The organism is Amycolatopsis sp. NPDC051045, from assembly GCF_040682955.1.
Classification (GTDB): Bacteria; Actinomycetota; Actinomycetes; order Mycobacteriales; family Pseudonocardiaceae; genus Amycolatopsis.
Map to the genome: position 1 here is coordinate 503,624 of NZ_JBFBCC010000004.1, position 55,838 is coordinate 559,461.

General features: G+C 71.1%; 56 protein-coding genes and 2 pseudogenes (2 of these 58 running past the window's edge). 25 read left to right on the forward strand and 33 right to left on the reverse strand.

Annotation, left to right across the window (positions count from 1 at the left end):
- On the reverse strand, positions 1–1,122 hold the 5' portion of the coding sequence (locus tag AB0M80_RS13580; RefSeq protein ID WP_364563316.1) for an MFS transporter. Its footprint begins 24 nt before the window's first position; only the first 1,122 of its 1,146 coding nucleotides appear in the window; the start codon lies at positions 1,120–1,122; the stop codon falls past the left edge of the window.
- A gap of 61 nt (positions 1,123–1,183) precedes the next feature.
- Between AB0M80_RS13580 and AB0M80_RS13585 the strand changes: the two genes are divergently transcribed.
- Both AB0M80_RS13585 and AB0M80_RS13590 read left to right on the forward strand, forming a co-directional pair.
- Positions 1,184–2,122: a DUF5937 family protein gene (locus AB0M80_RS13585; RefSeq protein WP_364563319.1), complete on the forward strand. Its 939-nt coding sequence runs from the start codon at positions 1,184–1,186 to the stop codon at positions 2,120–2,122.
- Positions 2,123–2,166: 44 nt separating this feature from the next.
- A complete protein-coding gene (locus AB0M80_RS13590) occupies positions 2,167–2,802 on the forward strand; it encodes an MBL fold metallo-hydrolase (protein ID WP_364563322.1) in 636 nt (211 codons plus the stop codon).
- Here the strand turns inward: AB0M80_RS13590 and AB0M80_RS13595 are convergent.
- Entirely contained in the window at positions 2,765–3,520 is a 756-nt protein-coding gene (locus AB0M80_RS13595) for a helix-turn-helix domain-containing protein (protein WP_364563325.1), read from the reverse strand. The two genes, AB0M80_RS13590 and AB0M80_RS13595, sit on opposite strands and share 38 nt — an antisense overlap.
- A 40-nt stretch (positions 3,521–3,560) precedes the next feature.
- On the opposite strand from AB0M80_RS13595, the gene AB0M80_RS13600 reads away from it, so the two are divergent.
- Positions 3,561–4,253 carry a DUF2306 domain-containing protein gene (locus AB0M80_RS13600; RefSeq protein ID WP_364563328.1) on the forward strand — a complete coding sequence of 231 codons (693 nt, stop codon included), beginning with the start codon at positions 3,561–3,563 and terminating at the stop codon, positions 4,251–4,253.
- Here the strand turns inward: AB0M80_RS13600 and AB0M80_RS13605 are convergent.
- From AB0M80_RS13605 to AB0M80_RS13615, 3 genes are all read right to left on the reverse strand, one after another.
- The gene (locus AB0M80_RS13605) at positions 4,223–4,918 is read right to left on the reverse strand and encodes a DUF2334 domain-containing protein (protein WP_364563331.1); all 696 of its coding nucleotides are present in this window, start codon (positions 4,916–4,918) and stop codon (positions 4,223–4,225) included. The two genes, AB0M80_RS13600 and AB0M80_RS13605, sit on opposite strands and share 31 nt — an antisense overlap.
- A 74-nt stretch (positions 4,919–4,992) precedes the next feature.
- Positions 4,993–5,457, reverse strand: coding sequence for an NADPH-dependent FMN reductase (locus AB0M80_RS13610; RefSeq protein ID WP_364563334.1), 465 nt, complete (start codon positions 5,455–5,457; stop codon positions 4,993–4,995).
- Positions 5,378–6,373, reverse strand: coding sequence for a phosphoribosylaminoimidazolesuccinocarboxamide synthase (locus tag AB0M80_RS13615; protein ID WP_364563337.1), 996 nt, complete (start codon positions 6,371–6,373; stop codon positions 5,378–5,380). The genes AB0M80_RS13610 and AB0M80_RS13615 overlap by 80 nt, the downstream gene beginning before the upstream one ends.
- Positions 6,374–6,420: 47 nt before the next feature.
- On the opposite strand from AB0M80_RS13615, the gene AB0M80_RS13620 reads away from it, so the two are divergent.
- A complete protein-coding gene (locus tag AB0M80_RS13620; protein ID WP_364563682.1) occupies positions 6,421–7,227 on the forward strand; it encodes an SAM-dependent chlorinase/fluorinase in 807 nt (268 codons plus the stop codon).
- Here the strand turns inward: AB0M80_RS13620 and AB0M80_RS13625 are convergent.
- From AB0M80_RS13625 to AB0M80_RS13670, 10 genes are all read right to left on the reverse strand, one after another.
- Entirely contained in the window at positions 7,110–7,991 is an 882-nt protein-coding gene (locus AB0M80_RS13625) for an MOSC N-terminal beta barrel domain-containing protein (protein ID WP_364563339.1), read from the reverse strand. The two genes, AB0M80_RS13620 and AB0M80_RS13625, sit on opposite strands and share 118 nt — an antisense overlap.
- A gap of 43 nt (positions 7,992–8,034) precedes the next feature.
- Positions 8,035–8,775 carry an amino acid ABC transporter ATP-binding protein gene (locus AB0M80_RS13630; RefSeq protein ID WP_364563342.1) on the reverse strand — a complete coding sequence of 247 codons (741 nt, stop codon included), beginning with the start codon at positions 8,773–8,775 and terminating at the stop codon, positions 8,035–8,037.
- Entirely contained in the window at positions 8,772–9,536 is a 765-nt protein-coding gene (locus tag AB0M80_RS13635; protein WP_364563345.1) for an amino acid ABC transporter permease, read from the reverse strand. The genes AB0M80_RS13630 and AB0M80_RS13635 overlap by 4 nt, the downstream gene beginning before the upstream one ends.
- 60 nt (positions 9,537–9,596) lie before the next feature.
- Entirely contained in the window at positions 9,597–10,376 is a 780-nt protein-coding gene (locus AB0M80_RS13640; protein ID WP_364563348.1) for an ABC transporter substrate-binding protein, read from the reverse strand.
- A gap of 7 nt (positions 10,377–10,383) precedes the next feature.
- Positions 10,384–11,151, reverse strand: coding sequence for an ABC transporter substrate-binding protein (locus AB0M80_RS13645; protein ID WP_364563351.1), 768 nt, complete (start codon positions 11,149–11,151; stop codon positions 10,384–10,386).
- Position 11,152: 1 nt separating this feature from the next.
- A complete protein-coding gene (locus AB0M80_RS13650; RefSeq protein WP_364563354.1) occupies positions 11,153–11,977 on the reverse strand; it encodes an ABC transporter substrate-binding protein in 825 nt (274 codons plus the stop codon).
- Between the two features lie 150 nt (positions 11,978–12,127).
- Positions 12,128–13,555 (reverse strand): adenylosuccinate lyase, encoded by a 1,428-nt coding sequence (gene purB / locus AB0M80_RS13655; protein ID WP_364563357.1) that lies wholly within the window; start codon positions 13,553–13,555, stop codon positions 12,128–12,130.
- Between the two features lie 66 nt (positions 13,556–13,621).
- Positions 13,622–14,989 carry a peptidoglycan recognition family protein gene (locus tag AB0M80_RS13660; protein ID WP_364563359.1) on the reverse strand — a complete coding sequence of 456 codons (1,368 nt, stop codon included), beginning with the start codon at positions 14,987–14,989 and terminating at the stop codon, positions 13,622–13,624.
- A 43-nt stretch (positions 14,990–15,032) separates the two neighbouring features.
- Complete coding sequence (gene dgoD, locus AB0M80_RS13665; protein WP_364563362.1) at positions 15,033–16,178, reverse strand: galactonate dehydratase; 1,146 nt, start codon at positions 16,176–16,178, stop codon at positions 15,033–15,035.
- A gap of 13 nt (positions 16,179–16,191) precedes the next feature.
- A complete protein-coding gene (locus AB0M80_RS13670) occupies positions 16,192–16,875 on the reverse strand; it encodes an SDR family oxidoreductase (RefSeq protein WP_364563364.1) in 684 nt (227 codons plus the stop codon).
- A gap of 129 nt (positions 16,876–17,004) precedes the next feature.
- Between AB0M80_RS13670 and AB0M80_RS13675 the strand changes: the two genes are divergently transcribed.
- Both AB0M80_RS13675 and AB0M80_RS13680 read left to right on the forward strand, forming a co-directional pair.
- Positions 17,005–18,006 carry a beta-propeller fold lactonase family protein gene (locus tag AB0M80_RS13675; protein WP_364563367.1) on the forward strand — a complete coding sequence of 334 codons (1,002 nt, stop codon included), beginning with the start codon at positions 17,005–17,007 and terminating at the stop codon, positions 18,004–18,006.
- Between the two features lie 93 nt (positions 18,007–18,099).
- Complete coding sequence (locus AB0M80_RS13680) at positions 18,100–18,816, forward strand: FadR/GntR family transcriptional regulator (RefSeq protein ID WP_364563369.1); 717 nt, start codon at positions 18,100–18,102, stop codon at positions 18,814–18,816.
- A gap of 9 nt (positions 18,817–18,825) precedes the next feature.
- On the opposite strand, the gene AB0M80_RS13685 is transcribed toward AB0M80_RS13680, so the two are convergent.
- From AB0M80_RS13685 to AB0M80_RS13695, 3 genes are read right to left on the reverse strand one after another with little or no spacing between them, the layout of a single operon-like run.
- Positions 18,826–19,422 carry a TetR family transcriptional regulator gene (locus AB0M80_RS13685; protein ID WP_364563371.1) on the reverse strand — a complete coding sequence of 199 codons (597 nt, stop codon included), beginning with the start codon at positions 19,420–19,422 and terminating at the stop codon, positions 18,826–18,828.
- Positions 19,423–19,456: 34 nt separating this feature from the next.
- Entirely contained in the window at positions 19,457–20,173 is a 717-nt protein-coding gene (locus AB0M80_RS13690) for a hypothetical protein (RefSeq protein ID WP_364563373.1), read from the reverse strand.
- Entirely contained in the window at positions 20,166–20,675 is a 510-nt protein-coding gene (locus AB0M80_RS13695) for a SigE family RNA polymerase sigma factor (protein WP_364563375.1), read from the reverse strand. Before AB0M80_RS13695 ends, AB0M80_RS13690 begins: the two co-directional genes overlap by 8 nt.
- 136 nt (positions 20,676–20,811) lie before the next feature.
- Between AB0M80_RS13695 and AB0M80_RS13700 the strand changes: the two genes are divergently transcribed.
- The 3 genes from AB0M80_RS13700 to AB0M80_RS13710 all read left to right on the forward strand — a co-directional run bounded on the left by AB0M80_RS13700 (position 20,812) and on the right by AB0M80_RS13710 (position 23,329).
- On the forward strand, positions 20,812–21,834 hold the full coding sequence (locus tag AB0M80_RS13700) for a GntG family PLP-dependent aldolase (RefSeq protein ID WP_364563378.1): 1,023 nt from the start codon (positions 20,812–20,814) through the stop codon (positions 21,832–21,834).
- Positions 21,835–21,850: 16 nt separating this feature from the next.
- On the forward strand, positions 21,851–22,429 hold the full coding sequence (locus AB0M80_RS13705) for an HAD family phosphatase (protein ID WP_364563381.1): 579 nt from the start codon (positions 21,851–21,853) through the stop codon (positions 22,427–22,429).
- An 84-nt stretch (positions 22,430–22,513) separates the two neighbouring features.
- Complete coding sequence (locus AB0M80_RS13710) at positions 22,514–23,329, forward strand: SAM-dependent methyltransferase (RefSeq protein WP_364563685.1); 816 nt, start codon at positions 22,514–22,516, stop codon at positions 23,327–23,329.
- Between the two features lie 3 nt (positions 23,330–23,332).
- Here the strand turns inward: AB0M80_RS13710 and AB0M80_RS13715 are convergent, their stop codons facing one another.
- From AB0M80_RS13715 to purD, 10 genes and pseudogenes are all read right to left on the reverse strand, one after another.
- Positions 23,333–23,524 (reverse strand): hypothetical protein, encoded by a 192-nt coding sequence (locus AB0M80_RS13715; RefSeq protein WP_364563383.1) that lies wholly within the window; start codon positions 23,522–23,524, stop codon positions 23,333–23,335.
- Positions 23,525–23,621: 97 nt separating this feature from the next.
- Positions 23,622–24,803: a pyridoxal phosphate-dependent aminotransferase gene (locus tag AB0M80_RS13720; protein ID WP_364563386.1), complete on the reverse strand. Its 1,182-nt coding sequence runs from the start codon at positions 24,801–24,803 to the stop codon at positions 23,622–23,624.
- Between the two features lie 58 nt (positions 24,804–24,861).
- Positions 24,862–25,077, reverse strand: a pseudogene (locus tag AB0M80_RS13725) (transglycosylase SLT domain-containing protein); the annotation flags it as partial.
- A 1,698-nt stretch (positions 25,078–26,775) separates the two neighbouring features.
- A pseudogene (locus tag AB0M80_RS13730) lies at positions 26,776–27,033 on the reverse strand (WXG100 family type VII secretion target); the annotation flags it as partial.
- Between the two features lie 128 nt (positions 27,034–27,161).
- On the reverse strand, positions 27,162–27,473 hold the full coding sequence (locus tag AB0M80_RS13735; protein ID WP_364563388.1) for a hypothetical protein: 312 nt from the start codon (positions 27,471–27,473) through the stop codon (positions 27,162–27,164).
- 134 nt (positions 27,474–27,607) lie between these two features.
- Complete coding sequence (locus AB0M80_RS13740; RefSeq protein WP_364563391.1) at positions 27,608–28,366, reverse strand: ESX secretion-associated protein EspG; 759 nt, start codon at positions 28,364–28,366, stop codon at positions 27,608–27,610.
- A 2-nt stretch (positions 28,367–28,368) separates the two neighbouring features.
- Entirely contained in the window at positions 28,369–29,955 is a 1,587-nt protein-coding gene (locus AB0M80_RS13745; protein ID WP_364563394.1) for a hypothetical protein, read from the reverse strand.
- 9 nt (positions 29,956–29,964) lie between these two features.
- Positions 29,965–30,534: a DUF3558 domain-containing protein gene (locus AB0M80_RS13750; protein ID WP_364563688.1), complete on the reverse strand. Its 570-nt coding sequence runs from the start codon at positions 30,532–30,534 to the stop codon at positions 29,965–29,967.
- 25 nt (positions 30,535–30,559) lie between these two features.
- Positions 30,560–30,901, reverse strand: a complete 342-nt coding sequence (locus AB0M80_RS13755) for a hypothetical protein (RefSeq protein WP_364563691.1) — start codon at positions 30,899–30,901, stop codon at positions 30,560–30,562.
- A 222-nt stretch (positions 30,902–31,123) separates the two neighbouring features.
- Positions 31,124–32,398: a phosphoribosylamine--glycine ligase gene (purD, locus tag AB0M80_RS13760; RefSeq protein ID WP_364563397.1), complete on the reverse strand. Its 1,275-nt coding sequence runs from the start codon at positions 32,396–32,398 to the stop codon at positions 31,124–31,126.
- Between the two features lie 180 nt (positions 32,399–32,578).
- On the opposite strand from purD, the gene AB0M80_RS13765 reads away from it, so the two are divergent.
- From AB0M80_RS13765 to AB0M80_RS13775, 3 genes are all read left to right on the forward strand, one after another.
- On the forward strand, positions 32,579–33,730 hold the full coding sequence (locus AB0M80_RS13765) for a glycerophosphodiester phosphodiesterase (RefSeq protein ID WP_364563400.1): 1,152 nt from the start codon (positions 32,579–32,581) through the stop codon (positions 33,728–33,730).
- 40 nt (positions 33,731–33,770) lie between these two features.
- Positions 33,771–34,706 (forward strand): serine hydrolase domain-containing protein, encoded by a 936-nt coding sequence (locus tag AB0M80_RS13770; protein WP_364563403.1) that lies wholly within the window; start codon positions 33,771–33,773, stop codon positions 34,704–34,706.
- A 70-nt stretch (positions 34,707–34,776) separates the two neighbouring features.
- A complete protein-coding gene (locus AB0M80_RS13775; protein WP_364563406.1) occupies positions 34,777–36,312 on the forward strand; it encodes an amino acid permease in 1,536 nt (511 codons plus the stop codon).
- Here the strand turns inward: AB0M80_RS13775 and AB0M80_RS13780 are convergent.
- Positions 36,239–37,513 (reverse strand): aromatic acid/H+ symport family MFS transporter, encoded by a 1,275-nt coding sequence (locus tag AB0M80_RS13780; RefSeq protein ID WP_364563409.1) that lies wholly within the window; start codon positions 37,511–37,513, stop codon positions 36,239–36,241. The two genes, AB0M80_RS13775 and AB0M80_RS13780, sit on opposite strands and share 74 nt — an antisense overlap.
- Before the next feature lie 149 nt (positions 37,514–37,662).
- On the opposite strand from AB0M80_RS13780, the gene AB0M80_RS13785 reads away from it, so the two are divergent.
- Complete coding sequence (locus AB0M80_RS13785; RefSeq protein WP_364563412.1) at positions 37,663–39,297, forward strand: Na+/H+ antiporter; 1,635 nt, start codon at positions 37,663–37,665, stop codon at positions 39,295–39,297.
- Here the strand turns inward: AB0M80_RS13785 and AB0M80_RS13790 are convergent.
- On the reverse strand, positions 39,278–39,490 hold the full coding sequence (locus tag AB0M80_RS13790) for a hypothetical protein (protein ID WP_364563415.1): 213 nt from the start codon (positions 39,488–39,490) through the stop codon (positions 39,278–39,280). The genes AB0M80_RS13785 and AB0M80_RS13790 overlap by 20 nt on opposite strands.
- A 97-nt stretch (positions 39,491–39,587) precedes the next feature.
- Here AB0M80_RS13790 and AB0M80_RS13795 point away from each other — a divergent pair, with 97 nt between their 5' ends.
- Entirely contained in the window at positions 39,588–40,085 is a 498-nt protein-coding gene (locus AB0M80_RS13795) for an OsmC family protein (protein WP_364563418.1), read from the forward strand.
- Here the strand turns inward: AB0M80_RS13795 and AB0M80_RS13800 are convergent.
- Positions 40,082–41,368, reverse strand: a complete 1,287-nt coding sequence (locus AB0M80_RS13800) for an adenylosuccinate synthase (RefSeq protein ID WP_364563421.1) — start codon at positions 41,366–41,368, stop codon at positions 40,082–40,084. The genes AB0M80_RS13795 and AB0M80_RS13800 overlap by 4 nt on opposite strands.
- 113 nt (positions 41,369–41,481) lie before the next feature.
- Here AB0M80_RS13800 and AB0M80_RS13805 point away from each other — a divergent pair, with 113 nt between their 5' ends.
- The 7 genes from AB0M80_RS13805 (at position 41,482) to AB0M80_RS13835 (ending at position 49,092) form a co-directional block, all read left to right on the forward strand.
- Positions 41,482–42,126, forward strand: a complete 645-nt coding sequence (locus tag AB0M80_RS13805; RefSeq protein WP_364563694.1) for a hypothetical protein — start codon at positions 41,482–41,484, stop codon at positions 42,124–42,126.
- A 132-nt stretch (positions 42,127–42,258) separates the two neighbouring features.
- Positions 42,259–42,897, forward strand: a complete 639-nt coding sequence (locus AB0M80_RS13810; protein ID WP_364563424.1) for an HNH endonuclease family protein — start codon at positions 42,259–42,261, stop codon at positions 42,895–42,897.
- Positions 42,898–43,033: 136 nt separating this feature from the next.
- Positions 43,034–44,644, forward strand: coding sequence for an ABC transporter substrate-binding protein (locus AB0M80_RS13815; protein ID WP_364563427.1), 1,611 nt, complete (start codon positions 43,034–43,036; stop codon positions 44,642–44,644).
- On the forward strand, positions 44,641–45,597 hold the full coding sequence (locus AB0M80_RS13820; protein ID WP_364563697.1) for an ABC transporter permease: 957 nt from the start codon (positions 44,641–44,643) through the stop codon (positions 45,595–45,597). The genes AB0M80_RS13815 and AB0M80_RS13820 overlap by 4 nt, the downstream gene beginning before the upstream one ends.
- Positions 45,590–46,411, forward strand: coding sequence for an ABC transporter permease (locus tag AB0M80_RS13825; RefSeq protein ID WP_364563430.1), 822 nt, complete (start codon positions 45,590–45,592; stop codon positions 46,409–46,411). The genes AB0M80_RS13820 and AB0M80_RS13825 overlap by 8 nt, the downstream gene beginning before the upstream one ends.
- Complete coding sequence (locus AB0M80_RS13830) at positions 46,408–47,967, forward strand: ABC transporter ATP-binding protein (protein ID WP_364563433.1); 1,560 nt, start codon at positions 46,408–46,410, stop codon at positions 47,965–47,967. The genes AB0M80_RS13825 and AB0M80_RS13830 overlap by 4 nt, the downstream gene beginning before the upstream one ends.
- Positions 47,968–47,985: 18 nt before the next feature.
- Positions 47,986–49,092, forward strand: coding sequence for a glycosyltransferase (locus tag AB0M80_RS13835; protein WP_364563436.1), 1,107 nt, complete (start codon positions 47,986–47,988; stop codon positions 49,090–49,092).
- On the opposite strand, the gene AB0M80_RS13840 is transcribed toward AB0M80_RS13835, so the two are convergent.
- Entirely contained in the window at positions 49,076–50,971 is a 1,896-nt protein-coding gene (locus tag AB0M80_RS13840) for an FAD/NAD(P)-binding protein (protein ID WP_364563439.1), read from the reverse strand. The genes AB0M80_RS13835 and AB0M80_RS13840 overlap by 17 nt on opposite strands.
- A 183-nt stretch (positions 50,972–51,154) precedes the next feature.
- Between AB0M80_RS13840 and AB0M80_RS13845 the strand changes: the two genes are divergently transcribed.
- The 3 genes from AB0M80_RS13845 (at position 51,155) to AB0M80_RS13855 (ending at position 54,507) form a co-directional block, all read left to right on the forward strand.
- Positions 51,155–51,451 carry a hypothetical protein gene (locus AB0M80_RS13845; protein ID WP_364563442.1) on the forward strand — a complete coding sequence of 99 codons (297 nt, stop codon included), beginning with the start codon at positions 51,155–51,157 and terminating at the stop codon, positions 51,449–51,451.
- Between the two features lie 311 nt (positions 51,452–51,762).
- Entirely contained in the window at positions 51,763–53,022 is a 1,260-nt protein-coding gene (locus AB0M80_RS13850; protein ID WP_364563445.1) for an MFS transporter, read from the forward strand.
- A 321-nt stretch (positions 53,023–53,343) separates the two neighbouring features.
- Entirely contained in the window at positions 53,344–54,507 is a 1,164-nt protein-coding gene (locus AB0M80_RS13855) for a GGDEF domain-containing protein (protein WP_364563700.1), read from the forward strand.
- A gap of 5 nt (positions 54,508–54,512) precedes the next feature.
- Here AB0M80_RS13855 and AB0M80_RS13860 read toward each other — a convergent pair whose 3' ends face one another.
- Entirely contained in the window at positions 54,513–55,157 is a 645-nt protein-coding gene (locus AB0M80_RS13860) for a TetR/AcrR family transcriptional regulator (RefSeq protein ID WP_364563447.1), read from the reverse strand.
- Between the two features lie 88 nt (positions 55,158–55,245).
- On the opposite strand from AB0M80_RS13860, the gene AB0M80_RS13865 reads away from it, so the two are divergent.
- On the forward strand, positions 55,246–55,838 hold the start of the coding sequence (locus AB0M80_RS13865; protein ID WP_364563450.1) for a lipase family protein. The gene runs 631 nt beyond the window's last position; 593 of the gene's 1,224 nt are visible here — the first part of the coding sequence; its start codon is at positions 55,246–55,248; its stop codon lies off the right edge, out of view.

Sequence of the window (55,838 nt, forward strand, 5' to 3'; positions counted from 1 at the left end):
AATAGCTCGTGCGGGCTTCACCACCAGCATTCCACCGGCGATCGCCGCGGCAAAGACACCGAACAGCGGGGCGAGCCACAACGGCAGCACGCCGACCGCCAGCGAGCCGAGCCCGAAGCCACACGCCTGCACGGTGAAGCTCAGCGAAAACCCTGCTGACCTGCGGTTCTTCGGCAGCAGACGCTGCAGGTTGACCGACGTCGCGGCCACCAGCGGCCCGGTGCAGCCGCCGATCACGGCCACCGACCCGATCAACCCCGGCCAGCCGAGGTCGGCGGCGAGCAGGAGCCCGCCGACGACGAACCCGGCGAGGAACAGCCGCGGGTCGCCGGTCTTCCCCCGCCACGCGTAGAGCGCACTGCCCGCGATGCTCGCCCCGCTCAGCACGGCGATCACCACCGGCGCCGCGGTCCCGGGCGCGCCGAGACGTTCGACCAGCGGCAGCGGGGCGACCTCGATCGTCGACAGCAGCAGCCCGACGGTGAACGCGCAGCACAGCCACGGCAGGTAGGCCACGAGCCGCGCGGGCGGGCCGTCGTCGCCGGATTCCGTCCGTTCGTGTGCACCCGAGCGGCGCGGCGCGAGCAAGGCCGCGGCCACGCAGGCGACGGCCATGGCGGCGACCGGGACGAACGTGCCGGCGAGGTCGAGCAGCGCGACCAGCGCCGGGCCGCCGATCAGCACGCCTTCGAGGAGCATCGCGTCGACGGAGAGCGCGCGGGGCAGCAGTTCGTCGTCCACCGTGTCGGCCAGCAGCGTCCGGAAACCGCCCGACAACGCCCCGCCCGCGATGCCGGGCAGCAGGACGGCCGCGAGCAGGACGCCCGTGGGCGCGCCCGCCGCGGCGGCCACGGCCAGGACGCCGAACCCGGCCGCGGTGAGCACGAGCAGCGCGGGCAGACCACGCGCGGGGCCGATGCGGTCCAGCAGGCGCCCGACCGGCACCGCGCCCACCATCTCGGCGGCGACGTAGACCGACACCAGCACGCCGCCGAGCCGGTAGGAACCGGTCGTCGCGGTGGTCAGCAGGGTGAACGCGAGCGGCGCCATGGTCGCCGGGAGCCGGGCGAACTGGACGCCCGCCGACCAGCGCCAGTAGGCGCGATGGGTGAACAACGACATGCGGGAACCTTCGCTCGGCCCCCTCCTGCGGCACACTGATTCGGGTGAGGACGAATCACCAATGATCGAACTGGCGCTGACCGCGGCCGGGAGCCAGCGCGTCCGCTTCGCGATCTCGCCGCTGGAGGAGGTGCTGGGCGCCGTCCAGACGCTGCTCGGCGTCCGCGGGCACCCGGCACACCTGCCGTGGGTGTCCGACGCGCCCGTCCTCGACGTCCCCGAGCTGGCCGCGGTCCTGAGCGCGCGGCACTACATCACCGAATTCCTGAGCCCGCCGCCCGACGGTCCGGAAACGACGCCGGAGGCGCAGCTGCGCGCGGTCCGGGCGACACCGCCGCACCAGGTGGCGCTGGAGCTGGCGATGGTCGACGCCGACCTTTCGCTGCTGCCGCACGACCCGGCGACCGCACGCGACCTGCTGGCCGACCAGCTCGAGACGGTGTGGGAAACCCTGCTCGCGCCGGAGTGGCCCCGCCTGCGCGAACTGCTGGCGGCGGACATCGCGTTCCGGACGCGGCAGCTGGGTTCCGGCGGGATCGCGTCGATGCTGGCCGGGCTGCACCCGCGCGTGCGCCTGTCGGACACGTCGGTCCTGGTGGACGTCCGGGCGCGCGAACGGCTGGAGATCGATTCGCGCGGGCTGCTGCTGATCCCGGCGGTGTTCGCGTGGCCGAACGTCGGCGTGGTGACGGTGCCGCCGTGGCAGATCTCGCTGCTGTACCCGGCCCGCGGAGTCGCTTCGCTGTGGGCTTCGGCGTCCCGGCCGCCCGAACCGCTGGCGGAGGTGCTCGGCCGGACCCGGGCGCTGCTGCTGGCCACCCTCGACCGGCCGGCGGCGACGACCGAGCTGGCCCGGCGGCACGAGCTGGCGCCGGCGACGGTTTCGGCGCACCTCACGGCGTTGCGGGGGGCCGGGCTGCTGGCTTCGGAGCGCCGTGGGCACCGCGTGCTCTACCGGCGGACGGAGCTGGGCGACGCGTTGCTCACCGGGAAGCTCTGAGCGGGACTAGGCTGGAATCGACCACCCGTGAAGGAGAACCATCGATGCGTATCGTCCATTTCGGACACGCCTGCCTGTTGCTGGAGACCGGCTCCGAGCGGATCCTGATCGACCCCGGCACCTTCTCCACCGGCTTCGAGGGTGAGCGGGAACTGTCCGCCGTGCTGATCACGCACCAGCACTTCGACCACCTCGACGTCGAGCGGCTGCCCAAGGTCCTCGAAGCCAACCCGGCCGCCAAGCTGATCGTCGATCCCGGGTCGGCTCCCGAAGTCGAAAAGCTGGGCCTGGAATTCGAGGTCGCCGACGTCGGGGCCGCCTTCGCGATCGGGGACACCTCGGTCAAGGCGGTCGGCGGCCAGCACGCCGTCATCCACGCCGACCTCCCCGTCATCCCGAACATCGGGTACGTCTTCGACGACGGTGCCTTCTTCCACCCCGGCGACTCGTTCTTCGTGCCCGAACAGAAGATCGACGTACTGGGGCTGCCCACCGGGGCGCCGTGGCTCAAGGCCGGGGAGGCCGTCGACTACCTGCGGGCCGTCGCGCCGCGGGTCGCCGTGCCCATCCACGAAGCCGTGCTCGCCAACCCGGCCATGCACTACGGCCTGTTCGGCAACCTCGCGCCCGAAGGCACCGAGGTCAAGGTGCTCGACCGGGGCGAACCGGCGAAGTTCTAGACACCCACGCCTCGAGGCCGTCGAGGAAGCGGTCCACGCCGAACCCGAGTTCCGCCGGTAGCCCTTTCTGTTCGTACCCGGGGCCGCCGGCGGCTTCGGCCTCGTGGACCGCCGTCAGCGCCGGGTATTCCTTCGGGTCCAGGACGCCGGCGAGTGCCCGCGCCAGCTCGCCGTCGCTGCGTGGGCCGGCCATGTCGAGGCTGATCTGAGCTGTGCCGCGGACGACCGCGGTCAGGTGCAGCGCCGCCGCCCGGGCCTCGGCGCCCGCCAGTCCGGCCGCGAGCAGGGGGCGCAGCAGGCGGTCGAGCCAGGCGAGCTGGTTGGGACCGAGCGGCGTGTGGTCGAGCGGGACGCGCAGGATCCACGGCCGGGCCTGGAAGCCCGCCCACAGCGCGCCCGCCCACGCCCGGATCGCCTGCCGGAAGTCACCGTCGAGCTCCGGGGGCCTTCCGGCCCCGACATCCGCCGCCACCTCCAGCAGCAGGTCCTTGCTCGGGATGTGCTTGTAGATCGCCATCGTCGAGTAGCCGAGTTCAGCGGCGATCCGCTGCATCGACAGGGCCGCCAGGCCGTCCGCGTCCGCGATCCGGACGGCGGCGTCCGCGATCTGCGCCACGGTGAGCTGCGGCCGGGGTCCGCGCCGTCCCCTCGACCGCCCCGCCCAGAGCAATTCGAGGCTGCGCTCCAGATCGGCACCCGTGCTGTCTTGCGTCACCATCCGTCCATCCTAAAACTGTTTATGACATACACTCGGGTGTATGACATACACAGTTTCTTGGTGGCGCCGTCCTTGGATCGTGCCGCTGCTGCTGGTGGCCGCGGCCTTCCTGGCCTTCTCCGTGCCGCCGTACCTGACCTTCGACCCGGCCCAGTCCCGCTTGAGACCGCCGGAGCCCACCCCGGGCTACTACCCCGCGCTCGTCGCGCACGTCCTGTTCGGCACGGTCGCGATGGTGACCGCCTGCTTCCAGATCTGGCCCGCGTTCCGCGCCCGCTACCGGCGCGGGCACCGGATCACCGGCCGGATCTACGTCTTCTGCGGTGCACTTCCCGCCGGCTTGCTCGGGCTGTACATCGGCTGGCACACCGCGGCCGGCCCGTCGGTGCGGGTGGCCAACCTCGTGGGTTCGGCCCTGTGGCTCACGGTCACGATCGCCGGCCTGCGGGCGGCCCGGCAGCGCCGGTACGGCGAACACCGCAAGTGGATGTCACGGAGCTTCGCGCTCAGCATGTCGATCGTGCTGAGCCGGGTCGTCAACGTCGTCGCCACGATCGCGCTCACGCCCGAAGTGAGCACGACCTTCGGCGGCAGCGACGAACTCATGCGCTACAGCGCGGCCAGCATCGGGGTGTGGCTCAGCCCGCTGTTGCTGCTCCTGGTCACGGACTGGCTGCTCGAACGCCGCAAACCCGCGAAGCGTCAGGCCGCCACGGCGCGCAGCGAACCGTAGGTCGCTCCGGACGCGTGGTTCTCGAGCGCGACGTCCACCGCGTCGAGCAGGGCCTGGCGGAGGCCGGGCCGGGTGAGGTTCGTGGCATCCACCGCCAGCCGGACCAGCCCGCCCCGGCGAGCCGACCGCGCCGCCGCCAGCACCAGCGCGAAGCAGCGGACCGTCTCCGTGCGGTGCGACTGGCTCGTGAACTCCTGGACCCGCGCCCGGCGCACTTCGCCGGTGACGAGGTCCCGCACCGCGCCGAGGTCCGCGCACAGCCGGAAGCCGTGCTCGGCCAGTGCCTGCAGCGTGCCACGGGACACGATCCACCGCGGCGGCGCGAAGCCGTCGACCACGAGACCGGCGTTGTCCAGTGCGGCCTTCGCGGCGATCAGCCGCAGCCGCGCCTCGTGCGCGGGCAAGGTCGCGAACTCCGCCTTCTTGCCCAGGTACACCGCGCGGTGCGGGGGCGTGACCGTGTGGTCGTAGCCGTGCAGCAGCACGGAATCACCGCCGCGGGCGCGGGTGCGCACCCACTCCGTCACCGGGCCTTCGCCGGTGCGGGCGGCGTACAGCACCGACAACGGCACCTTGCGGCGGTCGAGCTCGGCCGCGAGGTCGGCGCACCGGTGCAGCGTGCGCGGGGTCGTTCCCGACAGCGAAACCAGCAAGCGAGCGTCCACGCCTCCATTGGGAGGGACGTGGCTGAAACTCCCGTGAACGGCGCAGAACGGGCGAACGTCCGTTGCCGGAAGGATCAGACGCCCTCACGCAGGCGCTGCACGGCCACGGCGATCCGGCCCCGCAGGTCAGGATCGGCGACCTGCCCGTCGGCGACGTCCGCCCGCGAGACCGGGATCCGCGCGCACGCCTCCTCGACGATCCGCGCGCCCGCGTAGGTCAGGACTTTGCGCAACGAGTCGTGCGCGTCCCGGCCGCCGGTCGGCGCCGCGATCGACGACGCGTTGATCCACGCCACCGGCTTGCCGTACAGCTCGCCGCCGCCCACGGTCCAGTCCAGCAGGTTCTTGAACGAGCCCGGCAGCCCGCCCGCGTACTCCGGCGTGCAGATCAGGACCGCGGCCGCCTCCTTGAGCGCGGCGCGCAGGCCGGCGACCGCGGGGTGCAGCGGGTCGCGGTCGTCATCGGGGTTGAAGTGCGGCAGCTCGCCGAGGCCGGTGTACGTCTTGCTCGCGGTGAGGGTCGCGACGGTCCCCAGCACCGCCGCATTGCCCGAGCCGGCCCGGAGGCTGCCGCAGATCAGCAGGATCACGCGGCCAGTCTGCCAGGGAAAGCCCGGTGATGCGGTGGTACGCCTCGAGGTAGCGCTCGCGCGTGGCCGTCACCACCTCCGGTGGCAGCGGCGGCAGCGTGGACACGCAGTCCCACCCGGACGCCGGGTCGACCAGCCAGTCACGCACGTGCTGCTTGTCGAACGACGGCCGGCCGACGCCGGGCTGGTGGCCCTCGGCGAGCCAGTAGCGCGCCGAATCCGGCGTCAGCAGCTCGTCCGCGAGCACGAGCCCGCCGCCGGCCCCGATGCCGAACTCGAACTTCGTGTCGGCCAGCAGCACGCCCTGCTCGGCGGCCCGCACGGCCCCCCGGCGGTACAGCTCCAGCGACGCCTCCCGGACCTCTTCGGCGAGCGCGCGGCCCAGCACCGATACGCACGTGCCGAAGTCGATGTTCTCGTCCTTTTCGCCGGGACACGCCTTGGTGGACGGTGTGAAGATCGGCTCGGGCAGCCGCGCCGACTCGGGCAGCCCGGGCGGCAGCGCCAGCCCGCACACCGCGCCGGACCGGCGGTAGTCCGCGTACCCGCGGCCGGTCAGGTAGCCGCGGACGACCGCCTCCACCGGCAGCATGTCGAGCCGCTCGACCAGCAGCGCGCGGCCGCGGACGGACTCGGGGATGAGCGGCCCGTCGCAGGTCACGAGGTGGTTGGGGAGGACGTCGGCGAGCTCGCGGAACCAGAAGACGCTCATCGCGGTGAGCACCCGGCCCTTGTCGGGGACCGAGGTGGGGAAGACGCGCTCGAAGGCGGAGATGCGATCGGAGGCGACGATCAGCAGGTGGTCGTCGCCCACGGCGTACAGGTCGCGGACCTTGCCGGTGGCGAGCGGGGGGAGGGGTGTCACGCGCTGAACCCTAACGGGCACCCTCTGCCACCATGGATGATGCTGGCATGGCGTACGACTGGATCTCGGTGACCACCGACTACGGCCTGCGCGACGGCTTCGTGGCGGCCTGCCACGGCGTGATCGCGCGGCTGGCACCCGCGGTGCGGGTGATCGACGTGACCCACGAAGTGCCACCCCAGAACATCCGGCACGGGGCGATGGCGCTGGCCCAGACGGTCCCCTTCCTGCCGGAATCGGTGCACGTCGCCGTGGTCGACCCGGGGGTCGGCACGGCCCGGCTCGGCGTGGTCGTCGTCGCGGGAGACGGCCTGTTGGTCGGGCCGGACAACGGCCTCCTGCTGCCGGCCGCGCAGGCGCTGGGCGGGGTCCGGGCGGCGTACGAGCTGGCGGAGCCGTCGCTGCGGCTGCCGGCCACGTCGGCGACGTTCCACGGGCGGGACGTCTTCGCGCCCGCGGCCGCGCACCTCGCGCTCGGAGTGTCACCGGCCGACTTCGGCGACCCGGTGGCCGACCTGGTCACGATGCCGGAGCCGTTCGTGGCCGCGTTCCCCGGGAAGCTGGTGTCGGAGGTGCTGACGGTCGACCACTTCGGCAACGTCCAGCTGGCCGCGACGCCGGCGGACCTCGAGCTCTCGGGCCTGTCCGGCGCGGTTTCCGTGCACAGCGAGCGGGTCGCGGTGACCACCGTGCTCGGGCGGACCTTCGCCGACGTGCCCGCCGGCGCGTCGGTGCTCTACACCGATTCGGCGGGACGGCTCGCCGTCGCCGTCAACGGCGGTTCCGCGGCGGCCGTGCTCGGGCTCGGACCGGCCCAGGAGTGCACGATCACCGCGTCGCCGACCGCGACCTGACCCGGCCGCAGCACGGCGGCCTTCATGCCGAAGACGACGCCGCCCCGCGGGTCACGCCGGTAGGTCGCGAGGGTGCGGATCGGCTCGGGGCCGGCCTTCTCGCCGGTCTCCTGGTCGACCATCGGGACCTGGCAGCGGACGCAGCGCTCGGCGTAGCCGAACTTCGCGGTGCCCGCGGCCAGCTCGCGGGCTTCGTCCTCGCGGTGCGGTTCGGCCCAGCCGGAGATGACGATGTTGGGGCGGAAGCGGTCCATCGGCACGGGTTCGCCCTGGCCGGCGGCGATCCGTTCGTTCAATGTGTCCAACGAGGACTCGGAGGCCACGAGCAGCGCGTGCCCGTCGGCGAACGCGGCCGTGCCCGGGGTCCGGCCACCGGTGACGCGCTCGTGGCCGGGCGCGACGCCGACCAGCTCCGCCGGCCGGCCGAGCAGGTCCGAAAACCACTCGGCGGCCTCGGCGCCCTGGTGGATGCCTTCGCCGTGCCAGGTGAACGTCGACACCGGGCGCCGCGGGCCGTCCCGCCGGATGTCGAGGACGAGGTCTTCCCGGCCGGGGGCGGACAGCGCGAGCCGGTCGCCGAGCACCCGCGGCCGGACCGACGCCAGCACCGGGTGCGGCCGCTGGGTGAGGACGTCCCCCTCCGGCGTGATGACTTGGAAGACTCGGTCGTGCGCCAGCCCGGCCGGGGTGACCTCGGCGGACGGCACGTCGGTGCCGCCGCAGGCCTTGACCGGGTAGTACGTCAGCCGAGCGACTCTCGCCATCTCCGCAGATTACCCGGGCCGCGGCCGCCGAAGCGTCTTCATTTCAGAGCACCTGTGACAGGAACCGCTGCAACCGCGGGCTCTGCGGCTCGTCGAAGATCTGCGCCGGCGGGCCCTGCTCCACGATCTTCCCCGCGTCCATGAACGCCACCTCGTCGGCGACGCTCCGGGCGAAACCCATCTCGTGGGTGACCACGATCAGGGTGAGCCCCCGCGAAGCCAGCCCCGCCATCAGCTTCAGCACGCCCTTGACCAGTTCCGGGTCGAGCGCGCTGGTGGCCTCGTCGAAGAGCATCACCTCGGGGTCCATCGCCAGCGCCCGCGCGATCGCGACGCGCTGCTGCTGGCCGCCGGACAACGCACTCGGCCGGTACGGCGCCTTGTCCGCGAGACCGACGTCCGCCAGGCGAGCCCGGGCGATCGCCGATGCCTCCTCCTTGCTCAGCTTCTTCACGCTGCGCAGCGGCAGCACGATGTTGTCCAGCACGCTTCGGTGGCCGAAGAGGTTGAAGTGCTGGAACACCATGCCGACGCGCTGGCGCAGCGCGTCCGGGTCGGACCTGATCACCGATTCGCCGTCGAGCAGCAAGTCGCCGGAATCGGGCTCCTGCAAGCGGTTCACGCACCGCAGGAGCGTCGACTTGCCCGAACCGGACGGCCCGATCACGCAGGTCGTCTTCCCGCTCGGCACCTCGAGGTCGACCCCGCGGAGAACCTCCAGCGTGCCGAAGCTGACGTGGATGTCCCGCAGTTCCACACTGGACGAACGCACCGCCGTCGTCACGAGCTGACCTTCCCGCTGGCGACCAGGTCCAGCTCGTCTCCGTCGCCCGGGTCGTCCACGCGCACCTTGCGCCCGGTCCGGAGCTTCTTGTCGATGTAGTTGACCAGGTGCGTCAGCGGCACGGTGATCACCAGGAAGAACACGCCCGCCGCGACCAGCGGCGACAGGTTGCCGGTGTTGGCCGCGAGGTCCTGGCCGATCCGGAACAGCTCGCGCTGCCCGGACAGCAGCCCGAGCACGTAGACGAGACTGGAGTCCTTGACCAGCGCGATGAACTGGTTCACCAGCGCCGGCAGCACCCGCCGCACGCCCTGCGGGATGATCACCAGCAGCATGGACTTGGTGTAGCTCATCCCGAGCGCCCGGCTGGCTTCCAGCTGTCCCTTGTCGACGCTCTGGATGCCGGACCGGAAGATCTCGCCGATGTAGGCGGCGGCGATCAGGGACAGCGCCAGGATGCCCATCGGGTACGGGTTGGTGCCGACGACGTCCCGCGCGAGCGTGCCGAGCCCCTGGCCGATCAGCAGGATCGTCAGGATGGCCGGCAGCCCGCGGAAGACGTCGGTGTAGATCCGGGCGGGCCAGCGCAGCCACCACTTGGTGGACAGGCCCATCACCGCCAGCAGCATGCCGAGCACGGTGCCGATCAGCGCCGAGGAGACCGACAGGATGAGCGTGTTCAGCAGGCCGGTCTTCAGCAGGTCCGGCAGGACCTGGGAGATGTAGTCCCAGTCCAGGAAGGTGTTGACGAAGTCTCCCACCCGTCACCCACCCCCACCCTCAACGGAAGCGCTTCGCGCTACTGACTTGTTCACAGTGGACTACTGCCCCGCCTTGAACTCCGCCGGCACGGGTGCGGTGGGCTCGAACTGGTCGTGCACCTTGACCCACGTGCCGTCCGCGATGACCTTCTTCAGGCCGTCGTTGATCTTGTTGATCAGGTCCGTGTTGCCCTTCTTGAAGGCGAACCCGTGCGGGATGGTCGTCGTGATCGCCTTGGTCACCTTGAGCTTCGCGTCGGCGTTGTTCTTCGCGTAGTCCTCGGCGGTGGCCTGGTCGAACACTGCGCCGTCGATCGCGCCGGTCTTGAGGGCGTTGAGCGCGGCGGCGTCGTTCGGGAAGCGGACGGCCTGCGCGGTCGGCGCGTTCGAGCCGAGCCAGGTGTCCGAGACCGTGCCCTGGACGACGCCGATCCGCTTGCCCGCCAGGGAGTTCTCGTCGGTGATGCCGGCGGTCTCCTTGGCTTCGATGCCGAGGGACTGGTAGTTGTACGGCGCCGAGAAGTCGACGGTCTTCTTGCGGGCGTCGGTCTGGGAGATCGCCGAGCTGCCGATGTCGAACGTGCCGTTCGCGACCTGGCCGAGCAGGGCCGAGAACTCCGTCGCGGCGAACTCCAGCTTCAGGCCTTCCTTGGCCGCGATGGCCTTCAGGAGCTCGTTGTCGAACCCGGTGTAGTTGCCGTTCTCCTGGTAGGCGTTCGGCTTCGAGTCGCTCAGCGTGCCGACGCGCAGGGTCTTGCCTTCGCCGCTGTCCGAGCCGCCGCACGCCGTGAGCGCGGCCAGCAAGGTCGCGGTGAGCGCCGTGACCAGTGTCTTCTTCATGCTTCTCCTAACCCTGGAACCCGGCCGGCACCGGAGCGGTCGGCAGGAACTGCTGGTGCAGCTTAAGCCAGGTCCCGTCGGAGATCACCTGCTTGAGCCCGGCGTCGATCTTGCCGAGCAGCTCGGTGTTGCCCTTCTTCACCGCGAAGCCGTGCGGCACATCGGTGGTGAAGCTCTTCACGACGACGAGCTTGGCGTCCGGGTTGTCCGTGACGTTCTTCTCGGCGATGCTCTGGTCCAGGATGTACGCGTCGACGGCGCCGCTCTTCAACGCGGTCAGCGCGGCGGCGTAGTCGGGGAACCGCACGGCCTGCGCGGTGGGCACCGTGCTGGTCAGCCAGTGGTCGCCGACGGTCGCCTGGATGACGGCGACGCGCTTGCCGGCCAGGCCTTTCTCATCGGTGACCGGCGTGCCCTGCGTGGCCTGGATGCTCATCGTTTCGAAGTCGTAGGCCGCCGAGAAGTCGACCGTCTTCTTGCGCTCGTCGGTCTGCGCGATCGCCGAGCTGGCGATGTCGTAGCGGCCCGACGCGACCTGCCCGAGCAGCGCGGAGAAGTCGGTCGCGGCGAACTCCAGCTTCAGGTTCTGCTTGGCCGCGATGGCCTTGAGCAGCTCGTTGTCGAAGCCGGTGTAGTTGCCGTCCTTCAGGAAGATGTTCGGCGGCGCGTCGCTGAGGGTGCCGACACGCAGCGCCGGGGAAGCGCTGCCGGAACCACCGCCGCACGCGGTGAGCGTGAGGGCGGCGGCCAGCACGGTGACGATCAGCTTCTTCACGTCACACACCCACGTTCTTCACCGGGAGGCCGGGGCCGCCCTGCCGGAGTTCCTTCGACAGCGGCGTGTTCTTGTAGAACTGCGCGTAGATGCGGGCGACCGTGCCGTCCGCGACGGCCTTCGCGAGGCCGTCGTTCAGCTTGTTCAGCAGGTCCGTGTTCTTCTTGGCCACCGCGAACGCCGAGGGCGTGTCCTTGTCCTCGACGGTGTACCCGAGTTCCAGCGGAACACCCGGGTTCTGGTCGAGGTACTTCTGGCCGATGTCCTGCGGGACGACCCAGCCGTCGAGCGTGCCGTTCTTGAGCTGCGCGAACCCGGCGTTGTAGTCCGGGAAGCGGACGACCTGGGCGCCGGCGACCTTGCCCGCGAACTCGTCCTGCACCGAGCCCTGGACCACGCCGAGCCGCTTCCCGCCCAGCGCAGCGACGTCCTTGAGGTTGGCGCCCTTCGCCGTGACGACCGTGGTGAAGCCGGTGTTGTAGCCGTTGGAGAACGCGACCGTCTTCTTGCGCGCCTCGGTGCTGGAAATCGTCGAGCTGCCGATGTCGAACTTGCCGGTCGCGACGCCGGCCAGCAGGCTGGAGAACTCCGTGCCGACGAACTCGACCTCGAAGCCCTCACGCTTGGCGATGTCGCGCAGCAGCTCGTTGTCGTAGCCGGTGAAGCGGCCGTTCTCCAGGTAGATCGACGGCGGGGCGTCGCTCAGCGTCCCGACGCGCAGGGTCTGCCCCGCGGCCGGGGTGCTCGAGCCACCGCACGCGGCCAGGGTCAGCGTCAACGCGCCCGCGGTGACGACCGCGGCGATTTTCGACAGCGTGGATCTCATCGCTTCTTCCGTGGTTGAGCGCGCGTGAGGCGCGATGGAAGCACGCCGGGCCGCTGGGTGGGCGGCTCGGCGCTCCGGGTTCAGCGATCGAGACTAGGGATTTCGCCCGTTCGAGTGGATTCGTTCCACTTCGTGGACAGGTGCGTCAGCTCACAGGATCGGCTGCGGCACGTACCCGGCGGCCTCGGGGTACCGCTCGAGGACCTGCGCGACGCGCTCGGCCACCTGCGCGACCTGCCGCCCGGCCGTGCCGGTGAACGAAATCCGGTCGGCGAGGAGTTTGTCCAGCTCACCGCGGTCGAGCGGGATGCGGGCATCGGCGGCGAACCGGTCGAGCAGGTCGTTCTCGGCGCGGCCTTCGCGCATCTCGAGCGCGACGGCGACGGAGTGCTCCTTGATCGCTTCGTGGGCCGTTTCACGCCCGACGCCGGCGCGGACCGACGCCATCAGCACCTTCGTCGTGGTGAGGAACGGCAGGTAGCGATCCAGCTCACGTTCGATCACCGCCGGGAAGGCGCCGAACTCGGCCAGCACCGTGAGGAACGTCTCCAGCAGGCCGTCGAGCGCGAAGAACGCGTCCGGCAGCGCGACGCGGCGGACGACCGAGTCGGAGACGTCACCCTCGTTCCACTGGTCGCCGGCCAGCTCGCCGATCATCGACAGGTAGCCGCGCAGCACGACGGCGAGACCGTTGACGCGCTCGCACGAGCGGGTGTTCATCTTGTGCGGCATGGCGGACGAGCCCACCTGGCCGGGCTTGAAGCCCTCGGTGACCAGCTCGTGGCCGGCCATCAGCCGGATCGTCTTGGCCAGGCTGGACGGCGCCGCGGCGAGCTGGACCACGGCGGACAGCACGTCGAAGTCGAGCGAGCGCGGGTACACCTGGCCGACGCTGACGAACCGCCGGTTGAAGCCGAGGTGCTGCATCACGCGGTCTTCCAGCTGGTCCAAAGTGGACTCGTCGCCGAGCAGGTCGAGCATGTCCTGCGCGGTGCCGACCGGGCCCTTGATGCCCCGCAGCGGGTACCGCTCGATGAGGTTGTCGAGCCGCTCGAAGGCGACCAGCAGCTCGTCGGCCGCCGTGGCGAACCGCTTGCCGAGGGTGGTGGCCTGCGCGGCGACGTTGTGCGAGCGCCCGGCCATGACGGTGTCGGCGTGCTCCACGGCGAGGGCGGCCAGCCGCGCCAGCACGGCGGCGACGCGGGTCCGCACGAGTTCGAGGGAACGGAGCAGCTGCAGCTGTTCGACGTTCTCGGTGAGGTCGCGCGAGGTCATGCCCTTGTGGACGTGCTCCTGCCCGGCGAGCTCGCTGAACTCCTCGATCCGCGCCTTGACGTCGTGGCGGGTGACGCGCTCGCGAGCGGCGATCGATTCGAGGTCGACCTGCCCGAGGACGCGCTCGTAAGCCTCGACAACGCCGTCCGGCACCTCGACGCCGAGGTCCTTCTGCGCCTTGAGGACGGCGAGCCAGAGCTGCCGCTCCAGGACGACCTTCTGCTCCGGCGACCAGAGCGAGACCAGCTCCGCCGAGGCGTAGCGGGCGGCGAGCACGTTCGGAATACGGGGCTTGTCCGTCACGCACCTCACCCTACCTGCGCAGGTCAGCGCGGTGGCGGCCCGGGTTGCGGGCCGCCACCGCACCGGTCAGGACTCGTAGGGCAGCGCCTTGACGTCGGACGCCTTCACGTACACGACCCGGTGGTTGTAGGAGAGCTGGAAGTACGTGGTGCCGCCGGTGACGAGCGTGTGGTTGGCCGGCACGCCCGCCGGGTCGAACCGGGCGTAGTAGTTCTCCGCCCGGAAGCTGCCGGTCGCCACGTAGTTCTGACCCGTGGGCAGCGTCCACGGGATCGGCGCGACGGTCCAGATGGGGTCGAACGGGATCGCGGCCGGGTACTCGGACTGCTCGGGGAACGCCCGCCCGTACAGCGGCACCGACGCGACGCCGTCGGGAGCGGTCAGCAGCAAGCCGCGGCCGGGCACGGTCGCGCGGTGGCCGGGGTTGGCGAACCACGCCTTCTGCCCGCCGTACCAGATCGCCGTCCAGTCGCCCTGCTCACCGGCGAGTGCGTAGGAACGGCCCGCGACCGCTTTGTCGCTCCAGTCGTCGATCGCGGTCGTGCCGGGCGAGCCGTCCGGGTGCACCACGGGGTCGGTGATCAGCGGCGCGGTCTCGTCCGGCGCGGTGCGCAGGTGGACGAAGTTCGCGCCGTGCGCCGGCAGCGGCGTGCAGGTGCCCGCGGTGCAGGTGGTCATCGGCGGCTGGTTCGTCGCGTAGTCCGGGTTGATCGTGACGACCTGGCTGTCCGCGGAACCGGTGGCCTTGATCGGCGCACCGAGCAGGTCCATGTAGTGCGCCCAGTCCCAGTAGGGGCCCGGGTCCCAGTGCGCCGCCGCGAAGTTCTTGGTGCGCTCGCGGGAAACGTCTTCGTGGCCGATGATGTGCTGCCGGTCCAGCGGGATGTGGTACTTCGCCGCGAGGTACTTCACCAGGTCCGCGGACGCGCGGTACATCTCCTCGGTGTACCAGGTACCGCCCTGGGCCGCGATGCCCTCGTGCTCGATGCCGATCGAGTGCTCGTTCATCGTCCAGTTGCCGGCGTGCCAGGCGACGTCCTCGGTCGGCACCATCTGCGTGACCTGGCCGTCGGACGAACGGATCACGTAGTGCGCGCTGGAACCGCTTTCGGGCTTCTGAAAGGTGGCGATGGCCTGGTCGTACGGACTGACGCCGCTGCCGGGCGCGCTTTCGGTGTCGTGGATGACGATGTACTGGATCTTCTGGCCGTCGGCCGGCCGGTTCGCGGGGTCGTAGTTGCCGTAGTTGTTGGGGTCGCTGTGGTCGGCGCTGGACCAGTCGTACCCCGCCGGCACGAACCGGCAGTCCAAGTTGGCGGGGCACTCCGGCGACGGGGTCTCCTGCGCCTGCGCGGTCGCAGGCAGCAGGGCGGCGATGGTCAGCGCGAGGACCGTGGCGGTCAGGCTGCGCCGTTGGGTGGCGGTGGAGGTCACGCCGCATGTTCTCAGAAAACCCATCGCCGGCGGTGAAGCGCTTTCACCATTCGGCGAGGCTCCCATCGTCGTGGCGCCAGACCGGCGAGCGCCAGGTGTGGCCCACCTCGTCCGCGCGGCGGACGGCCGCTTCGTCGACCTCGATGCCGAGGCCGGGCTTGAGCGGACGGGCCGCGTAGCCGTCTTGGAAGGCGAAGATCGACGGATCGACGAGGTACCCGTGCTCCCGGCCCTCGTGGTAGTGCATGCCCACGCTCTGTTCCTGGATCAGGAAGTTCGGCGTCGCGAAGGCGACCTGCAGCGACGCAGCCAGCGAGATCGGCCCGAGCGGGCAGTGGGGGGCCAGCGAAGCGCCGTAGATTTCGGCCAGCGCGCCGATCCGCCGCAGCTCGGAGATGCCGCCGGCGTGCGACGGGTCGGGCTGGACCACCGCGACCCCGGCGTCGAGCACCGGCTTGAACTCCCAGCGCGAGTAGAGCCGCTCGCCGACCGCGATCGGCACCGTGGACGCCTCGACGACCGCGCGCAGCGCGTCGCCCTGCGTCTCCGGCAGCACCGGCTCCTCGACGAACATCGGCTGGACGTCTTCGAGCAGCTTGACCAGCCGGCGCGCCATCGCGGGCGAGACGCGGCCGTGGAAGTCGATCGCGAGGTCGCGGTGCGGGCCGAGCACCTCCCGCGCCTCCCACGCGCGCGCCACGGCGGCGGTGACTTCGGCGGGCGACGCGATCGCGGTCAGCGGGCCGGCGACGTTCATCTTCACCGCGGTGAAGCCCGCTTCGACCTGCGCGGCCACGGCTTCGCGGATGTCGGCGGGGCGGTCGCCGCCGACCCAGCTGTAGACGCGGACGCGGTCGCGGACCGGGCCGCCGAGCAGCTCGTGCACCGGCGCGTCGCGGACCTTGCCGGCGATGTCCCACAACGCCTGGTCGAACCCGGCGAGCGCGCTGGAGAGCACCGGGCCGCCGCGGTAGAACCCGCCGCGGCGCAGCACCTGCCAGTGGTCCTCGATGCGCAGCGGGTCCTGGCCGATCAGCAGCTCCGACAGCTCCTGCACGGCCGCGCGCACGGTCTCCGCCCGGCCCTCGACCACGGGCTCGCCCCAGCCGCTGATCCCCTCGTCGGTGCTGAGCTTGAGGAACAGCCAGCGCGGCGCGACCAGGAACGTCTCAATCGCGGTGATCTTCACCGGTCTCCCCCATCTACGCGGAATCCTTGGCGGCGGACCAGCCGCCGTCGACGGTCAGCTCGGCCCCGGTGACGAACGACGCGGCGTCCGAGAGCAGGAACGCGATCACGTTCGCGACTTCGTCCGGCCGCCCGAGCCGGCCGGCCGGCGTCGCCCGCGCGCTGCGCTCGCGGTCCTCCGGCGCGATGCCGTTCCAGGCCTCGGTGAGCACCGGCCCCGGCAGCACCGAGTTGACCCGCACGCCGGGGGCGTATTCGACGGCCAGCTGCCGGGCCAGCGCGACCAGCGCGCCCTTGCTCGCGGCGTACGCGGGGTGGCCCGGCAGGCCGAAGTGCGCGTGCACCGACGAGACCAGCACGACCGCGCCGCGCCGGGCCCGCAGCGACGGCAGGCAGGCCCGGACGGCGAGGTACGCGCCGGTCAGGTTGACGTCGAGCTGGCGCTGCCACTCGGCGCGGCCGATCTCGTGCAGCGGCCCGGTGCTGGGCACGTAGGCGTTGCTGACCAGGGCGTCGACCTCGCCGATGGCCGCCCAGGTCGCGTCGTCCCGGACGTCGCCGCGGACCGGGACGACGCCGTCGGGGAGTTCGGCGATGTCGACGCCCAGCACGCGGTAGCCGTCGCCGAGCAGTCTCCGTGCCGTCGCAGCGCCGATCCCGGATGCCGCTCCGGTCACCACCGCCGTGCGTGTGGACATCGCCGTCTCCCTCTCCGGAACCACCGTCGACAATAAATACTAAATTACGATTCCACCGTCTACCGAAGGTATGCGACCCGGACACGTGCCACGCTGACCTCCGGATCGAGACGTTGCTGAGGAGCATGCATGGCTGAGCTGGTCTTCGTCGGGTGCTACACCGGCGACGCGGGGAACGGCACCGGGATCACGACGTTCTCGCGGTCGCCTTCGGGTGCGCTCGAGGAAGTCGGTTCCCTGCCGCTGGAGTCGCCGTCGTGGCTGGTGCGCCACCCGTCGTTGCCGGTGCTGTACGCGGCGAACGAGACCTCTGCCGGGGCCGTGACGGCGCTGTCTTGGGATGCTTCCGGCGCGTTGTCGGTGCTGGGGACGGCCGAGACGGGCGGCGCGCACCCGTGCCACCTGGCGGTGACGCCGGACGGCCGCTTCCTGCTGTGCGCCAACTACACCGGTGGCAGCCTGGCGGTGTTCTCCTTGTCCGCGTCCGGTTCAGTCGAGTCGCGGACGGCTCTGGTCCAGCACAGCGGCCGCGGCCCGGACCCGGATCGTCAGGAGGCCGCGCACGTCCACATGGCAGTCCCCGGCCCCTCCATCGTGAGCGCGGTCGACCTGGGCACGGACGAGATCCGCAGCTACACGCTGACGTCGTCGGGCGGGCTGGCGCCACTGGCGGTGTCTTCGCTGCCACCGGGCACGGGACCGCGTCAGCTGGTGCGGCGGCCGGGCACGGACCTGGCGTACGTCGTCGGCGAGCTGGCCGGGACGCTGGTGACGGTCCGAGAAACGTCGCCGGGTGCCTTCTCGGTGGTGTCGACGACGTCGTCGACGTTCTCGCCGCCTTCCGAGCCGAACCTGGTGGCACACCTGGAGCTGACCGGCTCACGCATGTACGTGTCGAACCGCGGGCCCGACTGCGTGACGGAGTTCGCCCTCGACGACGCGGCCGCGGTGGCCGACCAGCCCTGCGGAGCGAACCCGCGGCACTTCGCACTGGTGGACGGAACTTGTTACGTGGCCGCACAGTCGGAGGACGCGATCACGGCGTTCACGCTGACCGCGTCCGGCGAGGCGGAGCTGCGGTACTACCCGACGGGGTCACCGACGTTCGTGCTGCCGGTTTCGTCCACATAGGACGAAGGCAGCGTCGGGATTCCGTAATTCATGACGACTTCGTTTGCGGCGTAGGATGCGGCCGTCACGAACTGCCAGCTGAGAGGCCCTCCATTGACCGAACACCGGCCACGCGGGCTGCACGGCCAGACCGTGGAGACCCTGGCCAGGCGGATCCTCTCCGACGAGTGGGGCGACGGCACCGTCCTGGACCTGCCCGCGCTGCGCCAAGAGCTCGACATCAGCCTGACCGCACTGCGTGAAGCGCTGAAGGTGCTGGCCGCCAAGGGCATGATCGACGCCCGGCAGAAGCGCGGCACGTTCGTCCAGCCGCGCGAGAAGTGGAACCTGCTCGACGCCGACGTCATGCGCTGGCAGACCGCGGCCGCCGACGACCCGGGACTGCTCGAGGAGCTCAGCGAGGTCCGAGCGGTCGTCGAGCCCGCCGCCGCCCGGATCGCCGCCGGGCGCGCGTCGGAGGAGGACATCGAGTCACTGCGGGAGGCGCTGGCCGACATGGCCGCGGCGGGCGACGACCCCGAGGCGAGCGTCCAGGCCGATCTCGCCTTCCACCGGCGGCTGATGACCGCCACCCACAACAACTTCCTGATGCGGATGGAACGGATCATCGCGATCGGGCTGGCCGAGCGCGACAAGCTGGTGCACAGCGCGTCGCCGGCGGAGGACCCGGTGCCCAGCCACCGGAAGGTGTTCGACGCGATCGTCGCGGGCGACCCGGCCGCGGCCGAGCAGGCGATGCTCGCCCTGGTCACAAAAGCCCACGACGACCTCGAGAAAGCCCAACGCACCGCCACCGCCCCCACGCCGTGAAGGTGGCATTCACGGAACTTCGAGGGCCGCTTGCAGCATGCGGGAGGCGGCGGCGCGGGGTTCCGGGTCGACCGCGATCAGGGCGTTGACGACCGCGCCGTCGACCAGCGCGACCAGCCGCTCCAGCTCGGTGTCGGTGACCGGGGTGCCGGAGCGGGCGAAGATCTCCGTCAGCAGCTCGTTGAGCTGGGCCGACAGCGTCCGCATCAGCGGCCGCAGGTACGGGCGGCGGCCGGTCGCGACCAGCCGCTCGTACCGCAGGAGGACCGCTTCGGCGTCGGCCACCGGGTCCCCGCTCTCCGGCCCGAGCAGCAGGTCCAGCACCAGGTCGACGGTCGCCTGCACCCCGCGGTTGCGGGTCGCGAGCTCCTCCAGCCGGCGGCGGCCGGTCGCGAGCTCGGCGTTCCCGTGGTGCTCGACGGCCGCCGTGACCAGATCTTCCAGGGAGTCGAAGTAGTACGTCGTGGACGCGAGCGGCAGGCCGGCCCGCTCGGCCACCGCCCGGTGCCGCACGGCGTCGAACCCGCCCTCGACGAGCAGTTTCGCGGCGGCCTCGACGAGCGCGGCGCGCCGTCGCTCCCCCTTGGGGGTGGTCGCAGCGGTCATGGCCGGTCATTCTGCCAACCGGGCGGACCCGGGCTCAGAAGCGGGGCGCGAGATCGTGCGCGAACTGGCCCACCTGGGCCGCGTACGGCGCTTTCGCCCCGACGGAAGGCGCGCTGAGCAGCACCAGCACGCCACCGGACGCGGTGCCCACCTGGGCCGTGACCGTGCCGGGGGGCTGGGACTTGACGGCCACCGGGATGCCCTTCGGGTACACCGCCGCGGCGACTTCGCCACCCGGAACCCGGAACCCGGCGGACCGCGACGCCGTCGAACAGGCGCCGCCCGGGACGGCCTGGGTGGCGGCGAAGTGGCCGGGGAGCTCGCCAGCGAGGGCAATGGCGAGCTCCCCGTCCACCTGTTCGCACCCGGAGGCGCCTTCGGCCAGCTGGCCGGTCTTCCCGTCCCCAGCACCCCCCTGCTGAGGTGGCTGGGACGAGAAGTTCGGTGACTCCCCACCGACTTGGGGACGCATCGAGCCGTCGCCCGGTTGCCCGGAGCCGGGTCCCGATTGCGCGGGCGCGGCGTTGTCCTTCGCCGCGGTCAGTGATTGCGGGGTACCCCCGGAAAGCACCCCGTACGCACCGAACCCGACGACGACCAGCGCGGCCGCGCTCACGCCGGCGGTGATCCGGTTGCGCAGGCGCACGGTCTGGCGGCGGGATTCGCGGACGACGTCGTCCTGGGTGAACGTCGGCGACGGCGCCTCCGGGGGCGCGGCGGAGAACAACGAGCGCAGCTCCTGCTCATCCATTGCTCTCCACCTCCCGTTCGAGGACCTGCCTCAGGTTCGCCAGCCCGCGGGCGGTCTGGCTCTTCACGTTGCCTTCGCTGCAGCCCAGCGCCTTCGCCGCGCCGGTCACGTCGAGTCCTTCGAAGAACCGCATGACCAGCACCGCCCGCTGCTTGGGCGGCACTTCCTTCAGCGCCGCGAGCAGGTCTTCCCTGGTCGCGACCAGATCGTCGAGACCGGGCGTGTCGTCGGACGGCTCCGGCAGCGTCTCGGTCTGCCACTCGCGCCGCCACGGACGCCGCGATTCGTCGATCGACGCCCGGACGAGCGTCGTGCGGACGTACGCGTCGGTCGCCGCGCGATCCCTGATCTTCTTCCACCTCCGGTGCAGTGCGACGAACGCCGTCTGCGCGAGGTCGTCCGCCCGGTGCCAGTCGCCGCAGAGCATGTACGCGGTCCGGCGCACGGCGTCCCGCCTGGCGGCGAAGTACTCCGCGAACTCCTGCTCGTCGCGCTGGTCCACGCGCAGTCGTGCTCCGCTCTGTTGTCGGTCGCCCGGGAGGACGGAATCAGGGGCGTCCACGGTTGCACGGACCGAGTGGGTTCGACCACTCCAAGGCTCGTTGATCCCCGGGAGGTGGGTGTGATGTGATCGCTCCGTGACCTTCACGCCGTCCCTGCTGGACTTCCGCTCCGACACCGTCACCCGGCCGGATGACACGATGCGGGCCGCGATGGCCTCCGCCGAGGTCGGGGACAACGTCCTCGAGCGCGACCCCACGGTCGCGGCGCTGGAGGAGCGGGCGGCGCACGTCCTGGGCATGCCGGCCGCCCTCTGGGTGCCGAGCGGGACCATGGCCAACCTGATCGCGCTGAGCCTGCACCTGCAGCGCGGCGACCGGTTCCTCGCCACCCGGGGCGCGCACGTGCTGGTCAACGAGCTGGGCTCGGCGGCGTGGCTGGCCGGCGGCATGCCGGACATCCTGGAGCACGACGGCGGCCCGGGCCGCCCATCGCCCGACGCCCTCGCGGCCGCGATCGGACAACCCGGGCCGTACTTCACATTACGGACAACCCTGCTCTGCCTCGAGAACACCCATAACGCGGCCGGTGGCGCGGTGACGCCGCCCGACGAGCACGCCCAGCTGCTGTCCGTCGCCAAGGAAGCCGGCCTGACCGTGCACCTCGACGGCGCCCGGCTCTGGCAGGCCGCGGTCGCGCTCGAAGTGCCGCCCGCCGCGCTGACCGTCGGCGTCGACACCGTGTCGGCCTGCTTCAGCAAGGGTCTCGGCGCACCGGTCGGCTCGGTCGTCGCGGGCAGCACGGCGTTCGTCGAGCGGGCCCGCCGGATGCGGCAGATGCTCGGCGGCGGCGTCCGGCAGGGCGGCGTCCTGGCCGCAGCCTGCCTGATCGCCTTGGACCGCGTCCCGGAGCTGGCCGAGTCGCACGAGAACGCCCAGCGGCTCGCCGGCGGCCTGCGCGAGCACGGCTGGCCGACCAACGACCCCGACACCAACATCGTGCTCGCCGAGGTACCCGACATCCCGACCGCACTGGCCTGGCTCGACTCGCTCGGGATCCGCGCGGTGCCGATGGCCGGCAAGGTCCGGTTCGTCACCCACCGGGACCTGAGCGCGACCGACGTCGAAGAAGCCCTGCGCCGGATCAAGACCGGCGCCTGAAGAGTCTGGGGACCCGATGAACTGGATCGTGTTCGACTACGGCGACGTGCTCAGCAAGCCGAGTGCCGCCCTCCCCGACCTGGCTGCGGCGATGCGTGCGCCGCTGCCGGAGTTCCTGAAGGCGTATTGGGAGTACCGGATCCCGTACGACACCGGCAGCACCCCGCTCGAGTACTGGCAGGCCGTCGGCGACGCGGTGGGCGTCCCCGTCGACGAGGCGCTGTCGGCCGAGCTGACCCGCATCGACGTCGAGGGCTGGGGTCACCTGGAGCCGTCGTCGGCGGCGCTGCTCGAAGCACTCTCCGACGCAGGCGCGAACCTGGCGCTGCTCTCGAACGCGCCGGTCGCGTTCGGCGAATGGGTCCGCGCGCAGGACTGGGCGCGGCACTTCCGCGTCACGCTGTTCTCGGGCGACGTCCGCTGCGCCAAGCCGGACGCGAAGATCTTCCGCATCCTGCTCGACGAGCTCGGCGCCGAACCGGCCGACTGCCTGTTCTTCGACGACCGCGAGTCCAATGTGGAGGGAGCGCGGGCGGTCGGGATCCGGGCGCACGTGTGGAACGGCGCCGACGCGGCCCGCGCCTGGCTGGACTGAAACTCACCCACGCCGCACGGCCGCCTACCCGCCGTGATCTCCGTGTTCTAGGCTGGGCGTCCCACACTCCCCCGGTAGGTGCCCATGGCGATGAGCGAACGACCGTCGGCCCGCGTCGACTTCGAACGGCCGAGCGTCGCGCGCGTCACCGACGCGCTGATGGGCGGGCAGAACCACTACGAGCCCGACCGCGCCGTCCTGCGGCAGCTGACGGCGATCGCGCCGGAAGCCCCGGCCATGGCGCGGGAAGTGCGGCAGTGGCTGGTGCGCGCCGTCCGCTACCTGACCGAGCGGCTGGACGTCGACCAGTTCCTCGACCTCGCTTCCGGTTTCCCGACCGCGGAGAACACCCACCAGGTGGCGCAGAAGTACAACCCGGAGGCGCACGTCGTCTACGTCGGCGACGACCCGGTGGTGGAGGCGCACGGCCGCGCCCTGCTCGTCGACAACGACTTCACGCACATTTGCGGCACCGACCCGCTGAACCCCGGCGAGACGCTCGCCGGGGTCGCCCGGTTCATCGACTTCGACCGGCCCGCCGGGCTCGTGCTCTGCGGCGTCGTCGACCACATCGCCGACCTCCAGCAGGCGCAGCAGGTGGTCAAGTCCTACGTCGGCGCGCTGGCGCCGGGCTCGTACCTGATCCTGCTGCACCAGCACAACCCGGACGACGGCTCCGACGCGGCCGCCGTCGCGACGTCCCTGCAGGACCGCTTCGGCCGCATCGGGCTCGACACGCGCTACCGCACACGGGCCGAGATCACGTCGTTCTTCGACGGCCTCGACCTGCTCGAGCCCGGGCTGACCGCGCCACACCTGTGGTGGCCGGACGGGCCGCGCCTGGCGCCGCTGACGCCGGTCAACTGGACGGCACTGGGCGGCGTGGCGCGGATTCCTTGAGGCTCAGTAGCGGTTGATGCGCCGGGGGTCCTTCTTGCCGCCGGTGATGGCCTTGTAGCCGGCCGCGCCGAGGAAGGCGATGCCGCCGATGATGGCGATCCACAGGACGGCCTTGAACACGAAGCCGATCACGGCGCCCAGCACCATGAACGCCACCCAAGCGACGACCAGGGCGCCGACGATCTTCCAGAACATGGTTCCTCCGATGCTTCCCCGTGGCCTCACCGGCCCGATGGCTACACAGTGCCACCTGCGGCGGTGAAACTCCCCTCGCACGGCCAACGTTCGGGGTTTATTCAGGGTTCCCCCTGGCCAGCCAGGCACCCAGGCGGCGGACCCCTTCGTCGATGTCCTCGGCGCTGCCGGCGAAGGAGAACCGGACGTACTTGCCGCCGTCGACCGGGTCGAAGTCGACGCCGGGGGTGATGGCGAGCCCGGTGTCGGCGAGCAGCCGCTGGCACCAGCTCAGGCTGTCTTCGGTGTAGGCGCTGACGTCGGCGTAGGCGTAGAAGGCGCCGTCGGCCGGCGCGAGCTTGTCGAGGCCGATGTTCTTCAGGCCGGCGAAGAGGCGGTCGCGGTTGGCGCGGTACCGCTCGACGTGCGCGTCGGCTTCCGCGTACGCCTCGGGCGTGAAGGCGGCGAGGGCCGCGTACTGCGAAACCGCGGGCGGGCAGATGGTGAAGTTGCCGGTCAGGACGTCGACCGCGCGGTGCAGGCGCTGCGGCACCAGCATCCAGCCGAGCCGCCAGCCGGTCATCGCGAAGTACTTCGAGAAGCTGCCGAGCACGATCGGCTCACGGCCGTACTGCCAGGCACAGTCGAGCTCGGCACCGTAGGAGATGCCGTGGTAGATCTCGTCGCTGATCAGCTGGACGCCGTGCGACGCGCACCAGCCGGTGATCGCGGCGAGCTCCCCGGGCGGCAGCACGGTCCCGGTCGGGTTGCTCGGGCTGGCGACGATCAGGCCGTCGATCGGCCCGAGCTCGTCGAGCAGGGCCACGGTGGGCTGGAAGTTCGTCTCGGCGGTGGCGGCGAACTCGACGACCTCGCAGCCGAGGACGGAGAGCAGGTTGCGGTAGGCCGGGTAGCCGGGCCGCGCCATCGCGACCTTGGCCCCGGGGTCGAAGGCACTGAGGAAGGCGAGCAGGAAGCCCCCGGACGACCCGGTGGTCAGGACGACGTCGTGCGCCTGGACGTCGACGTCGTACCGCTTCCGGTAGTGCCCGGCGACTGCCTCGCGCAGCTCCGGGAGGCCGAGTTGCTCGGTGTAGCCGAGGGTGTGTTCGTTCAGCGCGGCTTGGGCGGCCTCGAGAACGGGCTTCGGCGCGGGCGCGGACGGCTGCCCGGCCGCGAGCGAGACGAGGTCGCCGTGGCTGCGCTGCCGGGCGCCGGCCGCGGACAGGACGTCCATGACGTGGAAGGGCGGAACGCCGGCCCGCAGCGCTGGCCCGGCGAAGGCTCCGAGGTCGACCATGCGGCCAGGCTACTGTGCCGATCGTGACCGATCCGGGAGCTCCCGCCCGGCTTCGTGATCAATAACCGCGGTAGGCGCCACCGTGGGCCATGGCCTTGATGCCCGGCACGTTGTCGAGGCCGCCGTACCGGTCGAAGGAGTACCGGACACCGGCGATGATGTTGTCGACCGGGTTGTAGATGTTGTCGTGCCCGGGCAGCTTGTGGGCGTTGAACGTCGAGTCGATGCACTGCATGAGCCCCTTGGACGGGTGCCCGGCGGCCGCATTGGAATTGCCGGTCAAGAAGATGTGGTCACCTTCCTGGGCCGTCCACGTGCCCAGCTCCGTGGTCACGCACCACACGTCGCCGCGGCCGGCGGCTTCCTTCCGCAGGAAGGCACCCGTGATGATCGGGTTGTTCAGGTGCACGGAGAATTCTTGACGCCAGGTTTCCGGCTGGTTCTTCCGTGCCACGGGGAGCACCCGAGGCCGTGCTCCGGACAGGTAACCGGCCAGCGCGATCGCGTCGAGGACGGCACCGGGTCCCTGGTAGAGGACCACCTGAGGTCGCGAGTACCCGGGCCGCACGTATCGGGTGCCCTCGGCGTCGGTGATCGCTTCGAGCCACGCCTCGCGCTGTCCGGTGGACATCGCCAGGACCTGAGCGACCGCATCGGACTTGGGGTTCCCGGCGCGCGCCAGCAGATCCCGGGCGTAGTCGTGGTCCAGCCGGAACTGGTGCCGGGGTCCGCACCCGCCGCGGTCGTCGACGTACACCGCGTGCGGCACGCCGTCGAGGAGCCGGCGGAGCTTCGCCACCATTTCGGGCTTCGACTGCGCGATGGACATGGTCGGGCGGTGCTGCCGGGTCTCGATGTGACCGTCACCGGCGATCCACCCGAGAATCGCCGCTTCCGGCACGCTGATGTCCAGCGACGATGCGGTCGCGGCGGGCGCCGCCAGGAGGATCCGGTCGCGCGAGCGGACGTCCTCGGTCGTGACGAAGCCAGGTTCGGTCGCGTACCGGTGCTCCTGCTTCGGCGAAACGAAGCCGTGCGTCTTTCGCCGGTGCACCGCGACGCCGTTCTCCGGCTGCGCCGCCGCACGCGGCTCCCAGCCACCCTCCGGGCAGACGGCCGGCAGGTCCGGGCGCCTGACGCTGACCCGCGGGAGGGTGAGCCAGCGGTGGTTCGGCGTCGTGGTCGCCTGCCAGCGCGAGTTGACCATCCGGACCAGCTCGGCGTCTTCGTGGTGGACGACCCGGGTGATCCGCGTCCACTCGCTGCGCCCGGTGGCCGGGTTGAAGCCGATCGTCTCGTCGCCGACCTCGACCGCGTCGTGCTTCAGGAGGCCACGCCTGGTCACGATCTGCGTGTCCAGTGGCACGCAGTCCCAGTTGTTGATGGCGTTGGGATTCCCGCCCGACTCGTGCTGGATGATCGCCCAAATCTTGGGGATATCCGCGTCCGTAACCGGAATTCCCGCGGCCTGAAGCGCCTTCATCGCTTCCTGGATCCACTGCTGGACATTGCCCGGAGGCGGCGAAGAGGGCGGCCCGCCACTGGGCCCGAGACCACCGCCACCGCCGCCACCACCGCCGCCACCACCGCCGTGGGACGAGCCGTTGCTGTGGATGCCGCCGGTGCTCTTGGGGGCCGAGGCGGAACTGCTCGGCAGGGGGACCTGGTCGTAGCCGCCCTCGATCTGCTGGGACATCAGCTTCTGCGACGCCTTGACCGCCGTGTCCGCCTGGGTCTGCAGTCCGGTGACGTCGCCGTCGAAGCCCGCCGTGATGGTGTGGATGTCGGTCTTGGCGGTGGCCAGGATCTGGTCGGCGCTGGGGCTGGGCCCCGGCTTGCCTTCGTCGTGGGCCTTCTTCGCGGCGGCCAAGGCGTTGTTGATCTGCGTTTCGGCCGTGGCGTTGCGCTCGTTGACCGCCTTTTCCGCGGCGAGCTGCTTGTCCCCGACGTTCTTCTTGATCTGCTCGAGGGTCTTCGCGAGGTCGTCGAGGTCCTTGGCGACGTCCTCGAGGTGGGTCTGCACCTTGGTCCCGGCGTCGCGGACCTGCCGGACGTACCTGAAGAACTCGTCGGCCGCGGGACCGGCCCACACCTTCCCGTCGAGCGCGTCGGTGGAGCCCTTCAGCGAAGCGTTGTGGTCACCGGCGTTCTTGCTCGCGTCGCGGAATTGCGCGGCCGCCGCGGTGATTTTTCCCAGGTCGACCTTTTCGACCTGGTCGACCTTCTTCATGAAGGCGTCCCAATTGTCCGGCGTTCCGGCGCCGACCCCGTTCAAGCCCACTCTGGTGCCCCCTGCTCAGCTCGGTGTCTTACGGGGCTTCGCCCCGGCCGGGGGCTTCGCCACCCGGACCCCCCGGTTCACTGGTCGACGTGCAGTTTGAGGTCGCTCGCCCCGACCTGGTCGGTCTCGGCGATCAGTCCCGCGGCCTTGCGCATGGCGAACCCCAGCGCCTCCATGTGCCGGCCCGCGGCGTCGAACTGGCTGTGCACGCCGTCCTTGAACTTGCCGACCGCGCCGTGCGCGTCACCCGTCTCGTCCATGCCGCCGAAGGGGCTTTCCTTCTCGTGGTCCAGGCCGGTGACCTTCTGCTTGGACTTTTCGAACTCGTCCTTCAGCTTCTCCACCTGGCCGGCCGCGATGGCCATCGAGTCCGGGTCGTAGACAGGCACGGTTCGTCATCCCCTTCGGAAATCTTGTCTCCGCCCGGTCAGACGTCGCCATGACCAGGACGGTTCCCGCGCTTACTTTATGACTTCACCCGGGGTGCGGGTACGGATCTCCGCCAACTTCCACCCGGCGGGGCTCAGGCCTCCGCCACCAGTTCGCGGATCCTGGTCGCCAGCAGGGCGTTGTCCGCCGGGGTCACCGTGGCCCAGTCCCGCCCGTCGCGGTCGCGGCCCACCTGGAACAGGTACCGGCCCGAGTCCGTGTCGAAGAACGCCACCACCCGGTCCGCCCGGTGCACCATTCCGTCGCGGGAGGTGCGTTCCGCGCCGAACTGCCCGCGCGCCTCCTGGCCCAGCAGCATGCCCGACAGCTCCTGGGCCTGGAACAGCGGCACCCCCCGGTCTTCCAACGCCGTGACCAGCGCCTTCGGGTCGCCCTTCGCCGCCGCGTCGGCGGACGTCAGCGTCTCGTACGGGATGCTCACCGTCTGGCCGACGCCCGGGCCCAGGTCGCCCGCCACCGAGACCGCCGCTTCGGGCAGGCCGTCCTCGGTGGCCGGGATCAGCCAGACCTCGCCGTGGTCGACCACGGCCAGCACCGCCTGGCTGCGCAGGCTGACCGCGCGGCCGCGGATCTCGCGTTCCGCCCACACCCACACGTCGATCCCGAACCGGGGACGCGCCAGCAGGTGCAGCATGTCGGCCAGTTCGCCGGCCGCCCGCCGGTTGCGGGCCAGGCGCCGCTCGGTCAGCGACGCCCACGCCGACTCGACCAGCTCGAGCCGTTCGCCGCGGGTGGTTCCGGCGCTCGGCACGTCGAGCGCGGCGTGCCGCCGGGGCAGTTCGAAGGACTCCCAGAGCACGTCGAACTCGAGGGCCGACAGCACGAGCGACACGGTCAGCGCACATCCCCGCCGTGGTCACCGAGCACGTCGGGGGAAACCATCCGCTGGTCGGCGAAGAGGTCCTGGTCGTCGACGCCGTAGCGGCGGACGTGCTCGGCGTCCTCCTCCTGGGGCGCCGCCTCCGAGAGGAACTTCGTCTCGCCGGGCCGCTGCTTCGGGCTGATCTGCTCCGACTTCCGCAGGGCGACGGCTTCCTCCTCGGGCAGCTCGCCGACCGGCAACGGCCGCACCGGGCCCTTGGACTGGCCCTTCTCCCGCCGCTGCCGCTCCTTGTCGCCGCTCAACGCGCCGCCGGCCGCGCCCGCGCCGATCGCCGCCGCACCCGCGCCGATTTCGCCGGGGGTCGCGCCGGGCTTGCCCGCGAAACCGCGTTCGGCCGTGTACTGGCCGGGCGGGAGTGGGGCCTGCGGCATCGCGCCGACCGTGCGGCCTTTGGCCAGCAGTCCGTCCGGGGTGCGGCCGGTCGAACTGTCGATCCCGGTCGAGCCACCGGTCGAACCACCGGACGTGCTCCCGCCACCGAGTGCCTTGATCGGCGCCGTTGCCGGGGCCGAGCCGGGCGGCAGCGCACCGGGCGCGCCCGGTGGGACGAACGGTTCGCCGTGGCCACCGGCCGCCGGACCGGGGGTGAAGCGGCCGGAAGGATCACCGGAGGTGGCGCGGCCCGGGGTGTGGACCCAGCCCGGCCCGGGCGACGACGTCGGCGCCTTCGCACCCGACGGCGTCGTCGACGAGCTGGGTGTCGTGTGCTGGGCGGGCGGGGCGCCTGCCGCCCCGGTCCCGGTCTGCCGCGGCTGCTGCGCGGGCCGGGACGGCTGCTGCGCCGCGACGCCGTAGAACGGGGTCGGCGGGTCGGCGTGGACGGTGTGGGCCACCGGCTGCACCACCGGCGGGTCGACGTGCACCGACCGGACCTTGTCCGAGGCCGGTTTCACGCCGCCGTCCGGCGTCACCGCGACCGCGGCGCCGGCGACGTCGAGCACCCCCGGCGTGACGCCCGGGGCGGCCAGCTTCAGCGACTCCGGGTCGGACAGCGCCTGCGTCGAGAGCAGGTTCGTGCCGCTTTCCTGCGCGTACTCGTTCAACGCCTGCTGCGCTTGGGCCTTGGCGTTGTTCGCGGCCTCGACCTGCCGGGCGTGGTCGGTCTCGAAGCCGATCAGGCTCATGAGCACGCCGTCGGTGAGGGTGTAGCCGCCCGCGCCCTTCCGGACCGTCTCGGCGTCCGGCAGCTTGTACTTGGTCCGGTTGAACGCCTCGCCCTGCGCGAACACCATTTCCGCGGCGTGCGCGACCTTCGTCGTGGCGTCCTGGGAGAAGCCGGCTTGCTCGGTGAACACCTGGCTGGCCGCACCTCCGGCCTGGCTCTGCCACTCGACGCCGAGCTTGAGCAGCTGCGCGCGCAGCGTCTGGTCGGTGTGGGCGAGCGCGGTCGCGACGGCCTTCAGCGCGTCGACGGCGGTACCGATGCTGCCGGTGCCGTCGCCGTTGATCATCCGCGTGATCTGGTCGGCGATCGCGGTGTTGGTCCAGCCGTCGAACCGGTGGTTCTGGATCCCGGCCGCGAGCTCGGAGAATTCCACGCGCCCTCCCTAGTTGCGTGCTTTCAAGGACTGCAGCGCCAGGTCGGCGGCGTGCGCCGACATGTCGCACAGCTGCGGCTGCGTGAGCTTGCCGCGGGTGATGGCGAAGGTCTGGACGGCCAGCGTCTGGCCCCTCGCCACGCCGACGAGCGTCTCGCAGTCGGCCGGGTCGCCGGCCGCGCGGTGGTTCGTCAGCGCCGGGTAGCCACCGATGGTCTTCGGCTCGGTGGTCATGCTGTTCTTCTTGCGGGCGCCGGTGATCCACTGGTCGAGGTCCGCGGACACCGCCCGCACGTGGTAGGAGTGCACCGGCTCGGCGCCGTCGGCGTCGAACACGCAGGTGGGGCCGTCGTTGGAGGCGGTGGCTTCTCGAGGCGCGCTGGTGATCTTCAGCGCGTCGAGCTGCACCTGGGGGAAGACTTCGCACAGGTTGACGCCCTGCAGCGGCAGGTCGGCCGGCCGCTGCGGCAGCTGGGCCGCCTTGGCACTCTGCGACGCGGCCGTCGCGGCTGTCTCGACCGGGTACGGGGTGCCGTCGGTGCCCGCGGAGCAGCCGGCGAGCGCCACCGTCGCGAGCACGCCCCCGGTGATTCGCACCCTTCGGCTACACACCGTGCTTGCCGCGGTCACCGAACACCGCCGCCTTTTCCTCTTCGCTGATCTTGTAGTCCTTCGCGGCTTCGCGCAGCTGCGAGACGAGGCGCTTGAGCCCGGCGACGTATTCGCGGACCTGCCCGGCGTAGGACCGGTCGCCGTCGGCGATCAGGGAGTTCCAGGCTTCGATCGACTGGGTGCTGATCACGTCGGCGGACGGCGCGTCGATCCGCAGCTGGCCGAGCCGGGTCAGCAGCTGGTCCTCGAGGGCGTTGGCCTGCTCTTCGACGATCCGGGCGACGTCGAGGAGCTTGTCCGGGTGGACCAGGACGTCCGCGGCCGCCGGTACCACCGGGACCGCCGAGCTGAGGTCTTGCGGGGGTCCGGGTGGCGGAGCCCCCGGCCCGGGGCGAAGCCCCGGAACAACGCTGTCGTACGAGGGTCCTGACATGCGCTCCCCTGACGTCATACGGACAGTGACCGGCCGGTTCCCGTCGAGGCTACCAACGTGGATGTGGCATCAGCCTGAGTTTGGACGAAGAGTCGGCCCGGCCGGTTCCCCCGATCCGTGGAATCAGGCCCGCTGTTTCGCTGTGGGGGCGCCGACCTCGCCGTTCGCCGCCTTCAGCGCGATGTCCGTGCGGTGGTGGGAGCCCGCGAGGTGGACCTTCTCGACGACCTCGTACGCGTGCTTGCGCGCCGACTTGAGCGTCTTGCCGGTGCCGACGACCGACAGCACGCGGCCGCCGGAGGAGACGATGGCGCCGTCGTCGCGGCGGCGGGTGCCCGCGTGCAGGACGCCTTCCAGCTCGGCGCCGGTGATGACGTCGCCGGTGCGGGGCTTGCCCGGGTAGCCGTCGGCGGCGATCACGACGGTGACCGCGGCCCCGCCGGACCACTCGAGCGGCGGGTGCTCGGCGAGCTTGCCGGTGGCGGTGGCGTGCATCAGCCCGGCGATCGGGGTGCGCAGCAGCGCCAGCACGACCTGGGTCTCCGGGTCGCCGAAGCGGCAGTTGAACTCGATGACCTGCGGGCCGTCGGAGGTCAGCGCGAGACCGGCGTAGAGCAGGCCGGAGAACGGCGCCCCGCGGGCGACCAGTTCGTCGGCGACCGGCTGGACGACCTTCTCCACCAGGTCGTCGACCAGGTTCCCGGGCGCCCACGGCAGCGGCGCGTACGCGCCCATGCCGCCGGTGTTCGGGCCCGCGTCGTCGTCGCCGACGCGCTTGAAGTCCTGCGCGGGCAGCAGCGGCACGACGGTGTGGCCGTCGACGAAGCAGAACAGCGACGCCTCCGGGCCGTCCAAATAGGACTCCAGGAGGACGGGGTGGCCGCCGTCGAGGAGCATGATCGCGTGCTTGCGCGCGACGTCGTAGTCGGTCGTGACGACGACGCCCTTGCCGGCGGCGAGGCCGTCGTCCTTGACCACCCAGGTCGGGCCGAAGCGGGCGAGCGCGGCGTCGAGGCGGGCCGGGTTGTCGACCACCTCGCAGCGCGCGGTCGGCACGTTCGCCGCCGCCATGACGTCCTTCGCGAACGCCTTCGAGCCTTCGATGCGGGCCGCCGCGGCCGACGGGCCGAAACAGGCGATGCCCGCCTTGCGGACGGCGTCGGCGACGCCGGCCACGAGCGGCACCTCCGGCCCGATCACCACCAGGTCGGCCTGCCAGCTCTTCGCGAGCGCCGCGACCGCTTCGGGGTCGGACGCCTCGACGCCGAGCTGCTCGGCCACCGCGGCCGTCCCGGCGTTGCCGGGCGCGCAGGCCAGAGCCGTGACGGCGGGGTCGCCGGACGCCGCGAGGCAGAGAGCATGCTCACGGGCGCCGGAGCCGATTACCAGTACGCGCACGCCGCACAGCGTATCCGCCCCGGTTCCGCCCGGACATCTCGCCGTCCCCGGCACCGGCCCCGAAGAGGAGTCCACGCGCCGTTTACCGCGCTGACCGCCCGAGTACCGCCGCGAGACGCTTGCGGCACCGAAGGTGACGCGAGTAGTGAGAGAACACCCTGTGTGAAAAGAGGTCACCAGATGAAGCGCAAACGTGTCGGTGTACTGGCGTTGGCCGGGCTGGCGTTGCTGAGTGTCACCGGAGTCGCGGTCGGGGCGGCGAGCGCGGCCACAGCGTCCGACCCAAGCGGGGGGTCCGCCGGTGCCGCCGCGCGCGGACGGGGCCACGATGACCCGGTGATCATCGGACACCGCGGCGCGCCCGGGTACCGGCCGGAGCACACCCTCGCCTCGTACGAACTCGCCTACCGGATGGGCGTGGACTGGGTCGACGTCGACCTCGTGCCGACGAAGGACGGCCGGCTCGTCGCCCGCCACGAACCCGAGATCGGCGGCACGACCGACGTCGCGAAGCACCCTGAGTTCGCTTCGCGGAAGAAGACCGCCGTGCTCGACGGCGTCACCACGACCGGCTGGTTCACCCAGGACTTCACGCTGGCCGAGCTGAAGACGCTGCGCGCGGTCGAGCGGATCCCGCAGAACCGGCCGCACAACACGCTGTACAACGGCCGCTACCAGATCGCCACCTACCAGGAAGTGCTCGACCTGACCAAGCGGCTGAGCCGGGAGCTGCACCGGACGCTGGGCACCTACCCCGAGGTCAAGCACTCGACGTTCTTCCGGTCCATCGGCAACCCGACCGAGCCGAAGCTGGTGTCGATCCTGAAGCGCAACGGCCTCGACCGGCCGGACGCGCCGGCGATCATCCAGTCGTTCGAGGTGTCGAACCTGATCGCGCTGCACCAGCAGGTCCGGACGCCGCTGTTGCAGCTGACGTCGGCGACCGGCGCCCCGGCGGACTTCGTCGCGAAGGGCGACAAGCGGACGTACGCCGACCTCGTGACGCCGCAGGGGCTGCGTGACATCGCGAAGTACGCGAAGTACCTCGGGCCGGAGAAGGGGCAGATCATCCCGCTGGACGCGGCCGGGAACCTGACCCAGCCGACCGCGCTCGTCGCCGACGCGCACAAAGCGGGCCTGAAGGTGCAGCCGTACACGTTCCGGAACGAGAACCCGTTCCTGCCGGCGAACCTGCGCTCGTCGGCCGAGCCGGACGCCTACGGTGACGTTTTCACCGAGGAAGCGGCGTTCCTCAAGGCCGGTGTCGACGGCTTCTTCGCCGATCAGCCGGACACCGCGCTGGAGTCGCTGCACGCGTTCCTGGGCCGGTAATCCCGTTGCCGTGAGGGGCACCTTCAGGGACGCTGAGTCCATGGAGGTGCCCCTCACGGCGTTGGCGGAGGAATACGGCTTCTCCGGCGTCGTGCTGGTGACCTGCGGCGAGGAGACGCTCGTCGAACGGGCCTTCGGGTACGCGCACATCGGTTACGGCGTCGAGAACACCGTCGACACCCGGTTCGCGATCGCCAGTGGCGTCAAGGGGTTCACCGCGCTCGTCGTCGTCGGCCTGGTCGCCGAAGGACGGCTGGCGCTGGAGACCACCGCTCGCGAAGTACTCGGCGACGACCTGCCGCTGATCGACGACCGCGTCACCGTCGAGCACCTGCTGACGCACACCTCCGGCATCGGCGACTACTGCGACAAGGAGGCCGACCCGACGGTCGCCACCTCGGCGGACTACCTCGCCGCGCTCGACGGGTTCCCGCAGCGGTTTCCGCCCGGGACCCGGTTCCACTACAACGACGGCGCGTTCGCCGTCCTGGGCGTGCTCGCCGAACGGATCGCGGGCATACCTTTCGCCGAACTCGTCCGGGCCCGCGTGACCGAGCCCGCGGGGATGACCGACACGGCGTTCCTCCGCTCGGACGCGCTGCCCGCCCGGACGGCCACCGGCTACCTCGAAGACGGCCGCACCAACGTGTTCAGCCTGCCGGTCGTGGGTTACGGCGACGGCGGCATCTACAGCTCCGCGCCGGACTTCCGGAAGTTCTGGCCCGCGCTGCTCGACGGCCGGATCCTGCCGCGCGAGTGGGTCGACCGGATGCTGCGCCCGCACGCGGACTCCTACGGGCTGGGCTTCTGGCTGCCGCGCCCGGGCGCGGTGCGCTCGGAGGGCGGCGACGCCGGTGTCACGTTCCGGAGCACGCACGAGCCGTCGTCCGGGTTCACCGCGACCCTGATCTCGAACAACCACCGAGGTGGCGGGCCGCTGCTGGGGTGGCTGGACGAGTTCTTGACGAAGGCTTGACACCCCCGGGCACCAGGGCTACTTTCGGCGAATTCAATGGTCTGGCCGCATACCTTTCAAGAGGTGCCCGATGGATGTCTCCGACCAGCAGACCGCCCCCGACGACGACAGCGCCCGGCTGCACCAGCTGGGGTACGCGCAAGAGCTGAAACGGACGATGTCGGCGTTCTCGAACTTCGCCGTCTCGTTCACGATCATCTCGATCCTCTCCGGCTGCCTCACGCTCTACAAGTTCGGGATGCAGACCGGCGGACCGGCCGCGATGATCTGGGGCTGGCCGCTGGTCGGGCTGTTCGTGGTCCTGGTCGGGCTGGGCATGGCCGAGGTCTGCTCGAGCTACCCGACCGCGGGCGGGCTGTACTACTGGGCGGCCAAGCTCGCACCGAGCAAGTCCGCACCGGCTTGGTCGTGGTTCACCGGCTGGTTCAACCTGATCGGGCAGATCGCGGTCACCGCGGGCATCGACTTCGGCGCGGCGCTGTTCCTCAACGCGTTCCTCGACCTGCAGTTCGGCTTCGCGGCGACGCCGGGGCACACGATTCTGCTGCTGGCGATCATCCTCGTGGTGCACGGCCTGCTGAACACCTTCGGCGTCCGGATCGTGGCGATCCTCAACAACGTCAGCGTGTGGTGGCACCTCATCGGCGTGCTGGTGATCGTCGGCGTGCTGATCTTCGTGCCGGCCAAGCACCAGGACGCGTCCTTCGTCTTCGGCAGCTTCGTGAACCAGACGGGCTGGGGTTCTTCGTTGTACGTCTTCGCGATCGGGTTGCTGGTCGCGCAGTACACGCTGACCGGGTACGACGCCTCCGCGCACATGACCGAGGAGACGAAGAGCGCCGCGAAGGCGGGACCGCGCGGGATCGTGATGTCGATCGTCGTCTCGCTCGTCGCGGGCTGGATCCTGCTGATCGGGTTGACCTTCGCCATCCAGGACTACGACGGCGCGGTCAACTCGAGCACCGGCGTGCCGCCCGCGCAGATCTTCATCGACGCCACCGGCGCGGTCACCGGCAAATTCCTCCTGCTGATCTGCATCGGCGCCCAGCTGTTCTGCGGCATGGCGTCGGTGACGGCCAATTCGCGGATGATCTACGCCTTCGCCCGCGACGGCGCGATCCCCGGATCGGGCTTCTGGCACAAGATCAACAAGCGGACGCAGACCCCGACCAACGCCGTGTGGCTCGCCGCGGGCGGCGCGCTGGTCCTGGCGCTTCCGTACTTGTGGAGCTACACGGCCTACGCGGCGGTGACGTCGATCGCCGTCGTCGGGCTCTACGTGGCGTACGTGATCCCGGTCTTCCTGCGCGTCCGCCGCGGCGACTCGTTCGAACCCGGGCCGTGGACGCTCGGCCGCTGGGGCAAGCCGGTGGGTATCGTCGCGACCGCGTGGGTCGTGTTGATCTTCTTCCTGTTCATGCTCCCGCAGGCGTCGCCGGTGACGGTGGACTCCTTCAACTACACCCCGATCGCGTTCCTGGTCGTGCTCGGCGGCGCAGGGCTGTGGTGGGTGCTTTCGGCGCGGAAGTGGTTCACGGGCCCGAAGGTCCAGGGGTCCGAGGCGGAACTGGCTGCGGTGGAACAGGAACTGAAGGAGCTGGGCTGACGTCCGGCGCCGGGCTGCGGCGGCCGGGACGGACCACGGTCACGGCCGCCGCGCCCAGGGCGCCGACGACGGCGAACGCGTAGAAGCCCCACGGGTACGCGATGCCCGCCGTCAGCAGCGCGCCGCCGAGGATGGGGCCCGAGATCGCGCCGGTCCGGCCGATGCCGGCGGACCAGCCGAGGCCGGTCGCGCGGATCGCGTCCGGGTAGATCCGGCCGATGTAGGCGTACACCAGCACCTGGGCGCTGAACACGAAGCAGCCGGTGAGGAACACCGCCGCGTACAGCCCGGCCGCGGGCAGCTTCACGCTCAGCAGCGCCAGGAACACCGCACCGGCGCAGAACCAGACGATGGCCGACGGGCGGATGCCGACGCGGTCGGCGACCCGGCCCGCGACGAGCAGGCCGGCGATGCCGCCGACGTTCAGGGTCAGCAGCAGGCTCAGCGCGGCACCCAGCGGGTACCCGGCTTGGCGCATGATCTCCGGCAGCCACGTGTTGAGCCCGTAGACCAGCAGCAGGCCCATGAACGAGGTGACCCAGAACGCGATCGTCGCGCGCAGCAGGCCGCCGCGGAACAGCCCGGCGACGGCGTGCCCGGCCGACCGCTCGGTCTCGCGGACCTGCTGGAACGTCTCGGACTCCGGCAGGAACTTCAGCATCAGCGGGACCAGGACCAGGGCGGGCAACGCGCCGGCGACGAACATCGCGCGCCAGCCCAGGGGCGAGATCAGCACGATGCCCAGCAGCGCGGTGAGCACGGCACCGACGTGGTAGCCGGTCATCACCGTGGTCGTCGCGCTGCCGGCCTTGCCGTGGCGCGCGTGCTCGGTGACGAGGGTGATCGCCGTCGGCAGGCAGCCGCCGAGGCCGAGCCCGGCGACGAACCGCAGCAGGCCGAAGACGAACGTCGACGGCGCGAAGGCGCACAGCAGCGTGCACAGCGAGAACAGCGTCACGGAGATGATCAGCGACTTCCGGCGGCCGATGACGTCGGTGACCGTGCCGATCGCCAGCCCGCCCAGCATCATCCCGGCGAGCCCCACAGTCGACACGACCGACGCCGTGCCGGGCGTCAGGCCCCAGACGTGATCGCGCAGCAGCACGGGCAGCACGGTGCCGAGCACGACCAGGTCGAACCCGTCGAGCAGGACGGCGGTCCAGGCCAGGGGCACGACCCAGGAGCGGGGGCCAGGGGACATCGGGAACCTCCGGATGTGCATCGGTGCACGTCTTCCGCACAGGTGTGCGTATTGCGCACAAGTATGCCCCGGGTCCGCGCGGTAAGCCAGCTCACTTCCATTGAACGGAAGCCGAGCAGGGGCTCGTCACCTGCGGAAAGATCAGGCGCGTGGAGACACTGACGCTGATGGGCGTGCTCGCGGGTTCGTTGGCGCTGACCGCCCTCGCCCGGCGGTACAACCTGTCCGCGCCGTTGCTGGTGGTGGTCGTCGCGCTCGGCGTCGCGCTGATCCCCGGCGTGCCGCGGTTCGAACTGGAGCCCGAGCTGGTGCTCACCGTCGTGCTGCCGCCGCTGCTCTACTCGACGTCGCTGGAGAGCTCGCTGACGCACTTCAAGCGGGCTCTGCGGCCGATCGTCGCGCTCGGCGTGGTGCTGGTCGCCCTGACCGCCGTGGTCGTCGCCCTCGTCGTGCACCTGCTGCTGCCGGACGTGCCGTTCGCGTCGGCGCTGGTCCTCGGCGCGGTCGTGGCGCCCCCGGACGCGGTGACGGCGGTGGCGATCGGCCGCAAGCTCGGCCTGCCCCGGCGGGTGATGACCGTGCTGACCGGGGAAAGCCTGGTCAACGACGCCGCCGCGCTGACGCTCTACAAGGTCGCGCTCGCCGCCGTCGCGGGGACCGCGGGCTCGGCCGGGCACGGTTTCGCGGTGTTCGGCGTCGCGACCGTGCTGGGCATCGGGGTCGGCCTGGCCATCGGCGCGGTCGTCGTGCTGATCCGCCGTCAGCTCGACGACCCGCTGATGGAGTCGGCGTTCGGGATCATCGTGCCGTTCGCCGCGTACGTCACCGCCGAGCACCTGCACCCCTTCGGCGACGACTTCAGCGGCTCCGGCGTGCTCGCCGTCGTCGCGGCGGGTCTCCTCTTGGGCCACCGCGCGCTGTACGCCTCACCCGCGACCCGCATGCAGGACAGATCCGTGTGGGCGTCGATCGACGTCCTGCTGGAAGCCCTGGTGTTCGCCCTCATGGGGCTGCAGCTGCCGTTCGTGCTCGAGGGCGCGCGACACGCCTCCCGCGACAACGGCACGCTCGCGCTGGTCGCGGTGGCCGTGCTCGTGGTGACGATGCTCGTGCGGATCCCGGCGGTGTTCGTTTCCGCGTACCTGCCGCAGACGGTGCGGCTCTTCGGCCGTGACCGCGCGGCGCCGTCGTGGCGGACCCTGACGGTGGTGTCGTGGACCGGCATGCGCGGGGTGGTCACGCTCGCCGCCGCGGCCGGCGTCCCGGCGGACACCCCGGGCCGCGCGGAAATCCAGCTGTTCGCGTTCACGGTGGCCATCGGCACGGTGCTGATCCAGGGCCTGACGCTGCCGCCGCTGATCCGGGCGTTGCAGGTCGAGGACCCGACGGAGGAATCGCGCGACGAAGCGGAGGAGCTCGCGGCACGCGAAGTCGCGAAGCAGGCCGCGCACGAACGGTTGCGCGAGATCAGCCACGAGCGGCTGGCTTCCCTCGACCTGCCCCCGGAGCGGGTCACCCGGCTCAAGGAGCGGCTGGAACGGCTGATCGACATGCGCTACCGCTTCGCCAAGGCGGCGATCACGTTGTCCGGCGAGGAACACTCCGGCAGCCCGCAGGCGCAGTTCGCGAAGGCCCGGCGCGAACTGCTGATCACGCAGCGCAAGGCGATGATCGAGGAGAACCGCGCGGGCCGGCTCGACGACGAGGTCCTGCGGAAGGTGCTGCGGGAGCTGGATCTGGAGGAGCTGTCGGTGTCGGCGACCCTCACGAACCGGCTGGGCTGAGCGCCGCCCAGGTCCGCAGGCGTTCTTCGGCCGAGCGGATCCCGGTCTGGGTCAGGACGACGACGTCGGTGGCGCCGGGACTCCGCGGACGGCGCGCCGGCGCCGCTTTGCGGCTCAGGTCGCCGTCGCCCGCGAGTGCTGAACCGGGTGGCGGATATCGCCCACCCGCACGGCGTGGCAAGCGCTTCCGCATCGCGGACACCCCAGCTCCCAGCGCGTGAGAACCCGTGCGAGCCCCAGCGGCATCGCCCACCCTGGGCGAGATCCCGATCACGATCCCAGGAGAACCCATGTCGCTGACCGAAGTCATCGAAGGCACCCGCCGGGCCGTCGACGCCGATCCGCACAACGCCGCCGTTTCCTTCAGTGTCGACAACGCCCTGAAGCCCGGCACCAAGACCGAAGTCGAAGTCAAGGTGCGCGACCACAGCTTCACCGTCGACGAACCCGCCGCGCTCGGCGGGACGGACCACGCCGCCAACCCCGTCGAGTTCGCGCTCGCCGCCCTCGGTTCCTGCCAGGTCATCACCTACCAGTTCTGGGCGGCGAAGCGCGGGATCCCGCTCGACTCCGTCAAGGTCACCGTCGACGGCGACCTCGACCTGCACGGCTTCTTCGGCTTCTCCTTCAACACCCGGCCCGGCTTCGGGGACGTCCGCGTGTCCGTCGAACTCGAGGGGCCGGCGAGCCGGGAGCGCTACGAAGACCTCAAGCGCGAGGTCGACGAGCACTGCCCGGTGCTCGACCTGTTCCGGAACGAGACGCCGGTGTCCACCAAACTGACCTAGACGAACGTGTGCCGCACGATGGTCTGTTCGCGGCCCGGGCCGACGCCGATCGCCGAGATCCGGGCGCCCGACAGCTCTTCCAGGCGCTCGACGTACGCGCGCGCGTTCGCCGGGAGCTCCTCGAACGTGCGGCACGCCGAGATGTCCTCGAACCAGCCCGGGTGCTCTTCGTAGATCGGGATCGCGTGGTGCACGTCGGTCTGCGTCATCGGCATGTCCTGCGTGCGGAATCCGTCGACTTCGTAGCCGACGCACACCGGCACCTTCTCCAGGCCGGACAGCACGTCCAGCTTCGTGAGGAAGTAGTCGGTGATGCCGTTGACGCGCACCGCGTACCGCGCGATCACCGCGTCGAACCAGCCGGTGCGCCGCGAGCGGCCCGTCGTCACGCCGAACTCGCCGCCCTGCTTGCGCAGGTACTCGCCGGACTCGTCGTGCAGCTCGGTCGGGAACGGGCCGGAGCCGACGCGCGTGGTGTAGGCCTTCAGGATGCCCAGCACCGTCGTGATGCGGCCCGGTCCGATGCCCGAGCCCGCGCTCGCGCCGCCGGACGTCGGGTTCGAGGACGTCACGAACGGGTAGGTGCCGTGGTCGACGTCGAGCAGCGTGCCCTGTGACCCCTCCAGCAGCACGGTTTCGCCGCGCTCCAGCGCCTGGTTGAGCTGCAGCCGCGTGTCGGCGATGCGGTGCGCGAACTTCTCGCCCGCGGCCAGCACCTCGTCGGCGACCTGGTTCGCGTCGAGGGCCTTGCGGTTGTAGACCTTCACCAGCACCTGGTTCTTGAACTCCAGCGCGGCTTCGACCTTCTGGCGGAAGATCTTCTCGTCGAGCAGGTCCTGCACGCGGACGCCGACGCGGGCGATCTTGTCCTGGTAGCACGGCCCGATGCCGCGGCCGGTGGTGCCGATCTTGCGGCTGCCGAGGTACCGCTCGGTGACTTTGTCGATGGCCACGTGGTACGGCATGATCAGGTGCGCGTCGGCCGAGATCAGCAGCTTGGACGTGTCGACGTCCCGCGCTTCGAGGCCGGACAGCTCGTCGAGCAGCACACCCGGGTCCACCACCACGCCGTTGCCGATGACGTTGGTCACGCCCGGCGTCAGGATGCCCGACGGGATGAGGTGCAGGGCGAAGTTCTCGCCGTTCGGCAGGACGACCGTGTGGCCGGCGTTGTTGCCACCCTGGTAGCGGACGACCCACTGGACGCGGTCACCCATCAGGTCGGTGGCCTTGCCCTTGCCTTCGTCCCCCCATTGGGCACCGATGAGCACGATGGCCGGCATGTGACACTCCAAGGTGTTCGACGACGTGAGGTTTAGTGTCCCGGACGGACACCGGTGGCGCTGGTAAATGCCGGTGCATGACTGTAACGGAGGACCCGCGGGTGCGCGGAATAGTGGTGGCCTGTGGCGACGACGCGGCCGGCTTCGAAGAGGTCGACGACGTCGAGTCGATCCGCGTGCCGAGCCGTCCCGGCAAGGCGGAAATCGATCCCTTGCTGGGGGAACACGATCACCTGGTGGTGTCGGGCACGGACGCGGACCTCGCCGCGGTCGTGCTGCGCCTGCTCCGGAAGGACGCGATCTCCGGCGTGTCGGTCGGGTTCGTGCCGTCGTCGCCGGACTCGGTCGTCGGCGCGCTCTGGGACCTGCCGAAGACGCCGCTGCGGGCGCTCGCGCTGGCGTTGCGCGGCGAGGTCGACCCGGTGCCGCTGATCCGCGACGACGTCGGCGGTGTGCTCGTCGGGCGCGGGCAGCTCCGGCTCGTCCGCGGCGTGGCCTACGCCGACGAGCAGGTGGCGTTGCGCGGACCGGCCGCGTCGATCGAGGTGACGCCGGACCCGGGCGGCCCGGGCCTGGCCGTCCGGGTCGTGAAGGGCACGATCTTCAAGCGACCGACGACGCTGTATTCGCGGGCGTTCCAGATCGGCTGCATCCCGACGCGGCCGGTGCTCGACGACGTCGTGTACGAGCGCGCGGTGAACAAGTGGACCTGGTACCGGCACACCGAAGACCTGCGGCTGGTCCGCGGCGCCGGCTGAGCATCACGGATGCGTGGGCCGCTGGTAACGGGGTGTTCATTGACGGGCAGCAACATGTCACCTATACGTGTTGTACTCGCCACTCCGATGAATCAGGGTTAGCTGTCCCCGCCCTGACTCGGAGGCAGCAAAATGCCAACCAGGCGTTATGTTCGTCACTCGTTCACTGTCCTGGCCGTTACCGCCGTGCTGTCCGGCACCTTGGCCGGCGTCGCGGACGCGACCCCGCCGGGCATCCCGTCGGCCACCACGGCGAAGTCCGAGCTCGCGACGCTGACCGTCAAGGCCGACGGCTCGCAGACCGGCTACAGCCGCGACAAGTTCCCGCATTGGATCGACCAGGGCGGCAGCTGCAACACCCGCGAAGTGGTGCTGAAGCGCGACGGCACGAACGTGGTGACCGACTCCGCCTGCGCCGCCACCTCCGGCAAGTGGTTCAGCCCCTACGACGGCGCGACCTGGACCGCGGCGTCCGATGTGGACATCGACCACGTCGTGCCGCTGGCCGACGCGTGGCGCACCGGCGCGTCGTCGTGGACCACCGCGCAACGCCAGGCGTACGCGAACGACTTGTCGGATCCGCAGCTGATCGCCGTGACGGACAACGTCAACCAGGAGAAGGGCGACAAGTCGCCGGACCAGTGGAAGCCGCCGCTCGTCGGCTACTGGTGCACCTACGCGAAGATGTGGGTCGCGGTGAAGTACAAGTTCAAGCTGACGATCAACTCCGCCGAGAAGACCGCGCTGACGGACATGCTCAACCGCTGCTGATCGCCTTTGCCGCAAAGTCAAGGAGAAATCCTTGCGGTGCCAGGGAATGGGACCGCAGTTCGCAGAATGGGACGGCCTCCAGCGCGTGGCTAGCGTCGCGCTTGAAGACGCAACCACTCCCGCTGGAGGCTGCCCGGTGTCCCTGCTTCCCCGCGCCCGCACTGCCGCGGCCCTGCTCGCCCTGCCCGTGCTCCTGACCGCGTGCTCCACCGCGGTCGGCGATTCCGCCGCCGACGCCGGGCCGCCGAAGCCGGGCGGCACGCTCCGGCTCGGCATCTCGTCCGCGCCCGACTGCATCGACCCGCAGCAGACGTCCACGAACGCCTCGATCAACGTCTCCCGCCAGCTGGCGGACTCCCTCACCGACCAGGACCCGAAGACCGGCGAGATCAAGCCGTGGCTGGCCACCAAGTGGGAGAGCAACGCCGATTCGACGGCGTTCACCTTCCACCTGCGCCCCGGCGCGACCTTCTCCGACGGCAGCCCGGTCGACGCCGCTGCCGTCAAGACCAGCTTCGACGGCGTCAAGGCGCTGGGCACCAAGGCGCCGCTCGGGTACGGCTACCTCGCCGGCTACCGGGGCACCACCGTGGTGGACCCGCAGACCGCCCGCATCGAGTTCTCCGGGCCCAGCGCCCAGTTCCTGCAGGCCAGCTCGACGGTATCGCTGGCCGTGCTGGCCCCGGCGGCGTTCAAGAAGACGGCGGAGCAGCGCTGCCAGGGCGACGGCCTGATCGCCTCCGGGCCGTTCGTCTTCGAGAGCCTCAAGCAGAACCAGGAGATCGTCCTGGCCAAGCGCACGGGCTACGCCTGGGGCTCCTCGCTGTTCAAGCACCAGGGCGAGGCGTACCTCGACAAGATCGACTACAAGATCGTGCCGGAGCCCGGCGTCCGCACCGGCAGCCTCGCGTCCGGCCAGCTCGACGCGATCACCGACGTCCAGCCGGTCGACGAGCCGCAGTTCACCGGCAACGGCTTCAGCGAGAACATCCGATCGAACCCCGGAGTCGTGTTCAACCTGCACGCGAACACCACCCGCGGGGTGCTCACCGACGAGAAGGTGCGCCAGGCCGCGCTCAAGGGCGTCGACCGCGCCGAGGTCGTGAGCACCGTGCTGACGCCGAACTACAAGCCGGCCACGAGCATCCTCGGCTCGGCGACGCCGCTGGTCAGCGACCTGTCCGCGCAGCTCGCGTACGACCCGAAGGGCGCGGCCGCGCTCCTGGACGGCGACGGCTGGGTGCCCGGCGCCGACGGGATCCGCACGAAGAACGGGCAGCGGCTGAGCGCGTCCGTGGTGTTCTCGCCGGTGTTCAACCAGAACCGCAGCGCGCTGGAGCTGATCCAGCAGCAGCTGCGCAAGATCGGCTTCGACCTGAAGATCGAGCAGCACACCACCGCCGAGACCACGCAGCTCCAGCTGGCCGGCAACTACGACTTCCTCTGGTACAACGTCACCCGCGCCGACCCGGACATCCTGCGCGGCCAGTTCTCGACGAAGGCCGGCAACCGCAGCAAGCTCGCACCCGGCAACCCGCTCGACGCCGCCCTCGACGCCCAGTCGTCCACTGTAGACACTGCCAAGCGCAAGCCGCCGGCCGACGAAGCCCAGAAGCTGATCATCGAGCACGCCTACGCGATCCCGGTGTTCGAGCTGACCCAGGTCGTCGCGCTGAGCTCGAAGGCGCACGCCGTCGACTTCGAGGCGTCGTCGCGGCTGCAGCTCTTCGACGCGTGGCTGTCGTGAGGCGCTACCTGCTCCGCCGCGTCGGGCAGGCGGTGTTCGTGCTGTGGGCGGCGTTCACGCTGTCGTTCCTGATCCTCTACCTGCTGCCGGGGGACGCCGTCTCGGCGAAGCTGGCCGGCGGGGAAGCCGGGGCGTCGATGACGTCGGAGCAGGTCGCCGCCGCCCGCGCGGAGTACGGCCTCGACTCGCCGCTGCCGGTGCAGTACCTGAAACGGCTGGTCTCGGCGCTGCACGGGGACTTCGGACGCAGCGTCGCCACCGGTGACGACGCCACGCACATGGTCGTCACGGCCCTGCCGCCGACGCTCGCGGTGACCGGGTTGGCGCTGGTGTTCGCGGTGCTGTTCGGCGGCGGCTCGGCGTTCCTCGGCACGTTCACGCGGTTCCGCTGGCTGCGGCAGGCACTGCTGTCCCTGCCGTCGCTGGCGATCTCGCTGCCGCCGTTCTGGGTGGGGCTGCTGCTGATCCAGTTCTTCTCGTTCCGGCTGCGCCTGCTGCCCGCCCTCGGCACACAGGGCTTCGAGACGATCGTCCTGCCGGCGATCACGCTGGCCCTGCCGACCGGGGCGATCATCGGCCAGGTGCTGGCGAAAAGCCTGACGATCCAGCAGGAGCAGCCGTACGCGGAGATCGCCGCGGCCAAGGGCGCGAGCCGCTGGCGCGTCCACTTCGGACACCTGCTGCGCAACGCGGCCGTGCCGACGCTGACCATCGCCGGCGTGGTGGCGGGCAACCTGGTCGCGGGTTCGGTGATCACCGAGACGGTGTTCTCGCGCGACGGTGTCGGCCGGATCACCGCGGCCGCCGTCACCGCGCAGGATGTGCCGGTGGTGCAGGCGGTCATCGTGCTGGCCGCCCTGGTCTTCGTGGTGCTCAACCTGGCCGTCGACCTGCTCTACCCGGTGCTCGATCCCCGGATCGCGCGGACCACCGTGGCGGTGGCCCGTGGTTGACCTCGCCGAAGCCCGCGCGGTGGTGCGCCGCCCGGGTCTCGTGGTCGCCTTCGCCGTACTCGCGTTCGTACTGCTCGCGGCCTTCGTGCCGGCGCTGCTGACCGGCTACGACCCGATCACCGGGGTCCCGGCCGAGCGGCTGCAAGCGCCGTCCCTGCGGCATCTGTTCGGCACCGACGAAACCGGCCGCGACGTCTACGCGCGGGTGGTCCACGGTGCGTCGCTCTCGCTGCGGGCCACCGCGATCGCCGTCATCGTGGCGCTGGTGGCCGGTTCGGGGCTCGGCCTGCTGGCGGGGTTCCGCGGCGGCTGGGCGGACACGGTGATCATGCGGATCGTCGACGTCTTCCTGGCCATCCCGCCGATCCTGCTGTCGCTGGCCCTGGTCACGGCGCTGGGTTTCGGCACGACCAACGTCGCGATCGCCGTCGGCATCGCGAACCTGGCGTCCTTCGCACGGGTCATGCGCGCGGAGGTGCTCCGCGTGCGCAACGGCGTGTTCGTCGAAGCCGCGCGCGCTTCCGGCGTGCGGTGGTCGGGGGTGCTGCTCCGGCACGTCCTGCCGAACGCGGCGGGCCCGGTGCTCGCGCTGGCCACGCTGACGCTGGGCACCGCGGTGCTCGAAGTGTCGGCGCTGAGCTTCCTCGGCTTCGGGGCGACCCCGCCGACGCCGGAGTGGGGCGCGCTGGTGGCGGGCGGCCGCAGCTTCCTGGCCACCGCCTGGTGGATGACGACGTTCCCGGGACTGACGGTCGCGGCAGTCGTGCTCGCCGCGAACCGGCTGTCCCGCGCCCTGGACGGAGGCGAACGATGACCCTGCTGCGGATCTCGGAACTGGCGGTGTCGTACCGAACGGTCCCGGCCGTCCGTGACGTCGGGTTCGACGTCGGCGCGGGCGAGGTGGTCGCCGTCGTCGGCGAGTCGGGCTCGGGCAAGTCGACCACGGCGCACGCGGCGATCGGCCTGCTGCCCCGCGGCGGCCGCGTCGACGGCGGCTCGATCACCTTCGACGGCCGTGACCTGCTTTCCCTCTCGGCCAGGCAGTGGCGTGGGGTGCGCGGCCGGGAGATCGCGCTGGTGCCGCAGGATCCGGCGGTCTCGCTGAACCCCGTGCACCGGATCGGCGACCAGGTCGCAGAGGTGCTGAAGATCCACGGCCTCGCGGACCGGCGATCGGCGGCCACGCAGGCGATCGAGCTGCTGGAACGCGCGGGGGTGCCCGACCCGGCCCTGCGGGCGCGGCAGTACCCGCACCAGTTGTCGGGCGGGCTCCGGCAGCGGGTGCTCATCGCGGCCGCGCTGGCGGGACGACCGAAGCTGATCATCGCGGACGAGCCGACGTCGGCGCTGGACGTCACGGTCCAGCGGCGGATCCTCGACCACTTGACGTCGCTGGCGGCGGAGTCGGGGACGGCGATCCTGCTGATCACGCACGATCTCGGCGTCGCGGCGGATCGGGCGTCGCGGATCGTGGTGCTCTCCCAGGGTTCGGTGGTCGAGGAGGGCACGTCGGTCGTCAGTGCGCCCACGCACCCGTACACGCAGAAGTTGCTCGCGGCGGCGCCGAGCATGACGAGCGCTTCCCGGCCGGCGGTTCCGGCCGCCGAACCGCTGGTGTCGGTCCGCGACCTGGCGAAGACCTTCGACGGCGGGATCCGGGCGGTCGACGGCGTCTCGTTCGACGTCCCCCGCGGCCAGACGCTGGCCCTGGTCGGCGAGTCCGGCTCCGGCAAGTCGACGACCGCGCGGATGGTGCTGCGCCTCGAAACCCCTTCGGCCGGATCGGTTTCCTTCGACGGCCAGGACATCACCGGGCTGCAGGGCGACGAACTCCGGCGGCTGCGGCGGCGGATGCAGATCGTGTACCAGAACCCGTACGCGTCGCTGAACCCGAAGTTCTCCATCGAGGACGTCGTGGCGGAACCGCTGCGGGCGTTCGGGCTTCCGCGCACGCGCGTCCCGGAGCTGCTGGACCAGGTGGCCCTGCCTGCGTCGGTGGCGCGCCGGAAACCGGCCGAGCTGTCGGGTGGGCAGCGCCAGCGGGTGGCGATCGCGCGGGCGCTGGCGCTGCGGCCGGATCTGGTGGTGTGCGACGAACCGGTGTCGGCGCTGGACGTGTCGGTGCAGGCCCAGATCCTGCGGCTGCTCGCGGAACTGCAGTCTTCGCTCGGGTTGTCCTACCTGTTCATCTCCCACGACCTGGCGGTGGTGCGACAGCTCGCGGATCAGGTGGGCGTGCTCAGGGAGGGCAGACTGGTCGAGCTGGGCCCCGCGGCTCAGGTGCTGCACGAGCCGCGGGCGGAGTACACGAAGGAACTGCTCGCGGCGATCCCCGGCCGGGCGCGGATCGCCCCGGCCGGGCAGCGCTGAAGCGGTACGCTCGGGCGGATGCGGATCCTCTTCACGTGCCGCCCGGCGTACGGCCACCTCTTCCCCCTGCTGCCGCTGGCGAACGCGGCGCGTGCGGCCGGGCACGACGTCGTGTTCGGCACGGGCGAGGAGTTCGTGCCCAAGGTGCGCGAACTCGGCTTCGAAGCCCACCGCGTGGGCATTTCCATCGGCGACGCGGAGGCCGAGGCCAAGCGGCGGCACGGTGAGGACGCCGGCTTCGTCGACGTCGGCATCACGATGTTCGCCGAGCTGCTGCCGGCGGCGACGATGGCCGATCTGCGGCCGCTGCTCCCCGAGCTGCGCCCCGGCCTGGTGATCTTCGAACAGAGCGACGTCGGCGCCGGGGCGCTGGCGCGGCAGGCGGGCATCCCGGCCGTCTCGCTGGTGATCGGCCGGTCGATGCCGTCGGAGCTCCTCGCGCTCGCGGACGAACGGCTGGCGCCGCTCTGGGGCACCCGGCCCGCGGACGCCATGCTCGGCGACGCCTGCGTCGACGTCTGGCCCGACAGCGTCCGCGATCCGGGTACCGCGGCCGTGCCGAAGGTGTTCCGGATGCGCCCGACGCCGTACGACCCCGATGTCCCGCTGCCGCCGCTCCCGGAGGACGGATTCGTGTACCTGACCCTGGGCACGGTGGTGTTCGGCGCGACGCAGGTGCTGCGCGGGGCGATCGCCGCCCTGTCCCGGCTGGACGTCGACGTGCTGGTGGCGGTCGGCCCCGGCGATCCCGCCGCGTTGGGCGAGCTGCCGGAGCGGGTGCGGGTCGCCGGATTCGTGCCGCAGGCCGAGGTGCTGGAGCACGCGGGTCTGGCGGTGCACCACGGCGGTACGGGCACGGTGCTCGCCACCCTCGCCGCCGGCCTGCCGCAGCTGCTCCTGCCCCAGGGCGCCGACCAGTTCGCCAACGCCGAGACGCTGTCGGCGCTCGGCGCGGCGAAGGCGCTGGTGGGTGACGCCATCCGGATCGGCGCGATCGAGGCGGCGGCCCGCGAGCTGCTGGACGGCTCGGCCGCCCGGGACGTCGCCCGCGGGATCGCGGCCGAGATCGCGGGCATGCCCGCGCCCGAAGAGGTCCTCGCCGAACTCGTCAGCTGGGCGGGCTGACCAGCGCCAGGATTTCCCGCGCCACCGCGTCGTTCTGCCGGAAGGGCAACGCGTTCGTCCGCGGCCGGGTGAACGCCGCCGCCGACCGGGCGCTCGTGTGCGGGCCCACCGCGAACCGGTGGGGGTGGGGCCGTCCGGTGCCGTCGAGCACGCGGGAGTCCGAGACCCGCGTGTGGATGCGGCCGGACGGCAGGCGCGCGCCGGTGACCGGGTCCGCCACCGTTTCCTCCGCCAGCTCGCCCGCGTCGCGCAACTGCCGGAGCAGGCCGTCGGCCGCACGGGTCACGCTCGGGCCCGGCAGCCGCGCTTCGACGAGCGTGCGCGCCTCGACGGTCTCCGGGTGGCTCGCCGTGGACGTCACGAAGACGCCGCGCTCCGCGGTCACCCGCATTTCCGCGCCCGCGAAGGAAACCAGCCCGGCTTCGTGCAACGCCAGCAGTTCCTCCAGCCGGCGTGGCGGCGGTCCGCTCGCGTAGTAGGAAAAGAACCCGTGGAACCAGCCGTCCATGTCGGACACCTGGGACGCGGCGTCCAGACGTCCTTTTTGGACCAAGGTGGGCAGCTGGCCGTACACCGACAGCAAGGCCATGAAAGCGCCCAGGTCGGCGCTGAACTCCTGGTCCGCCCGGCGCGCCAGGTCGGCCTCGACGTACTTGCGCAGCTCCTTGCCGAACTCCTCCGCCGTGCCGAAGGTGCGGCCCGCCATCGGCTGGTCCAGCCGGTCGAGGTCGAGCCGGTCGGCTTCGGCGGGCACCGCCCGCGCGACGAGGCCCCGCATGGACGGCGAATCCCAGGCCGAGTCGGCGAAAGCGTCGGCGAACACGGCGAAGTCCAGGCGCACCCGGTCCGGGTGCCCGGTGAACAGCTCGCTGTAGTAACCCCAGGCCAGCTCCTTCGCGATCAGCGGCCAGACGTCCCTGCGGAAATCGAGGGCACCGGGCGCGCCGGCCAGCTCGTCGATGGCGTAGGCGTCGAAGAACCTGGGCAGCCGCAACGGTTTCCCGCGCAACCGGTAGCCGATCTTCGCGTGGTAGGGCACCCCGCGCCGCGAGCCGACGTGCAGCACCGGCTCGTCCCCGCTCGGGTGGTAGCGGAGGCCGCCGCACGGCAACTCCTCGAAGCGGCCGCTGCGCCCCTCGGTCAGCAGCAGCATCAGGTCGACGAACGCCAGGCCGAATCCCCGCACCAGCACGGTTTCGCCCGGTTCGATGGCGGAGTAGTCGACGTCGGCGGTGTAGCCGGCCGGGTAGTAGGCCAGCCCGTGCCGCGCGGCGAACGCGGCCAGCTCACCCTCCCGCTCGTCGGGTTCCGCGTCGAGGTGCCCGACGGTGAACACCACGGCGTCCGCGGCGATCGCCGATCCGTCGGACAAGCTGACGGTGCTGACGGTGCCGCCGGCCACCCCGGTCGCGCGGGCCGCGTGCTCGACGACGTCGATGCCTTCGGGCAGGTCTTCGACGACCTTCCGGTACACCCAGGCCAGGTAGGCGCTCTGCAGGCGCCGGGTGGGGAAGTCGAAGTGGTCGAGCGCCGTGAGCTCGGCGACGACGTCGGGCGGCACGTCGGCGTCGAGCCCGCCGTCACGCACCTTCCGCGCCCACTCCAGCAGCGACGGCCCCGGCCGCACCGGGCCCGCCATCTTCACCGAGTCGTCGGTGAACATCGTGACGTCCTCGGGCATGGAGTTCATCCGCAGCAGGGGCGACTGGTCGTAGCGCCACACCCGGCCGGGCCCCGGCGGGAACGGGTCGATCAGGTGCACCTCGAGCCGGCGGTCGCCGAGCAGCTCGCCGGCGTTCGCACCGAGCCGCTCGAGGACGCCGACCCCACGGGGTCCGGCGCCCACGACGGCCAGGGTGAACGGCGGGAGATCGGCCACGAACCCGAAGCTACGCCGGGGTTGTGCCGGGCAAGGGGCTTCCCACAGTGCGGAATCGCCGCGCGACCAATCCACCCCGGCCCGCGGCTCCGAATCCCTCGGCCACACCGGCGGAAGGAGCGGATTTGTCCCTCGTCCACCCAGGCGCCCGGGCCTCGGCCACACCCCAGCACAAGCGAAGACGTGGCCGATGAGGTCGGTCCGCCGCACCGCGTCCACACCGCGCAGGACGTGGTCGGCACCCTGCTCAGGGGCAACTGGGCGATCTTCGCGCACGAGTGGGCCGATCCGGACGGGATCGACCCGGAACACTGGCGGGACGTCGTCGAGGCCGCCGCGGAGGCGGCCGGGGTCGACGTCGAGTTCGTGGTCATCCCGCGCCGGTCCCTGACCGTCGTGTTCAACCGGGCGGCGCCGCCCACCTTCGAGCAGGTCCGCGCGTCGATCGAGGTCATCGAGGGCGCGCGCGGCCGGCGCTGAGCAGGTCCACCGGTAGCCACCTGGCGAACGCGACGTGGCTACTTTTGCCTCTGGCGACCGATCAAGGGGTACGGAATGATCGATTGGTGACTCCTGAGCCACCGGTCAGACACTGCGGGCTATCGTCTGACCCGTTCGGGAAAGCTCCGTGACACCTTGGATACCAGCGAAAGAACCTAGAGATTTACCAACAGTCACGGGACACTGGCTGAGGTAACTCACGTACCGTGACTGCCTCATGACCGACTGGTCGTCTCGTCACCGGCGGTCATGCGCGCGACGCGGTCTGCACAAGAGGTCGGGAGAAACGCATGGCAGCACCGCCGGATCGCGTCACGTTCCGCGAGGTGTTCGGGGTCGCCGAATTCCGGGCGCTGTGGTTCGGGGAACTGCTCTCGATCGCCGGCGACCAGCTGGCCAGGGTCGCGCTGTCCATCCTCGTGTTCACCGGGACGAATTCCGCGACCCTCACCGGCCTGACCTACGCCTTGACCTACGCCCCGTCGCTGCTGGGCGGCATCTTCCTGACCGGCTTCGCCGACCGCTTCCCCCGCCGCAGCGTGATGGTGCTCGTCGACCTGCTGCGCGCGGGCCTGATCCTGCTGGTCGCCCTGCCCGGCATGCCGTTCTGGCTGATGTGCGTGCTGGTCGGCGGCGTCTCCCTGGTCAACCCCCCGTTCAAGGCGTCCCAGCTGGCACTGCTGCCGCAGGTGCTCGAAGGCGACCGGTTCGTCGTCGGGATGGGCATCCGGAGCATGACCGTGCAGAGCGCCCAGCTGCTCGGCTTCGCCGGCGGCGGCGCGCTGCTGATCGCGCTCGACCCGCACGTCGCGTTGATCGTCGACGCCGCCACGTTCGTGCTGTCGGCCATCTTCGTGCGCTTCGGCGTCCGCGCCCGGCCGGCCGCGGCGACCGGCGAGCAGCGCAAGTCCTTCTTCGCCACGCTCGGCGGCGGTGGCCGGACGGCGTTCGCGAGCTCGCCGCTGCGGACGCTGGTGCTGTTCACCTGGCTGATGGGGCTCCTGCCGGTCTACGAAGGCATCGCCGCGCCGTACGTCTCGGCGTCGGGCGGCGGCCCCGAAGCGATCGGCCTGCTGCTCGCGGCCGACCCGATCGGCAGCGTCATCGCGACCTTCGCCTACACGCGCTGGGTGCCCGCGCGGCTGCGGCCGAAGCTGATCGGCCCGCTGGCGGCGCTGTGCGCCGTGCCGCTGGTGCTCTGCTTCCTGAACCCCGGACCGGTCTCCTCGATCGTCCTGTTCATCGTGTCCGGCGGCTTCGGCACGGTCTGCCTGCTGCAGGCGACCGCGTCACTGACCCTGGCCGTGCCCGACGAGCAGCGGGCGCAGGTGATGGGCCTGTCCAACACGGGACTGACCACGATGATGGGCGTCAGCCCGCTGATCGGCGGCGTGCTCGCGGATCAGCTGACCCCGCACGGGACCGTCGGGATCTTCGGCGTCGCGGGGATCGTGCTCACCCTGCCGCTGGCGGCACTGTGGACCCGCGCCCTGTCGGGCGAGCCCGAAAGATGGATCGACAAAGAAGCCGCACGCGCCGAACATGCCTGACATGCCCCGCGCGTGGGCTTGACCTGCGCGACCTTGCGGTGCGCTGTGCGGTCACTGATCTTTGCCGCGCATCGCTGGCCACCTCTCGTTCCGGTGTCAAACAAAAAGTACACACCGAAAGCCCTTGTGGACAGCACGCAAACGGTCTGAAACTGTCCGTGAGTAGATTGTCACTGATCACCTGCGCAAGGGGCTGGGGGAAAAATGGTCACATCGGGGGAACGGTCTGGACAAGCCTCGGTTCGTGGTGTTGCCAACTGGGCACTGTGGACCCGGCCGAAAGCCTGGGTCGCCGTCACACTCACCGCGATCGCCGTCATGCTGGCCTGGACCACGGCCGCCACGCTTTCGATTCCGGTCACGCTCGCGAACCTGGGGACGTTCGCGCTGCTCACCGCCCTGGCGGTGGCCCAGACCGAGGTCAGCAGGCGCATCGAGCGCCAGCGCCGGATCCTGAGCAACGGCCCGCACATCAACATGACGTCCGTCTGGCTGCTGCCCGCCGGGCTGCTGGTGCCGCCGCAGCTGGTGGCCGTGCTGGGCACGGTGCTCTACGTCTACCTCGCGTTCCGCAGCTGGTCCGGCACCCGTCCGGGTGAGGCCCACCGCGTCGCGGCCAACGCGACCACGATGATCCTCTCCGGCTTCGCCGCCGGCCTCGTCGCGGAGCTGTTCAGCGGGCACGGGATGGTGGCCGTCGCACTGGCCGCGATCGCGTTCTTCACCACCAACACCGCCCTCACCGGGCTCGGCCTGTACCTGGCCGCCCCCGAGAAGGCGACCGTCGAGGGCTGCCTCGGCAACATGGACGACAACCTGCTGGAGCTGGCCACCCTCTGCGTCGGCGGCCTGCTCGTCATGGTCCTGACCACCGAGCCGCTGCTGTCGGTGCTGGTCATCCTGCCGCTGTACGTGCTGCAGCGGTCCGTGCTGATCAAGCGGCTGGAAGAACTGGCCACCACCGACCAGAAGACCCAGCTGCTCAACGCCACCACCTGGCAGGACGGCGCGCAGCGCGAGATCTCGCGCGCGAAGCGGGAGAACGGCAGCTTCGGCGCCATGATGATCGACCTCGACCACTTCAAGCGGATCAACGACACCTACGGGCACCTCGCGGGGGACGACGTGCTCAAGGCGGTCGCCGCCGTGGTCAAACAGGAGACCAGGGCGCACGACCTGGTCGGCCGGTTCGGCGGCGAGGAGTTCGTCGCGCTGCTGCCCTCGACGTCCAAAGAGGACGCGATCGTCACGGCGGAGCGGATCCGGCAACGGGTCAGCGAGCTGGTCATCAGCACCAAGTCCAACGAGGGCGCCGCCGTGGACATCGAACGGCAGACGGCGTCCATCGGCGTCGCCGCCTACCCGCTCGACGGTTCGTCCATCGAGGAGGTGATGGCGTCCGCCGACGCGGCCGTGTACGCGGCCAAACACGGCGGGCGAAATCGGGTGATGGGCTCCGCCGCGGCGGCCTTGGCCGCGGCTTAGCGCCCCTACCGCAACCGCTCGATGACGTCGCTCGCCCTGGCCTGGAGGCGGGCGACGCCGCCCACGGTGAATTCGGTGAGCAGGTCGATCAGGGCGTCCTGGTCCGGCGGCTCGCCGTCCCAGGTGGCTTGGACCAACGACTCGGTCATCGCGAAGAAGAGCGTGACGAGCGCGCGGTCCGCCCGGCCGGAGTCGATGCCGTGGGCGGCCCACCGCTTGCGGCTGGCTTCGGCGTAGACGACCGCCAGCCTCTCCCTCAACCGGGTGAGAGCGGGGTCGCCCGCGCGCTCGGCCGCGCGGAGCACGCCGTAGGCCTCGGGGCGGTCGGCGACGAAGGTGACCATGTTGGCGTAGTTCGCCCTCGCCCAAGCCCGCAGCCCGGGCTGCTCGTCGGACACCGACGGCCCCGCGATGGCGGTGAAAGCCTTCTCCTCGGTGTCCGCCACGACCTCGGCGAACAGCGTCGCCCGGTCGCCGAACTGCTCGTAAACGGCCTGCCGCGAGACGCCGGCTTCGCGCGCGATCTGCTCGATCGTCGCGCCCTGCATCCCGTGCTGCGCGACGACCCGCGCGGTCGCCTGCAGCACCCGGGCGCGCTGCTCGGAAACCGGGAGCTTGCGCGGCCGCCCGCGCGGAGCCGGGCTTGACATGGTGGTCCACCTCACGTGATTCTTTTTCCGACACCTCTGTCTGAAAAGGTGTTCCCCGCGCACTCGACCTGCTCAACGAGGAGCAAGCATGCGTATCTTCCCCCGCCGCGCCCTCTCCGCGGCCGTCGCCACGGTCACCGTCCTGGCACTGGCGACGCTCGGCCCGCCACTCGCCTCCGCCGCGTCGTTCTACGACCCCCCGTCCCCGCTCCCCGCCGGCGCCGACGGAGACGTCATCCGGCACGAGGCGTCGACGTTCTACATCGATCCGATCAAGCTGATCAAGGCCGACGCGAGCGTGCAGCGGATCATGTACCGCAGCACCGACACGCACGGCTCGCCGATCGCCGTCACCGGCACGGTGCTGACCCCGCGGTCGGCTTGGCACGGCGCCGGCGTGCGCCCGATCGTCTCCTACGCCGTCGGCACGCAGGGCGAGGGTGACGACTGCGCGCCGTCGAAAGCGCTTGCTGCGGGCTTCGAGTACGAAGGCCCGTTCATCGCCGGGCTGCTGACGCGGGGCTACGGCGTCGTCGTCACCGACTACGAAGGGCTCGGCACGCCCGGCGACCACACCTACGTCAACCGCGCGTCGGAGGGCCACGCGGTGCTCGACGCGATCCGCGCGGCGCAGCGGCTGCCGGAGGCGGGCCTCCCGGACGACGGCCCGGTGGCGATCGC

Excerpts from the sequence above, each read along its gene's own strand:
- AB0M80_RS13585 (WP_364563319.1), top strand. The coding sequence starts at position 1,184 with ATGATCGAACTGGCGCTGACCGCGGCCGGGAGCCAGCGCGTCCGCTTC.
- AB0M80_RS13590 (WP_364563322.1), top strand. The coding sequence starts at position 2,167 with ATGCGTATCGTCCATTTCGGACACGCCTGCCTGTTGCTGGAGACCGGC.
- AB0M80_RS13595 (WP_364563325.1), bottom strand. The coding sequence starts at position 3,520 with ATGGTGACGCAAGACAGCACGGGTGCCGATCTGGAGCGCAGCCTCGAA.
- AB0M80_RS13600 (WP_364563328.1), top strand. The coding sequence starts at position 3,561 with ATGACATACACAGTTTCTTGGTGGCGCCGTCCTTGGATCGTGCCGCTG.
- AB0M80_RS13620 (WP_364563682.1), top strand. The coding sequence starts at position 6,421 with ATGGCGTACGACTGGATCTCGGTGACCACCGACTACGGCCTGCGCGAC.
- AB0M80_RS13625 (WP_364563339.1), bottom strand. The coding sequence starts at position 7,991 with ATGGCGAGAGTCGCTCGGCTGACGTACTACCCGGTCAAGGCCTGCGGC.
- AB0M80_RS13640 (WP_364563348.1), bottom strand. The coding sequence starts at position 10,376 with ATGAAGAAGACACTGGTCACGGCGCTCACCGCGACCTTGCTGGCCGCG.
- AB0M80_RS13650 (WP_364563354.1), bottom strand. The coding sequence starts at position 11,977 with ATGAGATCCACGCTGTCGAAAATCGCCGCGGTCGTCACCGCGGGCGCG.
- AB0M80_RS13670 (WP_364563364.1), bottom strand. The coding sequence starts at position 16,875 with ATGTCCACACGCACGGCGGTGGTGACCGGAGCGGCATCCGGGATCGGC.
- AB0M80_RS13675 (WP_364563367.1), top strand. The coding sequence starts at position 17,005 with ATGGCTGAGCTGGTCTTCGTCGGGTGCTACACCGGCGACGCGGGGAAC.
- AB0M80_RS13685 (WP_364563371.1), bottom strand. The coding sequence starts at position 19,422 with ATGACCGCTGCGACCACCCCCAAGGGGGAGCGACGGCGCGCCGCGCTC.
- AB0M80_RS13690 (WP_364563373.1), bottom strand. The coding sequence starts at position 20,173 with ATGGATGAGCAGGAGCTGCGCTCGTTGTTCTCCGCCGCGCCCCCGGAG.
- AB0M80_RS13705 (WP_364563381.1), top strand. The coding sequence starts at position 21,851 with ATGAACTGGATCGTGTTCGACTACGGCGACGTGCTCAGCAAGCCGAGT.
- AB0M80_RS13710 (WP_364563685.1), top strand. The coding sequence starts at position 22,514 with ATGGCGATGAGCGAACGACCGTCGGCCCGCGTCGACTTCGAACGGCCG.
- AB0M80_RS13715 (WP_364563383.1), bottom strand. The coding sequence starts at position 23,524 with ATGTTCTGGAAGATCGTCGGCGCCCTGGTCGTCGCTTGGGTGGCGTTC.
- AB0M80_RS13720 (WP_364563386.1), bottom strand. The coding sequence starts at position 24,803 with ATGGTCGACCTCGGAGCCTTCGCCGGGCCAGCGCTGCGGGCCGGCGTT.
- AB0M80_RS13765 (WP_364563400.1), top strand. The coding sequence starts at position 32,579 with ATGAAGCGCAAACGTGTCGGTGTACTGGCGTTGGCCGGGCTGGCGTTG.
- AB0M80_RS13770 (WP_364563403.1), top strand. The coding sequence starts at position 33,771 with ATGGAGGTGCCCCTCACGGCGTTGGCGGAGGAATACGGCTTCTCCGGC.
- AB0M80_RS13775 (WP_364563406.1), top strand. The coding sequence starts at position 34,777 with ATGGATGTCTCCGACCAGCAGACCGCCCCCGACGACGACAGCGCCCGG.
- AB0M80_RS13780 (WP_364563409.1), bottom strand. The coding sequence starts at position 37,513 with ATGTCCCCTGGCCCCCGCTCCTGGGTCGTGCCCCTGGCCTGGACCGCC.
- AB0M80_RS13790 (WP_364563415.1), bottom strand. The coding sequence starts at position 39,490 with ATGCGGAAGCGCTTGCCACGCCGTGCGGGTGGGCGATATCCGCCACCC.
- AB0M80_RS13795 (WP_364563418.1), top strand. The coding sequence starts at position 39,588 with ATGTCGCTGACCGAAGTCATCGAAGGCACCCGCCGGGCCGTCGACGCC.
- AB0M80_RS13800 (WP_364563421.1), bottom strand. The coding sequence starts at position 41,368 with ATGCCGGCCATCGTGCTCATCGGTGCCCAATGGGGGGACGAAGGCAAG.
- AB0M80_RS13810 (WP_364563424.1), top strand. The coding sequence starts at position 42,259 with ATGCCAACCAGGCGTTATGTTCGTCACTCGTTCACTGTCCTGGCCGTT.
- AB0M80_RS13830 (WP_364563433.1), top strand. The coding sequence starts at position 46,408 with ATGACCCTGCTGCGGATCTCGGAACTGGCGGTGTCGTACCGAACGGTC.
- AB0M80_RS13835 (WP_364563436.1), top strand. The coding sequence starts at position 47,986 with ATGCGGATCCTCTTCACGTGCCGCCCGGCGTACGGCCACCTCTTCCCC.
- AB0M80_RS13850 (WP_364563445.1), top strand. The coding sequence starts at position 51,763 with ATGGCAGCACCGCCGGATCGCGTCACGTTCCGCGAGGTGTTCGGGGTC.
- AB0M80_RS13860 (WP_364563447.1), bottom strand. The coding sequence starts at position 55,157 with ATGTCAAGCCCGGCTCCGCGCGGGCGGCCGCGCAAGCTCCCGGTTTCC.